The following is a 54556-nucleotide window of genomic DNA, read 5'->3' on the forward strand; positions in this document are numbered from 1 at the left end:
ATGGCGGCGAGGGAAGGAAGGTGGTGCGTGGCCGGGCCGCTTACCGGTCCGGCGGGGGTGTGGGGGGGATGGGCGGGTCGGGGTTGGTGACGTGGCGGTGTCGGCGGTGGAGGTGCAGGCCGACCGCGACGGCGAGGATGAGGACGAGGAGGCCGGTGGAGGCCCATCCGGCGGCCTTCTCGATGCTGGCGTAGGAGGCGCCGGCGGCGTAGCCGAGCAGGGTGAACCCGACACCCCAGAGCAGGCCGCCGGCGGCGTTGAAGGCGAGGAATCGCCGGTAGGGCAGGTGGGACAGGCCCGCCAGTCCCGGCGTGACCGCGCGCAGGAACGCGGTGAACCGTCCGAGGAACACCGCTCGCCCGCCGTGGGCCCGCAGGTAGGCGAGAGCCCGGTCGAGGTCTGGGCGGCGGTCGCGTAGGAGTGGGAGGTTCAGGAGCCGTTCGCCGAAGTGCCGGCCGATCTCGTAGCCCACGGAGTCGCCGCTGATCGCGGCGACGACCACGACGGCGGCCATGCCGGTCAGGCTGACCGCCTGCTGGCTCGCCAGGACCCCTCCCAGGATGACGGCGGTCTCGCCGGGCAGCACGAACCCGACGAAGACCGCGGCCTCGGCGAACGCGAGAACCCCGACCAGGGCATAGGCCGTCGGTCCGTGCAGGACGAGCAGGTGGTGCAGCACCCCACCACCGGCCGCCGTAGGCGTGTTCATCGAGACCGGACCGATGGGGTGAGGGAAACCGACCGCTGGAACCGGGCCCCGGCTCTGCGGTCGGCATGAGCTAGGCGATGGCGAAACGTACGGTGCACAGCGCGCCCGTCAGCAGGCAGTAGATCGCGAAGGGGGTCAGGGTGCGGGTCTCGAAGTAGCGGACCAGGAAGCGGATGGACAGGTAGGCGGCGATGCCGGCGATCAGCGCGCCGAGGATGACCTGGCCGCGGATGCCGTCGCCGGCGGGGCCGGCCAGGGCGGGGAGCTTGAGCAGGCCGGCGGCGAGGATGACGGGGGTGGCGAGCAGGAAGGAGAAGCGGGCGGCGTCTTCGTGGTCGAGGCCACGTAGCAGGCCGGCGACCATGGTGATGCCGGAGCGGGAGATGCCGGCGAGCAGCGCCAGGGTCTGGAACAGGCCGATCACGCCGGCTTCCCGGTAGGCGAGCGTGTCGAGGCTGCGGTGCTCGGACACCACGAGGCCACCGCGGGGTGCGGTCGTGTGGCGGGCTGTCGCCCGGCCGCCCGGCGCGCTGGTGGTCTGCGTGGGGACGGTGGCTGGGGCGGGAACGGTGAGCGGGATGGTTGCCGGCTCGGCCCTGGCGCTGGCCTGGTGTGTGCCGGCGCGTTGTTCGCTGCGGCGGCGCAGCCGTTCTCCGGCGAGCAGGATCATTCCGTTGGCGGTCAGGAACAGTGCGGCGGCCAGCGGTTTGGCGAACAGGGTGCGGAAGGTGTGTTCCAACGCCAGGCCGATTATTCCGACGGGGACGGTCGCGGCCACGATCAGCCAGGCGAGCCGTTGCGCCGAGGTCTCGATGCGCCGTGTGCGCAGCGTGGTGAGGAAGGCCCGGATGACGCGGGCCCAGTCGGACCGGAAAAAAACCAGCAGGGCGACGGCGGTGGCAACGTGCAGCCCGACGACGAACGTCAGGTAGGGCGAGCCCTCGCTGTTGCCGGAGGCGTTTTCGGTCACCAGGTGCTGCCAGGAACCGCCGATCAGCGCCGGTATCAGCACCGAGTGGCCCAGGCTGGAGACCGGGAACAGTTCGGTGATTCCTTGGAGGAGTCCGATGACGCCCGCTTGCAGGTACGTCAGTTCATGCACGACCGTGTCTCCGCTCGTCGAAGTGGCTCGCCCGCCGGCCACTCGGTTGTCACAAGCACGCTCGGACGGGCGCCGTTCCGCGCGGGATTCCCGTCTCGGGTGGGGTTCAGGTGGTGTCGAAGCAGCCGTCGAACTCGAACACCGGGTTGATGACCTGTTTGCCGGCGACGCTCCGGATCATGATTGGTCCGACGATCTTGCTGGGGCCGCCGGCCTGGTAGCAGCCGTTGGAACGGACCTGGAGTTCGAACTTGCCGCTCTGGGTCTTGCCGGTGCCGTCGGTCCAGCCGACCTGGCAGATCCAGTCGCTGCCGGCGCCTTTGTCGTGGGATCCGGGGGTGCTGCGGTGGCAGGTGGGTCTGGCGGCGATGGCGGTCGGGGTGAGCCCGGGGTGGCCGAGCAGGGTCTGCTGTTGGACGTAGAGGTTGGCGAAGACGGGGCCGAGGGAGCCTTCGACGCGCGGTCGGGTGACGTCGGTGGCGCAGCCGGCGAGGGCGGCGGTCAGCGCGGTGGCGGCGCTGGCGGCGACGGCCGCGCGGAGCAGTCGGCCGGAGGCGAGGCGGTGCAGGCGCATGCGGGTCAGCCTCCGGTGATGTCGCGGCGGCGCAGCGCCGTGTAGGCGACGGCCAGACAGATGACGAGGTAGCCGACGCTGACGAACGTGCCGTCGCGCAGCGGTCCGTAGTACGGGTGCGCGGCGAACAGGCCGTGCCAGGCGTCGAAGGGGGTGACGAGCAGCAGGTGGCGGATGGTGTCGGCGCCGTTGAGGAAGGCGTAGAGCTGCATGAGCAGGCCGAGGATGATCGGTCCGACGATTCCGGCGGGGCTGCTGCGGGTGAGCACCGACAGCATGATCCCGAGGGCGGTGAAGCCGAGCAGGGGTGGCAGGGCGGTGGCCCAGGCGGCGAGGACCAGCCCGGCGGTGCGGCCCGGGGGCAGCAGGGTGCCGGACAGGCTTTCCAGTGGCTGGTGTCCGACGAGGAGCACGCCGGCGGTCAGGCAGCTCAGTGCGAGGACGGTGAGGACGGCGGTGGCGAAGGTGGCCGCGGCCAGGGACTTGGCCCAGAAGATCTGGGTGCGGCTGTGGGAACGGGTGAGGATCGTCTTCCAGGTGCCGTGCTGGTCCTCGCTGGCGAAGATGTCGCCGGCGACGAGGCTGGTGAGCAGCGGGAACACCCATTGGGCGGCGAAGCCGAGGATGAGCAGCGGCGTCGCGAAGCCGCTGGCGTGCACCCACCGGCCGTAGAGGGTGTCCTTCGGCAGGCGGTCCTGGCGGTCGAGGAGTACCACGAACACGAAGGGGGCGAGCAGGCAGACGGCGAGGGTGGCCCGGGTGCGGGCCTGGGCGGCGAGTTTGATGATCTCCCACCGGAAGGCGGTGATCACCCGGCCCCGGCCGACCGGCCGGGGGTGGACTGCCGCGGGCGGCACCGGGGCTGTCGCGGTGGTGGCTGGGGTGGTCACGAGGTCACTCCGGCGAGGGCATCCGGCGGGGTTTGGGCGGGCACGTCACGTCCGGCCGTCGGGTCGGTTTCGGTGAGCATGAAGAACAGCGACTCCAGCGGCGCGATCTCCAGGTGCAGGGCCCGGACCGCCACGCCGGCCTGGCCGAGCGCGAGGACGTAGGCGTCGGCGTCGGCCGGCTGGGCGCGCAGTGCCAGGCCGCCGTCCGGGTGGCCGGAGACGGCCACGGCCACGGCCGGATGGTCGGCGGCCAGGCGCAGTGCCTGGGCGTCGTCGCTGGTCACCAGCCGGTGGGACGGGTCCGGGGCCTGGGCGCGCAACTGGTCGATCGAGCCGTGGTAGACCACCCGGCCGGTGCGCATGATGGTGACGTTGTCGCAGATCTCCTCGACCTCGTCCATGTTGTGGCTGCTCAGCAGCACGGTCAGCCCCCCGGCGGCGAGCCTTGTGACCAGGGCACGCATGTCCCGGATGCCGGCGGGGTCCAGGCCGTTGGCCGGCTCGTCGAGAACGAGCAGCCGTGGGTCGCGCAGCAGCGACGCGGCGACCCCGAGCCGTTGGCGCATCCCGAACGAGTAGCCCCCGACCTTGTCACCCGCCCGACCGGCGAGGTCGACGACGTCGAGCACCTCGTCGATCCGGCTGTCCGCCCCGCCGCCGTCCAGGCCGGCGAGCAGGTTCAGGTTCCGCCGGCCGGACAGGTAGGGGTAGAACCTCGGACTCTCGATGAACCCGGCGACCCCGTCCAACATCGACGGTCCCGCCTCGGCCCAGGTCCGGCCGAAGACCCGCAACGTCCCCGCGTCCGGCCGGATCAGCCCGAACAGCATCCGCAGGAACGTCGTCTTCCCGGCGCCGTTCGGGCCGAGGATGCCGTACACCTCCCCGACATCCACCCGAAGATCCACCTGATCCACCGCGGTGAGACCACCGAACCGTTTGACCAGCCCGGTGGCCTCCACCGCCGGAACACCGACCGCCACACGCCCTCCCGTCGAACATCCACAATTCTACTACTCGATGAATAGTAGACCGTGGACACGGCGGGTGGCAGGGTCAGCACCGCCGAAGGGGGCGCCTCGACGGCCGCCACGGAGCCTTCGCGCGGCATGCTCGACCTCCAGACACCTTGTACTGTCAATCCAGTAGTAGCGAGGAGGTGAGAGCAGCGCGAAGACCCAGACGCGAACCGGGAGCACTCGAACGGGAGGTACTCGCCGCGATCGCGGCGGCCGGCCGACCGCTCACCCCGGCCGAAACGCTCGCCGAGCTCGGCGAACCACTGGCCTACACCACGGTGATGACGACCCTCGCTCGCCTGCACGACAAGGGCGCCCTGACCCGGACGCCCGCAGGCCGCTCTTACACCTACGCCCCTGCCGCCGACCCGGACACCCTCGACGCCGCGCTCACCGCCCGGCAGATGACCCGCCTGCTCGGCGCCGGCACCCACCGGGCCGAAACACTCGCCCGGTTCGTCGCGGATCTGCGACCGGAGGACGAACAGCTCCTCGCCGACCTCCTCGCCACCCACCAGCCGGACGCCGAGGCCGACAACATCGACGGCGGCCCCGGGCGATGACGGCCGTCGCGCTCGTCCCGTTCGTCACGAGCCTGCTGCTGGCCGCCGGCGGCGGCTGGCTCGGCCGGCGGCTCCCGCCCGCCGCCGCCACCCGGCTGCTCACCGCTGCCTGCCTGGTGACCGCGCTCGCCACCGGTTTCATCCTGTCGGTCGCAGCCTTCACCCTGCTCGCCCCGATGCCCATGCTCGCCGCGGTCGGGCACTGGTCGGCCACCGTCGTGCGCGGCCACGACCCGCTGCCCGTCACCGCCGGACTGCTGCCGGCCGCCGTTGTGGCCGGGCTGCTCGCCGCCGCCACCCGCCGGGCCGTCGGTGTCGGCCGGGATCTCGCCGCGGCCGAACTCACCTGCCGCCGGCTCGGACCCGCCCCCACCGGTCTCGTCGTCGTCGACGACGACCGGGCCGACGCCTACACCCTGCCCGGACTCACCGGCCGGATCGTGGTATCCACCGCGATGCTGCGCGCGCTGCCCCCGGACGAACGCCGCGTGCTTCTCGCCCACGAACACTCCCACCTGCGCCACCGCCACCACGCCTACACCCAGCTCGCCGACCTCGCCGCCGCCGCCAACCCACTGCTGCGGGCACCCGCCGCCGCCGTCCGGCTCGCCGTCGAACGCTGGGCCGACGAAGACGCCGCCGCGACCAGCGACAACCGCGTTGTCGCCGTCCGGGCCCTCGCCCGCGCCGGCCTCGCCCGCGCCCGCGCCGGCGCAGCGACCGTGCCGACCGCGGCGCTCGGCGCCGTGCATACCGACCTCGCCCATCGGGCACGGGCACTGCGGGAGCCACCGCCGAAACCGCGTCCTGTCCTGGCCCTCACGCTCACCGCGCTCATCCTGGCCACCGCAGCCGCCGCCCTCGACACCTCCCACGCGACCGAACGCCGGTTCGAGCGCGCGCAGGCGACGTTCGCGCACCAGACCCGACCTGTCTCAGGCCATCCTGACAGGTAGGGCGCGAGCCGAAGCGCGCGAACGCGGTACGCCCCTGCTGGTCCGCAACACGCGTAGCGTCGTACTGACCACGGCCGGTGCGGCTTTGGCGGAGTCCGCGCCGCCCGCGCTGGCGGCGCTGGACCGGGCATGGGACACCGCCCAGAGCGCGGCGGCCGGTGACCTGGGCACGCCGCGCATCGGATACAGCCTCAGCGCCGGGGCCGAGACGGCACCGGCCCTGGTGGACAGGCTGATTCGCGGCAACATCCGTGCCGTCGCCAAAACCCCGGCGGACGCGCTGCACTGGCTGTCGGACTGACGGGCAGCAGGTCAGGCCAGGCGAACTTCCCAGGTGGCGAGGCCGAAGACCTTGCGGCACTCCCACGCCCCGCACTCTGCGCAGGTCGTCATCACCTTCCCAGCTTCACCCCCTGGGCGGGACTGCGGCGTGGTGACACACGCGAGCGCACCGGAAGGCGCAGTCAGTCCAGGGCGTCGTCGTCCTCGTCCAGCTCGGGGGCGTCCGGGTCACCCAGCGGGCGCAGGCCCTGGCGCGGGGTGGAAGGGATGAAGCTGTAGCGGCCCAGGACGGTGAGGTTCTTGAACTTCAGCGGGGACGGCAATCCTCATCGCTGATCTCGTGGCCCTCGGCGCGCAGCCGGGCGCGGCGCACCGTGCGGTGTGGCTGTGGTCGGTGGATCGTGGCGTCCTATCCTGTCCGGATGCAGGATTCCACGGCGGGTCACGAGCGTCCGGCGCGCGGCTTCGAGCTGATCTGCGAGATCGAGCCGCCGACCCGGCCGGACCTGACCCACGCCCGCCACCAGATCGGCGTCCTGAGCCCCGTCACCGACGCGTTCCTGATCCCCGACAACCACATCGGACGAGCGACCGTGTCGAGCATCGCCGTCGCCCACGAGGTGCAGGCGATGGGGGGACGCAGCATCGCCTGCGTGAACTCCCGCGACCGTAACCTGCTCGGCTTCCGCCGCGACCTGCTCACCGCCGCGGCCTACGGCGTCGAGGAGTTCCTGTTCGTCCGCGGCGACAAACCCACCGCCGGGAACCGGACCAGCGACCTGACCGTGCGCGCGATGATGGACGAGGCCCGCGCGGCCAGCGAGGGTCCGGTCTTCGCGGACATGCCGGCGTTCCGGGTCGGCGCCGCGGCCGGCCTACGTCCACTGCCCGCGTGGAAACGAGCGGCCGACTTCCTGTTCGTACAGGTCAGCTACTCGGTGGACGCCCTGCTGCGCTGGCGCGACGCCCATCCGGTGGAACTGCCGGTCTACGCCGGCGTGATGGTCCTCGCGAGCGCCGGGATGGCCCGCCGCCTCGCCGCGACCATCCCCGACATCGACATCCCCGACGACCTCGTCCACGCGGTCGAACGGGACCAGGCGGCCGGGGTCGAGGCGGCCTGCGACCAGGTGCTACGGCTGCGCGACAGTGGCGCCTTCGCCGGTGTGCACCTCGTTCCGGTCAGCCGCTACCGCCAGGTCGCCACCCGACTTGAGGACCTTCTCTAACTCCCCGGGCCGTCTCTCGCAGGTCTTGTACCCCTACCGCCCGCGGACGACCTCTGGCGCTCAGCGGGTCCAGAGTGCGGGCCGAGCCTGCCGGCCGCTGGGTGCGGTGACGGCGGTGACGGCCTAGGTCCCGCGGGGGCCGGGGGTGCGCAGGGCGCGCAGTTCGGCGGCGAGGTCGTCGGCCTGGCGTTCGGCGCGTTCGGCGCGGGCGCGGGCCTCGGCGCGGGCCTCGCCGAGCACGGCGAGGCGTTCGGCGGCGGTGCGCCGTTCGGTGTCCAGGCGGGCCTCGGCCTCGGCGCGGATCCGCTCGGTCTCGGCGGCCGCGGCGGCGCGGGCGCGCTCGACGTCGGCGGCCGCCTCCGCGCGGATGCGGGTGATCTCCGCGGCCGTTTCGGCGCGTAGCCGGTCGAGGTCGGCGGTGGCCTCGGCGCGCAGGCGTTGGGTGTCGGCGTCGGCGGCCTGGCGCAGGCGCAGCGCTTCGGCGCGTTCGGCGCGGATGTCCTCGCGCAGCGCGTCGCGTTCGGCGCGCAGCTCGGTGCGCTGGCGGGCGTCGCGTTCGCCGTCGCGGCGCGCGGTGGCCAGGTCGGCCAGCGCCTGGTCGCGGGCGGCGGTGGCCTCGGCGAGGCGTGCCTCGGCGTCGGCGTGGGCCTCGGCGATGCGGGCGGTGGCGTCGCGGTGGGCGGCGTCGACGGCGGCCTGGGCCTGGGCGTCGGCGGCGGCCACCGCGGTGTCGGCGTCGGCGTGGGCGGCATCGGCGGCGGCGGTGGCGGCGCGCACGGCGGCGGCGGCCTCCTCGACGGCGTCGGCGCGGGCGGTCTCGGCGGCGCGCAGGCGCGCTTCGGCGTCGTCGAGGGCGGTGACGGCCTCGGCGGCGACCGCGTCGGCCTCGGCGCGGGCGGCGGTGGCGGCGCGGGCGTGCTGTTCGGCGCGCACCGCGCGGGCGACGGCCTCGGCGACGCGTTCGGCGGCGTCGGCCTCGGCGGCCTCGACCTGCGCCTCCGCGGCGGTGATGTCGCCGAGCAGCGCCATCTGGCGGCCGAAGGCCTCCAGGGTGGAGGTCAGTTCGCCGGCGAGGGCCTGCACCTGCCCGGCGAGCTCCTCGGCGCGGGCGCGCCCGGCGGCCAGGGGGCGGGGGATCGGCGCGGGCCGGGTGGTGCCGGTCGCCGGGGTGTTCGTCCCGGCGGGGCGGTGGGCCAGCTCGCGGCGGCGGCGGTAGGCGGCGAGGCGGTTGTGCGCCGGATCGTCGCAGTAGGCCGGCGGGCGCCCGGGGCCCTCGGCGGGGGCGGCCGGGCGCGTGCAACCTGGGTAGGCGCAGCGCGCCCCGCCTGCCGCGGCGGACGCCGGTGACGGCGCCTGCTCGGCCGCACCGTCCGCGGCGGCCGTGTCCGCGGCGGCACGGTCCCGGCTCACCCGGTCCGCGGCCACCCGGTCCGCGGCCACCTGGTGCACGGCGGCCATGTCCGCGGCCGCCGAGCCGGGGGCCGCGGCCGGGGTGCTCGGCCCGGCGGGGGAGGGGAGCTGCGGGGCCTCGGTGGCCGCGGGCGGCGCGCCCGGCTCCCCCTCGGACGCGGGCAGCTCGGGCGGTTCGACGGGCGGGCGGGGGGTCGGCGGTCGGAACGGCTCCTCGGGCTCGTCCGGCTCCTGGCGCTGCGCGGGGGGGCGGGGCACCCGACTCATCGCGATCCTCATCCCTCTCGTACCGTCATTTTCGTATCATCGCACACGATGAAACGTTAACCAGCATCGTTATACCACGGAACGGAACGACGATACGGGACGCCCGCCGTGTCCCGATTCTGACGCCCGATAACCCCCCCTTATCGGGCGTCAGGACCGAGGCCACCCGCAGGCCGCTCGCGGCGTGCGGGCGCGGTCAGCGCGGGTGATCGTGGCGTAGGTTCCGATGCATCGGAGTAAAAACGTGCTGCGGGTGCCGAGCGGACAGCCGGCCAGGAGCACGCGCACACGCGGTATCGGACGATCCGTCACTCCTTCCGTCGAAGGAGTGCGTCGTGAAGGCAGTACAGTTCAGCCGGTTCGGTGGCCCGGAGGTCCTTCGGATCGTCGATCTGCCCGACCCGCATCCCCGCGCCGCAGAGATACGCATCCGGGTCCGTGCCGCGGGGATCACCGCCGGCGACTGGAAGAAGCGTCAGGGCCTGATGGACGAGGAACTGCCGCAGACTCTGGGCTACGAGGCGGCGGGCATCGTCGACGAGATCGGCGACGATGTCTGCGGCGTCGCGGTGGGCGACCGGGTCTTCGGAGCGTCACCCTACGGCGCCGCCCAGGCGGAGCTGGCTGTGCTGTCCCCCTGGGCCCCCATCCCGTACTCGCTTGACTATGTGAGAGCAGCAGCGATCCCCGCCGCAGCCGAGACCGCAGCACGCTCCCTCGACCAGCTCGGCGTGACAGCGGGCAGCACCGTGCTCGTCAACGGGGCATCCGGCAGCGTCGGGAGTGCCGCTGTCCAGCTCGCCGTGGAGCGCGGCGCACGCGTCATCGGAGTGGGCAGCCCAGGCACGCACGACACGCTCCGTTCGCTCGGTGCCGAACCGGTGGCCTACGGCGAGGGGATGGCCGAACGAGTCCGGGCGATCACACCGTCAGGCGTCGACGTTGCGCTGGACGTCGCTGGCAGCGGTGTTCTTCCCGAGCTCGTCGAGCTCGCGGGCGCACCCGAGCACGTGATCACGGTCGCTGACTTCCGCGGCGCGCAGCAGACCGGCGTCCGCTTCAGCCGGGGCGACACCGGCCGCGCCACCTACGCGCTGGGGCAGGTTGCTCGCATGGCCGAAACAGGGCGATTCTCCGTCAAGATCGGCCGAACTTTCCCCTTGGCCGAGGTGGCCCAGGCGCACCGCGTCGGTCAGGCGGGGACCGTGCGCGGCAAACTCGTGCTATTCGTCGCCTGACCCTGTCGTGGCGCGTGGTCCGCCGATCGACAGCGCATCCATTGCCGAAGACCGGCGCTCGCACGAACGAGCCGATGGACGCCTGGCGCTGCGACAGCTGCCCGCCACCGCTGGAATTCCCGACGCGCGAGCGGCGTCGCATCAGTTCCGCCAGCCGAGTGTCGGACGAGAATCGTCCCTGCGTCCCTGCGTCCCTGAGTGCCTGCGTCACAGCCGTCCGTGTACTCCCTGGGGCGAGCGCCGCGGTCGCGCTGAGCGGCGCCTGCGCGGCTGCCTCCACGTGCATCGGCGCGAGGAAGCCCGCCGGAGCGGAGTGTGGGGAGAAGGGCCTCACGGCCACCGAGGCCGACATCGACGCCGTCTCGGTGGCTGTGCTTCGATCGTGTGGGAATGTCTCCGAACTGCGCTGCCAGGTGAAAGCGGGGGTTCGTCGTGGGTCGCCTGGGATCGGTCGGGACGCCGGGAGGGGCATCCGCCATGGCAGAACTGAGGATGGACCGGCCGGGCGGCAGTGTCAGGGGGGTCCGTTGACCCGGCTGCGGGTGCTGGTGGCCGACGACTGGCCGGTGTGGCGCGCGTTGAGGCTGGCCGCGTTGGCCGACGCACCGCACGCCTTCGGCTCCTCGCTCGCGGACTGGCAGGGACCCGGCGACACGCAGCGACGGTGGCGAGCGCGACTCGAGACGGTCGCCGTCAACATCGTCGCCGACCTCGACGACCGGCCGGCCGGCATGGTCAGCGGTGACCGGACCGGCGTCGACACCGTCGAGCTGACATCGCTGTGGGTGGCGCCGGCGGCCCGCGGCCGCGGGGTCGGCGAGCTGCTCGTCGCGGCCGTGGTCGAGTGGGCCGAGCGGGCGGGCGCCGACAAGGCCGTGTTGAGGGTCTACCCGAGCAACCTCCACGCGATCCTGCTCTACCAGCGCAGCGGGTTCACCCGGACCAGCGTGGCAGAGGCGGTCCCTGGCGATGACCGGCCGGAATGGGTGATGCAGCGACCGCTCGCCGGCCGGCGCATCCCGCGCGGCGACCAGTAAGACGACCCGGTCGCGGCGCAACGGCTCGAGGTCGCGCAGCGACCGCTCACGGCCGGGCGAGCGTCCCCGCGACCGGCGCCGTCCACGCCGGCCACCTCGCCGACTGTCCTGGAATCCCCGTATGGACGGCGACAATCAACGCTTTCCTGAAACCAGCATCCACAACAAAGTGTGCGGAACCGAGAGGACCCTGCTTCAAACCTCACAGCGCGTGCATCTGAAGGCACGTCGAACCGTTTTCTTGGAGGGCGATCGGGAACGACATCACGACTGTGGAGGAGAGACGGAGACGATTATGAGAAGAGTGCTGAGTCCTGGAGTTCTGATATTCGCGGTCTTCACGATCGTCCTGGCAGGTACTGCGGCGCAGGCCGGGCCACCCGGTGCTCCGGAGGGTAGCGATCAGCAGAGCGGGACCTGGAGCGGCGGCGGGCAGACCGGCGCCTGGAACAGCGGCCCGCAGGGCGGCGCCTGGAGCGGCGGCGGCGAGAGCGGCACCTGGAACACCGGTCGCGGGTAGGACGACTCACCGCCGTCAGCGTCGAACGGGCGAACTTTCGACACCAGGCGGTGAGCCGCGGCGGATTCCTGCGCTGTGGGTACCCGGGCGGCCCGAGCGCGGCGGCGCGCGGGCCGCCCGTTTCCGCGGATCACCAGCCGCGGGCCGCCGGCGGGCAGAAGCAGGGTCTGGCAGGGAGTACTCCCAGAAGTGCTACACCTGGCATGTGCAGCCGCGTACGTCTGGCTGAACGGCTGGGCCCTTTCGATGACCTCGGGATCGATGTCGACGGTGTCTTCGACGACCTGGTCGCCCGCGGATGGATGACGGAAGACGCTGGGACTCTGACGCTGACCGAGGCCGGAGAGGCCGGTCGGCTCCGGGCAGGGGAACGCAACGCACGCGCGTACGAACAGATGCAGGAGGGCGTCGGGACGGCCGAGTACGTGGCGGCGCTCAACGTTCCGAGGCGCGTGATCGCCAACCTGGGCGGCGACAGCGACCTTCCCTGAGGTCGGATCTCCCGGATGGCCGGCCGCCCTGGGATATCTGGCTGTTCTTTGCGGCGCGGGGGTCATTCTGTCCCTACGCTGCGGCTATGGGCGACGCCTGGGGCGGCACCATGCGCACGTTGACCAGCCAGGGCGAGCGGGCGGTTGCGGACCTTTGCGCCAGGTACGCGGTGAGCACCGACGCCGTGTACGCCCTGCTGGAGGCGGTCCGGCGGGGCAACGGCACCATGGCGCAGTTCTCCCACCCCGAGTTCGGCGGCGCCGGGCAGTGGATGGCGGGCGGCATGACCATGATCGGCGACATGGGCAACCACGGCCTGCAGGCGACGGTCAGCGGCCTCGCGAGCGAACTGGCCGCCCTGCTGGCCGCCACGCCGCTGTACGCGCCTGCGGCCGCGGCCGGTCCGGTGTCGGCGGGCGAACCCGGGTCGGTGCACCCGGCGAACCGCGGTATGGCCGAACCGGGTATCTGGTGGCCGGACGAGCTGGGGCGGCCCCGCGCGAGCGGCGGCCAGAACGACACCCGCTACGCGGTGTTCCCCCAGCTCAGGAGGCTGGCCGTGCAGAGCGGCGGCGGGCCCGTGCGCGTCTACGACACCCTTGACCACAGCATCGGCGGCGTGCACCAGCAGCAGGGCGCCGCGCCGGGCACGCTGTCGTTCACCAGCCAGCACGGGACCGTCACCGTCGACAGCCTGCCGATGGCGAGCCCGCCCCCCACGACGTCGCCCGGCGTCGAACCCCCTACCGGGCCGCCCGCGCCATCCACCGCACCCGTGTCACCCACCGCAAACGACCGCGAGCGGTTCACACACAGGCGGACAGGAGTAGGGCGTGACGGGTGTGGGCGAGCAGCGGCCGTTTCGGGTGCGCTTCGGCTGGGGTGGGGAGGACCTGGCCGTTCTCGCACCGGACAGTGACACCGTCGTGATCGTCGACGTGCTGCGGTTCACAACGGCGGTCAGCGTCGCGGTCAGCCGCGGCGCGCAGGTGCTGCCGTGGCGATGGCGCGACGCCGCCGCCGTGTCCCTCGCCGCGCAGCAGGGGGCGGTGCTCGCCGGCCGGCGCGAGGATCCGACCAGCCCGTGGTCGCTGTCACCGGCTGCCCTCGCCCGCATCCCGGCGGGCACGCGCCTCGTGTTGCCCTCACCCAACGGCGCCACGCTGTCGGCTGCGGTGGCCGACAGCGGCGCGGCCCCCGTCGCCGGCTGCCTGCGCAACGCGGCGGCGGTGGGCACCGTGCTCGCGGCCGACCTCGCCGCCGGCCGGAGCGTCGTGGTGATCGCCGCCGGCGAACGGTGGCCGGACCCGGACGGACGCGAGCACCGCGGTCCGCTGCGTCCCGCCGTCGAGGACCTGCTCGGCGCCGGTGCGATCATCGCCCGCACCGTCGAGGCGGGCGCCCTGCCCCGAGCACGGCTCTCCCCGGAGGCGCGCGCCGCCCTGGCCGCCTTCCGTGCGGCCGAACCCGAGCTGCACGACGAGCTGCGCGCGTCCGTGTCCGGACGGGAGCTGCTGGCGCTGGGCTGGGACGACGACGTCGCCAGCGCCGCGCAGCTCGACGCCGACGCGGTCGTTCCCGTGCTGCGCGACGGCGCGTTCACCGCCCTCGGCGGGTGACCGGCCGCGGCGGGGCGGCGGGCGCGGGCATGACCGACCGGGGCCGACCGGAGCCGACCGGGGCCGACCGGGACGAGCTGCGCGACCGACCGCCACGAAAACGCGATGACAGGGCACCACACTGCATGGTCGAGTGGTCGCATGCGAGCCCGTTACGACGACTTCGCCGACTGGTATGACGGTTTCGTGACCGGGGGAGCGGGCCAACCGGTCGCCCGATCGGCCGACCGTCTGCTGGCCCGGCTGCTCGGTCCCGGCCGCGGCCGGCTCTGCCTCGACCTCGGCTGCGGCGGCGGGGCGCACGCCCCCGCGCTCGGCGCCCTGGGCTGGCGGGTGATCGGCGTCGACGTCTCCGCGCGCCAGGTCGACCTCGCCCGCCGCCGGGGCCTCAGCGCCGTCGTCGCCGGCGCCGAGGGGCTCCCGCTCGCCGACCGGTCCCTCGACGCCGTCGCCACGATCATGACCACCACCGACGTCGACGACCTGCAACCGATGTTCACCGAAGCCCACCGGGTGCTGCGCCCGGGTGGACGCCTGGTGGTCGTCGCCGCGCACCCGTGCTTCGGCGGCGTCTTCGTCGAACGCGACGACCACGGCTGCTGCACCGTCCATCCCGGCTACCGCGACCACCGGCGCGTCGCCGAACACCCGCTGCTCGGCGACGGGATCCGCTCCCGTGTCGGGGTGGTCAACGTCCCCCTGCCGGTGCTGCTCAACGCGCTGACGGGCGCCGGGCTCGTCCTGCGGGAGACCGCCGAGGACGATGGCGACCATCCCGTCCCGAACCTGCTCGCGCTGGCCGCCACCCGGGCGGACCCCGGCGGCGTGTGAGCGCGCAGGCCCACCCGGCGCGGGCGGCGTCAGTCGGCGTCAGTCGTCGCGCCCGACACCGCGATCGGGGGCGGTCATGTCTCCCGTGGCGGGCGTGCCGTCGGCAAGCCCGTAGCGCAGGAACACGATGCCCTTCGGACTGGCCACCGGCGGTTCGAGGAGGGTGAGGTTCGTGGGCACCGCGCCACCGTCGAACACCTTCTTGCCCACGCCGAGCACGACCGGGTGCAGCCACAGGTCGAGACGGTCGAAGAGCTTCTCGCGCAGGAGGGTCTGCACCAGGTTCAGGCTCCCGACGACCTTCACCTGCTCGTGCCGGTCACGGATCTCGCGCACCGCGCCGGCCAGATCCGGGCCGAGCTGCGTGGACCCGGCCCACGACAGGGTGGGCCTGCCACGCGAAGCCACGTACTTCGGGACGTCGTTGAACAGTGTGGCGATCTCGTTGTCCTCGCCGCCCTCCTGCTGCGGCCAGTAGGCGGCGAAGATGTCATACGTCCGTCGGCCGAGCAGGAGGGCGTCCGTGCCCTCGTACGCGGCAGCGACCTGCGCCCCGCTGACCTCGTCCAGCAGGGGCGCCTGCCAGCCGCCGAACGGGAACCCCACCGGATCCTCCTGCGGGCCGCCGGGCGCCTGCCCGACAAGATCGAGGGTTGCGAACAGCTCGACGTGGATGAGGCCCATGCCCTGCTCCCGATGCGTTGGTGCTCCCGATGCGCTGGTGGTCCCGCTGCGCTGGTGGTCCCGCTGCGCTGGTGGTGTCCCGTCGCAAGATAGACCCGCCGGCCGGCCCCGGCGGACTCCTCGCCGCGACGGCCCTCGGCGTCCGGTCGGCGCTCGCGTCGTCCAGGGGTTGCGGTCGCCGACGGTTGACCCTGACACGGTGGCAGGCCGTAGACCGGTGGGTGTCATGTTGAACATCGGAGCCTTCGCCCGCCGCGGGCTCGTGTCGGTCCGCATGCTGCGGCACTACGACGCGATCGGACTGCTGCGGCCCGCCCACGTCGACCCGGTCAGCGGCTACCGCTTCTACCGGGCCGACCAGCTCGCCAGGCTCAACCGGATCATCGCCCTGAAGGACCTCGGTCTCACCCTGGTGCAGGTGCGGGCGATCCTCGACGAGCAGGTGGGCGTCGCCGAACTGCGCGGCATGCTGCGACTGCGCCAGGCCGAGCTCGCCGCCACGATCGCGGCCGACACCGCACGGCTGGCCCGGGTGCACGCGAGGCTCCGCGCGATCGAAGGCGAGGGACACATGCCCACCGACGACGTTCTCATCAAGCGCCTGACCGCGGTCCGGGTCGCGGAACTGGTCGCCACCGCCGCCAGCTACGCCCCCGAGGACGTCGGACCGGTCGTCAGCGCCCTGTTCGACGACCTGGTCGACCGGCTGGCCCGCGCCGGGGTGACGCCGACCGGACCCGCCGTCGCCTACTACACCGACGCCGCCCAGGGTGCCGGCACGATCAGCGTCCACGCGGCCCTGCCGGTCGCGGCCGGGCCCGACTCCCACCCGGACCTCACGTTCGTGGACCTGCCCGAGGTTCCCGCCGCGGCCACCCTCGTCCACCGCGGGTCGATGGACGAGGTGGCTCCCTGCGGTCAGGCCCTGGCCGCGTGGATCGACGCCCACGGCTACCAGGCCGTCGGCTACCCCCGCGAGCTCTACCTCGCCTGCCCCCCGCACGCCCCCGAGCGGTGGGTCACCGAACTGCAGGAGCCGATCCTGAAGAAATGACCCCATGCTGACGCTGACCCGACGCCGACCCGGTGATCCGGGCCGGAACCCGCCCCTGACGCGCTGCGTTGCGGCAGAGTTTCTCCCCGTGAGCTCCTTCGACCGGTGCGACCCGTGCCGTCGCGCGCGTCCCCGACCCGACGACACCCGACCCGACGACACCCGACCCGACGACACCCGACCCGATCGCGCCTGTGCGCCCCGGCCCGCAGACGCGGCGGTACGCGCGAGGGCAGCGGCGGGGGCGCGGCGATGACCGACACCGCGCCCCCGCCGCGGCGCTACGCCGACGACGTGCTCGGCGGCCCGACCGACACCGAACGTGCCCGCCTGGCCGCCATGGCCGCGGTCTGCGACCCGACGACGATCCGCGTCCTGGACGAACGCGGCGTCGGCGTCGGCTGGCGATGCCTGGAGGTGGGCGCCGGCGGGGGCTCGATCGCGGCCTGGCTCGCCGACCGCGTCACCGGGGCCGGCCATGTGGTCGCCACCGACGTCGACATCCGCCACCTCGACGTCCTCGCCGGCCCGGACCTGACGGTCCTGCGTCACGACGTCACCCGCGACCCCGCACCCGCGGGCGGACCGTTCGACCTCATCCACGCCCGGTTCGTCCTGGAACACCTTCCCGACCGCGAGTACGTCCTGGACCGCCTGCGGGACTGGCTGCAACCCGGCGGCGTCCTCGTCGTCGAGTCGATCGTGAAGTTCCCCCTCGACTCCTCACCGCACCCGGCGTTCCGCCGGGCCATGCACAGCATCGACGAGGCGCTGGCGAGGACCATCGGCACCGACTCCGCCTGGGCGCGCGGGTTTCCCGCCCCGCTGCAGGCCCGCGGTCTGGTCGACGTCGGGGTGAGCGTGCACCTGCCGACCACGGGCGGTGCGGGTGCCTCCGCCCAGTGCTGGGCGCTGACCCTGACCCGGCTGCGCCCGCACATCCGCGAGCTGGGCCTCGCCGACGACGACACCCTCGACGAGGCCCTGGCCGCCCTCGCGGACCCGGCGTTCTTCGACCTGTCCTTCGCCACGGCCATCGCCTGGGGCCGCGCCCCCGGCTAGCACGGCGCCTCGAAGGCCCGCGCTCGAAGGCCCGTGCGGCCCGTGCGAGGGGTGCCCTGCCGCTACCAGCCTCCGCCCGGCCTTCCTGGCCCCCGCGGCGGCCCGCGAGAGTCGGAGAAGGCGTTCGGCGGCCGTCGAGCGCACCTCGTGTCGTGGGAGACGGCCATCAGTGGACCCCTCGCCGCCGGGTGTCGCCAGGCGGACTACCCGGGGTGCACGGTGGGCGACCAGTGCACCACCTAGAGTGCGAGTAGTGAGGGAAATCTTCCGCGCGGCGTGTCTCGCCGTAGCGACTCTACTGCTCCCCGTCGCCGGCACTGCCGCGGCGGCCGGCCCCCCGCCGGCCCCACCGGCCCTGTCGCCCACGCAGGGCCCGGGGACGGTGGCGGCGCTGGCCCTGCCCCGGCCCACCGGGCCTCTCGCGGTCGGCCGGGACACGCTGCACCTGGTCGACCAGCACCGGCGCGACCCGTGGGTGCCCACCGTCGCCCGCGAGCTGATGGTCGACATCTACTACCCGGCGCGGCCCGCCACCGGCACCCCGGCCCGCTACGCCACGGCCGAGGAGATCCGCGCCTACCTGGCCGCACTCGGCCTGGCCGACGCCCTGCCCGTGCAGGCGCTGGCCGACACGCGCATCGCCAGCCGTGCCGGGGCGCTCCCGCTGCCCGGACGCCGGCCGCTGGTGCTGCTGTCCCCGGGCCTGGGGGTGGGGCGCCGCTCGCTGACCGGGCTCGCCGAGGACCTCGCCAGCCGCGGTCTGGTCGCCGCGACCGTCGACCACGCCTACGAGTCGGTCGCCACGGTGTTCCCCGGCGGGCGCACGCTGACCTGCGTGGCGTGCGACCGGATGCGCACCGACGCCGACTTCGCCGCCGCGAGCCGCGGGCGCGCCGCCGACCTGTCCTTCGTCCTGGACAGCCTCACCGGGGCGCACCCGGCGTGGCGCGACGCGGCCGTCATCGACCCGGCGCGCGTCGCCGCGGTCGGGCACTCCCTCGGCGGGTCGGCGGCGGCGTCGCTGCTGCTGCACGACCGGCGGGTGCGCGCCGGGGTCGACCTGGACGGCACCCTCGGTGAACCGCTCGGCGCCGGCGGGTTCGGCGGGCGGGCGTTTCTGCTGTTCGGCGCGACAGCGGACCACCCCGGCGCCACCCCGGCGGCAGGGGACGGCGCGGCGAAGAACCCCGCCGCGGCAGCCGGAGACGGCGCCTCGCGGGGAGGCGGCGCGGTGAAGGCAGACGGCGCAGCGCAGGAGGACGACGATCCGACCTGGGCGCAGGCGTGGGCGCACCTGGGCCCGCCGCGGCTGTGGCTCGACGTCGACGGCGCCGACCACTTCAGCTTCACCGACGATCCCGTCCTCGCCGACCAGATCCCGTTGCCCGCCGCGGTGCCCCCGGCGCCGGCGCCGGCGGGGGCGCTGACCGGACGGCAGGCGTTGGCGATCACCCGCGCCTACGTCGGGGCGTTCGTCGAACGGTGGCTGTGCGGGCGGGCGCAGCCGCTGCTCGACGCGCCGAGCCGGGCCTTCCCGCAGGTACGTGTCGTCGGCCGGGACCCTCAGCCCGGCCCCGGCGCCGGCGTCACCCGCCGGCGGTAGGCGGTCGGGGTGTCGCCGGTGTGCTGACGGAAGGCACGGGTGAAGGCGCTGGCGCTGTCGAACCCGACGGCGATCGCGATGTCGAGCACGGTGGGCCCGGGTTCGCTCAGCAGCGCCGCCGCCCGGGCCATCCGGCTGTGCAGCAGGTACTCGCGCCAGGTCAGTCCGGTGGAGGCGACGAACCGCCGGCGCAGGGTGCGTTCGGAGACGCCCACCGCCCGGCACACCGCGCCGATGGTGGCGACCTGCGGGTGGCCCTCGGCGTGGCGCATGGCCGCGGCGACGATCGGGTCGCTGCTGGTCGGCAGGCACAGCGGGGTGGCGTTGTCGAGTCCTTCGACGAGCAGACCGGACAGGGCGGTGAAGAAGGTGTCGGCGAGCGGGTCACCGCCGCGGCGGCCGATCGGCCAGCGCACCGCGTGCAGGATCATCTCGCGGATCGGGGCCGCCGCGGCCAGGATCCGGGCGCGGTCGGGGGCGAGGCCCATCATCTGCGGGTCCAGGAACACCGACACCGTGCGGACCCGGTGCAGGGTCGTGCGGTGGGCCAGGCCCGCCGGGATCCACAGGGCGTGCCGCGGTGGGAGCAGGTGGTGGGTGGCGGCGGTCTCGACCTCGACGGTGCCCTGCCAGGCGTACTCGATCTGGTCGAGGTCGTGGACGTGCCAGCCGGAGCTGACCTGTTCGCCGTCATAGGCGTAGGTGCCGGCCCGGATCCGGTCGGCCGCCGCCGGATCCGTCATCGCGACGATGGCCGCAACGGGCGGATTGTCGACCGGTCGCGCACAGACGGTCATACCGGATCACACTACAAATAAGCGTTATGGATGCGACCGATCACGATGCGACCGATCACGATGCGGCCGATCACGATGCGACCGTGCGCCGCTCCTTCGCCCGCCAGACCCGACTGTTCACCGGGGACGACGCGCTGTTCGCCGAGCGTCGCACTCCGCCGCTGCCCTGGCTGGAATCCCTCGACCCGGACATGATCATCCTCGATGTCGCCTGCGGCGGCGGGCACGTCGCCGCCGCGGCCGCACCGCGGGTGCGTCAGGTCGTCGGCGTGGACCTGACGCCGACGATGCTGGGACTGGCCGCCGACCGCGTGCGCACCGCCGGCCTCACCAACGTGCTGCTCCAGCGGGGCCACGCCACCGCGCTGCCGTTCCTCGACGCCTCCTTCGACCTGGTCGTCTGCCGCGCCGCGCTGCACCACTTCGCCGAGCCGGGCGCCGCGATCGCCGAGATGGCCCGGGTCTGCCGGCCCGGCGGGCGGGTGGCCGTCGCCGACATGGTCCCCCCGGACGCGCGGCTGCGTGGGCCCTTCGACGAGCTGCACCGCACGATCGACCCGTCCCACGCCGGTGTCCTGCTCGCCGACGAGCTCGCCGCGCTGGTGCGCGCCGTGGTCGGACCGCTCACCCGGCACGACACCGAGACGCCCGCGCCGTTCGCGGTGGCGCAGATGCTGACCGACGCCGGCGACCGGGACGGCGCCCTGGCCGTCCTCGCCGCCGAACTCGACGGCGGGCCGGCCACCGGCTTTGCTCCCCGGCGCGTCGACGGGCACATCCACGTCCAGATCCCCGCGGCCACCGTCGTGGCGACCCGCCGGCAGGAGGAGCCGAGCTGACCGGCCAACCGGGCTGGCCGATCAACCGGGCTGGCCGGCCAACCGGGCTGGCTCGGATGCTGTTCGCCGAAGGCGCCGGCCGGTAGCCCGAGGTCCGCCGCGAGGCCCGCCGGACCCGCCGGCCAGGGCGTGGCCGACCGGCCAGGGCGTGGCCGACCGGCCAGGGCGTGGCCGACCGGCCCAGGGGATGTCCGAGCAGTCCGGGGGGACGCCCGAGCGGTCTCAGGGGGCCGGCGGGCGGTGGGCGAGCAGGACGGCGCTGGGGAGCCGTTCGGTCGCGTCGGGTGCACGCAGCAGCCGGGCGGACTCGACGAACCCGGCCGGGCGCAGCAGCGCGGCGATCGCCTCCGGGGGCCAGCGGTGCGACGGGGTGACCTGGTGCGGATGCGGCTGGGGTGCGTCGGCGCCGGTGTCGGCGGCCTGGAAGCCCAGCAGTAGGTGGCCGCCGGGAGCGAGCACCCGGGCGAACTCGGCGAACAGCGCCGGCACCCGCACCGGCGGAGTGTGGATGATCGAATACCAGGCGACGATGCCGCCCAGGACACCGTCGGCAAGCGCGAGGCGGTGCATGTTTCCCACTGCGAAGCGCAGCCCGGGCCGGTCACGGCGAGCCAGCCTGATCATCTGCGGGGACAGGTCGACGCCGAAGGCGTCCACGCCGAGCTCGCACAGGTGCGCGGTGACGTGGCCGGGGCCGCAGCCGAGGTCGGCGACGACGGCGGGTGCGCCGGTGGCCGTGCTGCGGGCGAGGACGAGTTCGGCGAACGCGCCGAGCAGCGCGCGGTCCAGCGGGCGGTGGGCCAGCACGCCGCTGAACAACTGCGCATACCGTTCGGCGACGCCGTCGTAGGCGTCGCGGGTGGCACGCAACTCCGGTTCGTTCCCCACAGCCGATGATCATAGTGTGGCGGGTGGCGTCGCCGATCCCGGGCGGGGGTGGCGGCCGGCGGCGGCTACCAGCCGCGGCCGCGGAGCGGCGGTGCCGAGCCCGGCGCGGACACGTGCAGCACCTCGTAGCGCTCGGTGGCCTCGACGTCGCCGGCCGCGGCCGCGGCGTCGGCCCACAGCACGAACCGGGTCAGCTCCCAGCGGCGGGGATCCAGGGTGAGTGCGGCGGTGTGGACGCCGGGGCGGTCGGCCAGAGCCGCGAGGGCGTCGATCTCGCGGGCGACGTGCGCGGCGAGCCCCAGGCCCGAGCCTTCGCCGCTCGCGTCGGCGTCGGCGGGCAGGACGCCGACCCGACGCGAGGCCGCGCTCGGCGCCACGGCCGAGGCGACCGCGTCCCGGAGGACGGCCGGCCCGGTTTCCGATGCCCGGTCGGCCCCCGAGGCCCGACCGGCCCCCGACGCCGGGCCGGTTTCCGACGCCGGGCCGGTTTCCGACGCCGGGCCGGTGACGGCGGCCAGGACGGTGCCGTGGGCGACCGCCGGGCGGCCGAACGAGCGGATGATCCGGTCGAAGCCGCCGCCGCCGACGAGGAAGCCGCCCATCGCCCCGGCGTCGTGCCACAGGTAGAACGGCGCGTACTGGTTCACCGCGGCACCCGCGACGCCGCGCTCGCGGATCGCGTACGCCTTCAGGGCAAGCCCGGCCCGGTCGTCGAGCGCGTGGCCGTTGTCGGCGACCCGACGCCGGATGATCGCCATGTCGTAGTCGGCGGGCAGGGTGATCTCGTACTGCATCGCGTACATGTCGGCGTCCTCGTCCTGGTCGCTAGTCGGCGGGTCCGAGGGGTCCGGCGGGTGCGGCGTGGGCGGCGAGCAGGGCGAGCAGACCGTCGACGGCCTGGGCGAACGGCACACCGCTGCCGGCGGCACGGGCGAGCACGTACCCGCCCTGCAGCACCGCGACGATCGTGGCGGCCGTGACCGCCGCGTCGAGCCCGACGAGCTCGCCGGCGGCCACCCCCTCGGCGAGCACATCGCCCAGGCGGGCGCGCAGCCAGGTGAACGTCTGCTCGACCGGGCGGCGCAGCTCGGCGTCGGCCATCACGTCGGGGTCCTGGGTGAGCCGGCCGACCGGGCAGCCGCGCAGCACGTCACGCTCGCGGCGCAGGTAGGCCTCGACGCGGGCGAGCGCCGGGGCGTCGGCGCCGAGCTGGGCGTCGGCCGCCGCCCGCAGCTCGGCGGCGGTCCGCTCGATCGCCGCCCGAGCCAGCGCCGCCTTGCCGTCGAAGTGGTGGTACATGCTGCCCTGACCGACCCCGGCGTGCGCCTGGATCGCCCGCGGGCTCGTGCCCACGTACCCACGTTCCCACAGCAGCACCCGGGTGCTCTCGACCAGCCGCTCCGCCGCGTCCACCCCACCACTGTACATACCAGTAGGTACAGGAGAGGTTTCCCTGCTCTTCCAGAGGCTTTCGTGTCCGTTTCGTCCCTCTGGATAGGCAGGGAGATGGGTCGGAGCGCGGGCGCGGGCGGGGGCCGCGGCGGGCTCAGGCGGGCAGGTCGAGGTCCAGGGTGCGCAGGCGGTCGGGGTCGGCGAGGATGTCGATCTCGGTGATGCGACCGCCGCTGATCGTGAAGCCCATGACGGCGAACGGCCGCCCGGCGTTCATCGTCACCAGCCCGGCGGTGCCGTTGACCAACGCCGGACGGGCGGCGCGACCGAAGCGGCGAAACGACAGCGCCCGGGCGGCGACGGCGTGCGCCCCGCGGGTCGACCCGGAGCCCGCGGCCCCCATCCCCGCGGCGCCCCGGTCGGCGCGCAGCACGACGTCGGGGTCGAGCACGGCGACGAGCGCGTCGAAGTCCCCGCCACGGGCGGCGGCGAGGAAGGCGTCGACGACGGCGCGCTGGCGGACCAGGTCCACCTCGGAGGTGGCGGGCGCGCCCTGCACCCGGCGCCGGGCCCGGCTGGCGAGCTGGCGGGTCGCCGCCGGGGAGCGCCCGACGATCGGGGCGATGTCGTCGAAGGGGACGGCGAACATGTCGTGCAGGACGAACGCGAGCCGTTCGGCCGGCCCGAGGGTCTCCAGGACGACGAGCAGGGCCAGGCCGACCGCGTCGGCGATCAGCGCCTGCTGGGCGGGGTCGACGCCGTCGGCGTGGCTGACGACCGGGTCGGGTAGGCGGACGACGTCGTCGAGGGGGTCCTCGCGGCGCGCGGTGCGCGAGCGCAGCATGTCCAGGCACACCCGCCCCACGACGGTCGTCAGCCAGCCGCCGAGGTTGGTCACGGCGTCGCTGTCGGCGCGGCTCAGCCGCAGCCACGCCTCCTGCACGGCGTCGTCGGCCTCGGTCAGCGAGCCGAGCATGCGGTAGGCGACCGCCCGCAGCTGGCCGCGGTGTGCCTCGAACCGGGCCGCGAGCAGCTCCTGGGCGCCGCCGCGTTCCTGCTCGTCGGCGCCGTCCCGCCTCCGCTCGTCCATGATCGTCCTCCGTCGTCGCGGTGTCGCGGTGTCGCAACCCTGACGGATCACCCGCCGCCGATGTGACGCCCCGGCGGGCTCCCGGCGGCGCGCCGTGGCACGGCGGGCCGGTGGACGCGCGGGTCAGGCGTGCTCGCCGGCGCCGGTGTGCCGGGGTGCGACGCCGTCGGGCCGGTAGACGCGGGCGGGCGGGCCGGCGGGGTCGGTACCCAGGGTGTTGCCGCAGCGGGTGGAGATCCACGTCGACATCGAGTTCGGGCGCATCAGCGGCCGCCAGCTCTCCAGGTCGTAGGTGTCGCCGGTGGCGTAACCCCGGCCGCCGCCCAGCGCGGGGATCAGGGCCAGGTCCTGATGGCAGGTCAGTTGGGCGTGCAGGCTGTCGGTGACGTCGCGGCCGAGGGCGGGCAGCGTGGTCACGCAGCCGCCGATGGCCGTCCAGATCGCGTCGGTGGCCTCGCGGCGCTCGGCGTGGCGGGCGGCGGAGGTGGGCCGCACCGAGATCCGCAGCCGGCCGTCGGCCCACTGCTCGACGACGATCTCCTCGACGTAGCGGCTGGCCCCGCAGTACGGCGTCGTCGCGGCAGGCGCCGCGGCGGCGGGCCGCGTCGGGGCCGCGGCAGCCGCGGGGGTGGACGGCGCGGGGGTGGACGGCGCGGGAGTGGTGGCCGCCGGGGCGGGGCGGGCCGCGGCGTCCGCACGGGTGGGGCCGTCGGCGCCGGCGCCGGAATGGCAGCCGGCGAGCAGCCCGATCACCATGATCCCGGCCACGGCGATGATCACCGGCGTGTGCAGCCTCCGACGCCGCACGAGGCGTCCCGGGTGGCCTCGCACGGGGCGTCCCGGCCGATGGCCCGCGCGGGTGGCCGGGCGGGTGGCCGGGCGGCGGTGCGGGGTCGGCGGGACGCAGGTGGCGGGCCGCACGGCGCCGCGGGCGGAGGAGGTCGGCGTCTGCACGGGCAGAAGGGTAGGTCCGGGCGGGGCCGCGGGGCGCGACCGACCCCGCCGCTCGGATCGGCGGGTGCCGCGCCGGGGCCAGGGCGGGGGTGATGTCCGCTGTGGGGGGTGGGGAGACATGGGGGTGGGGAGGCATGGGGGGTGGGGAGGCGCGGGGGGCGCGGTCAGTCCCACAGGGCGCGGGCGAGAGCCACGCCGGCCGCGGCGGCGCCGACCCCGACGAGCAGGCTGGTGGCGACGGTGAACACGGCGAGGCGGCGCTGGCCGCCCTCGGCCAGGCGCAGGATCTCGTAGGACAGCGTCGAGTAGGTGCTCAGCGCCCCGCACAGCCCGGTGCCGACCAGCAGCGCCACCCGCGACGAGGCGGCGCCGGCGCCGACCGCGCCGGTCACCAGGCCGAGCACGGCGCTGGCGACCGTGTTCACCGTGATCGTGCCCCAGGGCGGCGGGCTGTCGTGGCGGGCCTGCACGGCCCGGTCGGTGAGGTAGCGCAGCGGGGCGCCCACCGCCGCGCCGAGGATCACCAGCAGCCAGCTCACCGCCGTCGCTGCCCGGGCCGCAGCAGCCGGCGGGTCGCGGCCGTGGCCGCCCACACCGCGGCGAGCGCCACCGTCGGCGTCAGCACCAGGGCGGCCAGGGCCAGCAGCGGCCGACCGTCGTCGAGGAGCCCCTCGACGTCGACGGCGTAGGTGGAGAACGTGGTGAACCCGCCGAGGATCCCGGTGCCGAGGAACGGGCGGGCCAGCGGGTGGGCGAGGTGGCCGGCGGCCAGCAGGGCCATGAGCACGCCGATCGCCGCGCAGCCGACGGCGTTGACCGCCACGGTGGTCCAACCGAACGCCCCGGGCTGGGTCGGCCAGGCCAGCGCCGCGCCGTAGCGGGCGCAGGCGCCGAGGGCACCACCGGCAGCGATCACGCCCAGCAGCGGCACCGGGTGGGCGCGCAGTTCGGCGCGCTGCGCCGGCAGGTGCAGGTCGACGTCGGGATCGGCCGCGTCCGTGGCGTCCTCGGGATCGACTGTGGTCTCGGGATCCGTCGCGACCTCGGCTCTGGCTCCTGTGCCCGCTGGGGCCGCGGTGGCGGGGGCGGGGGCGGCGCAGACGGCGGGCCGCGCGCGGGGGGTGCGTCGCGGCGCGGGCCGCTCGGCCATGAGGTTCCTCCCTGCGTGGGCGGGCGACCGGCGGAGTCGGGCGCGGCGGTGTACACGCAGGGACCGTTGGCGGCGCGTCGCCGCGGTTCGACCACGGCGGGCCCCACCGCCGCCGGCAGCCGCCGCAGGGCGGGCACCGTCCGGGGCGACTCTACCGGTCGACGAGGCGGCCGCCGGCCTGCCCTCGCGGTCCGGTGTCACCGGGTTCGGGGTGGCGGCAGATCACGAGCGGATTCGCGGCCCGACCCCCGCCCCACCCTGTTAGATCGCCGTCGTACACTAGGGCGAATGTGTTCGGTGTCCGTCGAACACATCGTGAGGGAGGTCCGGGCCGAGCGAGGGCCCGAGGCCGGCGCCGGCAGCGGCGCGGACGAGAGGAGAACCGTCATGGCGGTGTTGTTGGGGCGGGTGGGCGTGTGGTCGCCGTCGTTTGCCTGGACCGAACCGGACGCCGTCGCCGCGGCGGCGGCGGAGCTGGACGCCCTCGGCTACGGCGCGCTGTGGCTCGGCGCCGCCGCGGCGGACCTGGCCCTGCCCGAGCAGGTGCTCGCCGCCAGCAGCCGGCTGGCCGTGGCCACCGGGATCGTCAACGTGTGGACGACCGAGCCGGCCCCGCTCGCCGCCGCCTACCATCGCCTCGACGCCGCCTACCCGGACCGGTTCCTGCTCGGACTCGGCATCAGTCACGCCCGGGTCGTGGCGGGACTCGGCCGCGAGTACACCCGGCCGCTGGCCCACCTCGGGCAGTTCCTCGACGGGCTGGACGGTGCCGACACGCCGGTGCCCGCCCAGGCGCGGGTCCTTGCGGCGTTGCGGCCCCGGGCACTCGAGCTGTCCGCGCGCCGTGCCCGCGGCGCCCATCCCTACCTGGTCACCCCCGAGTACACCGTCGCCGCCCGCGCGGCCCTCGGCGACGGTGTACTGCTCGCCCCCGACCAGAAGGTCGTGCTGGCCACCGATCCCGGCGACGCCCGCGCGCTGGCCCGGTCGAACCTGCAGTACTACCTCACCATGCCCAACTATGTCGCCAACCTGCAGACCCTGGGCTTCGACGCCGACGACGTCGCCGGGTCCGGCAGCGACCGGCTCGTCGACGCCCTCTACGCCTGGGGCACCCCCGCACAGGCCGCACAGCGTGTGCGTGACCATCTCGACGCCGGCGCCGACCACGTCGCCGTGCAGGTCATCTCCGCCGACGTCGACCTGGCCGCCCGCACGGGCCGTCCCACCGTCGAGCAGTGGCGCGCACTGGCCGCCGAACTGCTCTGATCCGCGCGGCCCGCCTGAACCGACGAGGCCCGGCGCCCCGGGAGCGGGGAGCCGGGCCTGGTGTCGTGGCCGGGACGCGGCGGGTCGGCGCAGATGCGGCGGGTCGCCGGGGGCGGGGGGTCAGCGGTGCAGCGCGTGGCGGCGTCCGCCCACCGCCCGCCAGACCAGCAGCACGACGATGGCGCCGAGGATGGACCCGACGACGCCGGAGGGCTGCAACGCCCCTTCGCCGAAGTCCTTGTCGAACAGGACGTAGCCGAGGAAGCCGCCGACGAACGAGCCGACGACGCCCAGCAGGATCGTGGCGGGGATGCTCATCGGATCGGGTCCGGGCACGAGCAGGCGGGCCACGGCCCCCGCGATGAGACCGAGTACCACCCAGGTGATGAGGGTCCAGAGCACAGCGGGCCTCCGACAGGTGAGGATCAGCGGCGGGGCTGCCGATGATCGGCGATGAGATCGACGCCGGTGTACCCGCCGCCGACGATCCGTCAAACATCACCGCTGTGGTCGGACGGGCGGGACGGGCGGGACGGGCGGGACGGGCGGGACGGGCGGCCGGATGCCCCCGCCCGTCGCCACGCCGGCGCGGCCGGCCGTAGCATGCCCTCGAGGCCGGCGGTGGGTCCGACCCCGTCCGTAGGATGGTTTTCGTGGGTGACATCGGTACGCCTGAGCTGCTCATCATCATCGTCGTCGTCGTGGTGCTGTTCGGGGCGAAGAAGCTGCCCGACGCCGCCCGCTCCCTGGGCCGCTCGCTGCGAATCTTCAAGTCCGAGATCAAGGGTCTGCACGACGACGACCACCCCGCTGCGGTCGCCACAGCTCCCGGCGCGCCCGTGAACCCCGCCGTCGTGCACCCCGCCGCGCCGACGGTGACGGCGCCGGCCCCGGCCGTCGACACCGCCCCGCCGGTTCCCGCCGCTCCCGGTGCCGCCGCACCGGTCACCGGGCCGGCGTCGACCGCGGACAGCGCCGCGGACGGCCGGCCCACCGGGTCGCGCTGACGCCTGGCCGGTGGGCCCGACACCGATCCCGTACGCCAGGACCTGACCGCCGAGGCGATCCGGCTGACCCGGCTGCTCCGCGCCCTGCTGCCGGGCGACGGTGAGGTGGCCGGGTGGCCGATCTGTTGGCGCTGATGCTGCTCACCGCGGCCCGCCGTACCCTGCGCGTCGCGGCGAACGGCGAACGGGTCCCCCTCGGCGAGCAGGACCGGACTTCACGCCCCCTTCGAACACACCCCTGCCACGCAGGGAGTGGGTCTGCGTAACCTCGCTCCCGGCGGTGCCGGTACCCCTCGGGATCGTCCAGCGCCTGGGCGTAACGGAATGGCCGATGCTGGTCGGGCGCCGCGGCCACCAGATCGGGCCCCGGGGCCCCGGGCGGATGTGCCGGGCGGATGCGGCGGCCCGGTGCGGCGGCGGATGCGGCGGCCGGACGTGCCGGGCGGGCGCCGCCGGGGGGTGACCGGACGTGGCTCCCGGTCCGGGGTGGCATGGACGCACCGGTCCCGCGCGCCGCGGACCGCCCACCGGCACGAGCCGCTCCGGCTGCGGCACCGGGGCGTCCGCCCGTGCCGCGGGCGCCCACACCCCACCGGAAACACCGCGCATATGCATCGCCATTGGCGAGGGAATCGGCGACCGGCGCCGGGCGGGTGCCGATTGGCGCCGATTCCCGCCGTGGCCGGCGCACAGACGCCGCGGTGGACGCCGCCCGCGGCGGTTCGACCCGGCCCCATCGCCCTCGGTTCGCCGCCTGTGGGCTGACCTGCGCCGTCGCGCCGGCCCGCCGTCGGCGCCACCCGTCCGGGCGTCGGGCGCCGGGCGTGGCGGCGGCACACCCGGCCGGCCGCACCCCGGCGATGCGAACCGATCCCGCCCGATCCCGCCCGATCTCGCCGCCGCACGCGCACAGCACGGACCATGCCGCCGTCGGCCGTTCACCGCGCAGGATGGCGAACACGGGCCGCGGCGCACCCCGACCCGGGATCGACCCGGGATCGACCCGGGCCGGGTGGGCGGGGTCGTCGGCACGCGGCCCTGTCCGATGTGGGTTCCCGTGGGCGGTGTGCGCGGTTCATCAGTAGCGGGCAGGCCGCGGTGCAACGCCGGTGGTGTTCACTCGAACCGGTGGCGACGCCGAGGGTCCGCCGTGCTGCGGTGCACCGATCGTCGGAGCCTGGGAGCCGCGGACGAGACGCGGTGAGAAGAGGATGGTGATCCGCCGTGCGTGTGGACATCTGGAGTGACGTCGTCTGCCCGTGGTGCTACGTCGGCAAGGCCCGGTTCGACCGGGCGCTCGCCGCGTTCGCCCACCGCGACGAGGTGCAGGTGCGCTTCCACTCCTACGAGCTGAACCCGACCCTGCCCCGGGGCCGGTCCGAATCGCTGCTCGTCGCCCTGGCCCGCAAGTTCAGCGACGTCCCGGCGGCCGAGATCGAGGGCATGGAGCACCGCGTCGCCGACGCCGCCCGCCAGGAGGGGCTGGCCTACCGCTCCGACCGGCGCAACGGCAACACCTTCGACCTGCACCGGGTCCTGCACCTGGCCGGCGAGGCGGGCCGGCAGGCCGAGGCGGTCACCGCCCTCAACCAGGCGCATTTCGGCGCCGGCCGGGACGTGTTCGACCACGACATCGCCGTCGAGGTGTTCACCTCCGCCGGTCTGCCGGCCGCCGAGGTGCGCCGGGTCCTGACCGGCGACGACTACGCCGAGCGGGTGTTCGCCGACGAACGTGCCGCCCACGACATGCGCGTCACCGGCGTGCCGTTCTTCGTCGTCGACCGCACCCTGGCGGTGTCCGGGGCGCGCCCGACGGACCTGTTCGCCCGCACCCTCGACCAGGCCTGGGCACGCCGCGCCCAACGGGTGGCGTGAGGCCCGGTCCGCCGCGCCCCGCGCTCGGGTACCGTCCTGCCATGGTCATCACGCCGCAGCCGTCGTGGGACGTCGCCGTGGACGCCGACGAGCTGCACCGCCGACACGCGCCGACGCAGCCGGCGTTCACCCTCGTGCACACCCACTGCCGCATCGTGTGGGACATCGCCGCCGGGCTGCTGGCCGCCGGCGCCGCGCCGGCGGCCGACGCCGGGCTGGTGCGCACCGGGGCGCTGCTGCACGACATCGGCGTCTACCGGCTCTACGACGACGCCGGCCAGCTCGATCACGCCCAGTACCTGCGCCACGGGGTGCTCGGCCACGAACTGCTCGCCGCCGACGGCCTGCCCGAGACCGTCTGCCGGTTCGCCTCCTGCCACACCGGCGTCGGGCTGACCCGCGCCGACATCGCCGCCGGTGACCTGCCGCTGCCGCCGGGGGACTACCTCGCCCAGACCGTCGAGGAACGGCTGGTCATGTACGCCGACAAGTTCCACTCCAAGAGCCGTCCGACGAGCTTCCTGACGGTGGACGCCTACCGCGGCCACGTCCGCCGTTTCGGCGCGGACAAGGTGGCCCGGTTCGACGAGCTGACCGCCGAGTTCGGAGTGCCCGACCTCGCCGCCCTCGCCGCCCGCCACGGCATGACCGTCCACAGCGGCTGAGCGGCGTTTCACCCCCCGTCGGCGCCCTGCCCGCCGGCCGCGGCCGGTTCCTGCGCCTGTGGGGCGAACCGCCGGGCGCGCCCGGGGCGCCGGCGACACGATGACGGGCATGGACGCGGCCGGTGCGCCGAGCGTTCCCGGGCGGCTCGTGCGCCGCCTCGGGCCGGGTGACGCGGTGATGATCGGGCTCGGGGCGATGATCGGCGCCGGGGTGTTCACCGCCTTCGCCCCCGCGGCGCGCGCGGCCGGGTCGGGGGCGGGCCTGCTGGTGGCGCTGGGCCTGGCCGCGGTCGTCGCCTACTGCAACGCCACGTCGTCGGCGCGCCTCGCCGCGCGCTACCCGACGTCGGGCGGCAGCTACGTCTACGGCCGCGAACGGCTCGGGGAGCTCTGGGGGTACCTCGCCGGCTGGGCGTTCGTGGTCGGCAAGACGGCGTCGTGCGCGGCGATGGCGCTCACCGTCGGCGAGTACGCCTGGCCGGCGCACCGGCATGCGGTGGCCGTCGTCGCGGTCGTCGCGCTGACCGCGGCGAACCTCGCCGGGGTGCATCGCAGCGCGCTGCTGACTCGGCTGATCGTCGCGGTGGTGCTCGCGGTGCTCGCCGCGGTCGTCGTGGCCTGCCTGGCCTCGGGCGCAGCGGACCCGGGCCGCCTCGCAACGGACGCGGACGGTGGAGCGGTGAGGGCCGGCGGGGTGCTGCGCGCCGGCGGGCTGCTGTTCTTCGCCTTCGCCGGCTACGCCCGCGTCGCCACCCTCGGCGAGGAGGTCCGCGACCCGGCGCGCACGATCCCCCGCGCTGTCGCGACCGCGCTGACGATCACCCTCGTCGTCTACCTGCTGGTCGCCGTCGCGGTGCTGGCCGTGCTCGGTCCGCAGCGGCTGGCCGCGGCGGGCGCCCCGCTGGCCGACGCCGTGCGCGCCGCCGGTGCCGGGGGGCTCGACGGGGTCGTGCGGGTCGGGGCGGTGCTGGCCGCCGCCGGGTCGCTGCTCGCGCTGATCCTCGGGGTGTCGCGCACGACGCTGGCCATGGCCCGCGACGGGCATCTGCCCGCCACGCTGGCCGCGGTGGCCCCCCGCGTCGGCGTGCCGCATCACGCGGAGCTGGCCGTCGGCGCGGTCGTCGCCGTGCTGGCGGGGCTGGCCGACCTGCGGGCGGCCATCGGGCTGTCCTCCTTCGGGGTGCTGGTCTACTACGCGGTCGCCAACGCCAGCGCCTGGACGCTGCGCGCCGAGGAGGGCCGCCCGGCGCGGGTGGTACCCGCCGCCGGCCTGGTCGGCTGCGCGCTGTTGGCGTTCGCCCTGCCCGTCCCGGCGGTGCTCGGCGGGCTCGGGCTGCTCGCCGTCGGACTGGCCATCCACGGCCTGCGCCGCCTGGCCCGCCGGCGCGCCACGGGGGCACGGCGGGGTTCGTAGCCTGCGCCGGGCCGATGGAGGGTGGCCGGCCCGGCGCAGGCTCCCGCCGGCGGGCTCAGCGCACGAGGGCGGCGAGGGTGTCGACCTGCGCGGGGTCGTCGGCATAGCAGTAGAGCACCAGCTCGTCGGCGCCGAAGTCGGCGTAGGCGGCGACCGTGTCGACGATCTCGCCGGGGTCGTGCAGCGGCTCGCCCCACCCCGGCCGGCCGGCGAAGGCGTAGTAGTCCGCGATGGCCCGCCGCGCACGGGTGAGCGTGTCCGGCCCGCCGACGGCCACGTTGACCTGGCAGACCAGCCGCGGCCGCCCGCCGCGCCCGGCGGCGGCCCACTGCTCGCCCAGCGCGTGGACCAGCGGCCCGGCCCAGGCCAGCGGTGCCGCGCAGACGAAACCGTCGCCGTGGCGCGCGACGCGGCGCAGCGCCGCCGGGGCGAACCCGCCGACGAGGATCGGCGGCCCGCCCCGCCGTCGCGGGACGCGGCCCGATCGGGGCGCCGTGGTAGGGCTGGCCGGCCCAGATCGCGCGCAGCGCGACGAGCTGGTCGTCGAGGATCCGCCCACGGCGGTGCATCGGCGTTCCCGCCGCGCCATGGTCGTCGGCGCGGCCGCCGACGCCGACGCCGAGGACGAACCGGCCCGGTGACATCCGGTCGACGGTGGCGACCTGCTTGGCCAGCAGCGCGGTGGCCCGCAGCGGGCCGAGCAGGACCTCGGTCTGCAGCCGGATGCTGGTGGTGGCACCGGCGAGGGTGGCCAGCGCGACGAGCGGCTCGGGATTGTCGAAGGCGAGCCGGTCGAGCAGCGCCAGGGAGTCGAAGCCGGCCGCCTGCGCGCGGACGGCCCAGTCGAGCAGGCGGGCGGGGTCACTGATGGGCAGGCCAAGACCGAGGTCCATGATGATCTCCGAAAGGTGGGCAGCCGACACTGCTGTCGCCACCTCCTGCTCGCCCGGGCGAGCAGCCGGCTCCCTCTGCGACGTGGTGCGCGGAGCACGGCAAGCGGAGTTCCACCACCAACCCTACCCGAGCGCCACCTTCGGGGCACCCGCCCCGCCGGTCCGCCGGCCGCCGTCGCGGGCGGGGTCAGCGGGCCCACGGGTCCTGCACCGGCATGGGCACCCCGTGGCGTCCCGTCATCCGGGACACGGCGAACGCTGCGATCTCCTGCAACGCGACGTCACCGAGCCGGCGGATCCCGGCGACCCCCGCGGCGACGCGCTGCTCGCAGGCACGGGCGCCGGCGTCGTCGCCGACCAGCCGGTAGGCGTCGGCGAGGTCACGCAGCAGCGTCGGATAGAACGCCGGCAGCGGCAGGGGCAGCCCGCGACGCGCTACCTGGAGCTCGCGCACGTGCTCCCCGGCGCGCAGCGCCCGCAGCAGCCAGGCGAGCCGGTCGTGCTGATCGTCCTGCAGGGCCGCCATCGCCAGGGCGCAGTCGGCGCGCAGGGGCGCGTCGTCGACCGGGCTGAGTTGCCGCCACACGGCGGCGAGCAGGCTGCGGGCAGCCTGCCGCCGCCCGCCGCGGGCCAGTTCGAGGCCACGTTCGATCTGCTCCGCCCGTGGATCCGCCTGATGCATGCGCCGCCCTCCCCTCTGCGGCCGCCACGGCGGCGGCCGGTGAACGCCGACGGCGCTGACGATAGGGCCGCCCTCCGACAGTTTTCGCCCCGTCGCGTCGGTGGAGCGGGCCGGGACGCTGGTGTGCTCGGGTGCAGGTCGCGTCCGGCCGGGTGGTGGCGGTCCGGTTTGATGAAGCTGCCCTGATGTTGATGCGAATCGTCGATGCAGGAAGGTCCCCGCGGGCAACAGGGGACCTTCTCTGTCCCGGTCGCTCGCCTGGACCAGCAGGACGGCTGTTTCGGGAAGTGCTGCACAGGCCTTACGGGTCTGACGAAACAGCATCTGGAACGAGCAAAGCCGACTGTCCGCCTCCGTGGATCGGCCTCGGACCCTCCCGGTGGGATCCGGACGACTTGCGGGCGGTCCGCCGCATCAACCGAAACCGGCGATCAGTGGTGGGTGTCACGGGGCGTGGGCCGGCGACGGCCCCGGGGGGCGGGGGATCGCGTCCTGGCCCGTCACAGGGCTGTGGCGTAGATGCGTACCTGCTGGCCTGAGCGGGCTATGGCGTCGCGTTCGTGGGCGAGACCGGTCTTCTCGGCCACACGTTGGGAGGGCGTGTTGTCCGGGTGGATGATCGCAACGAGACGCCTGATCTCGAGGACGTCACGGGCGAGGTCTCGGCAGGCGGTGGCAGCTTCGGTGGCGTAGCCGTGGCCCTGGGCATCGATGCGGACGTGGTAGCCGATCTCGATGTCGGTGGTTCCTTCGACTTCCTGGGGGGTCAGGCCACAGTCGCCGACGAACTCGCCGGTGGACCGCAGCGTGACCAGCCAGAGCCCGAAGCCTTCCTGCCGGTAGAGACGCTGGTTCCAGTCGATCCAGGCCAGGGCCTCGTCGCGGCCTTTGGTACGCGGGTAGTACCGCATCACGTCCGGGTCGCCGAGGAGCGCGGCCATGTCGTCGAGGTCGTCGGTGGTCATCGGGCGGAACGCGAGCCGCGAGGTCGGAGCCGGGATGCGCTGCTCGTGATTCACAAGGAAACCCGCTCTCTCGCCTCAATCACCTCCTCATTGTCGCCTTTCTGCCGTATGCCGGTGGTCCCTGACGTCTCGGACCGGCAGGGCAAGGTGGCCATCCAGGACCACACCGCCCGCTTCCGGCTCGTGCCCCAGCTCGCCAAGGTGCTCAGCGTGCCGACGCCCGCCGCTCGTCGTCCACGAACACAAACGGCTCGGCCGCGGCATCGAACTCGCCATGCTCACCGAGGAGCGGAAAGCCTTCGACGTGCTCAGTGCGCCGTGCGCACCGCCGAGACCAGTGCGCCGGTGCCCTCGTCCTGCTGCGACGGGGTGAGCAGCGGACGCCCGTAGGCCGCGGCGCGATCACGCAGGGTGAAGGTCTCCGCCTGCCAGCCGAGGCCGTCCAGCCAGCCGACCGGGTCCTCCGGCATCTCCGAGACCCACATCGACGCTGCCGATCCCGCAGCGGCGTCCCCGCGGAAGCGTTCGACCACACCGCGCGTGCCCAGTGTCAGGCCCATCCTGCTGCCTGCGGCGGACAGCGCGCCGACCCGTTCCAGCAGCGACTGCACCGCGTCGGCGGGCAGATAGATCAGCAGTCCCTCGGCGATCCACACCGTCGGCTGCGCCGGATCGTGCCCGGCGGCGGCCAGGGCGCCGGGCCAGTCCTCGCGCAGGTCGACCGGGACGGTGATCCGCTCGCAGCGCGCAACGGCCCGCTCCTGACGCAGCACCGAGGCCTTGAAGCCCAGCGGTTCGGCCGTGTCGACCTCGAACAGCCGGGTCCCCGTAGGCCAGTCCATCCGGAAGGCCCTGCTGTCCATCCCGGCTCCGAGCAGCACGACCTGCCGGACGCCGGACGCGACCGCCCGGTTCAGCAGGTCGTCCAGGAACTTCGTCCGGATGACGATCGAAAGGGCCACCTCGAGCCAGCGGCGCCGCGCCGCCTCGTCCGCGCGCGGGGGCGACAGCGTCCCGGGGCCTCTTCCGCCGGCCGTGGCGAAGGCCAGCGCCAGCGGGTCCCGGAACAGCGGCTGCTCGCGTGCCGTCTCCATCGCCCTCACCCGGGCCACGCCCACGGCTGTGGCCCACACCCCGGACGGTTCGACCCGGCCCGCCGCATCAGTCATGCGTTCACCCTAGGCCACCGGGGCGTCACACCGGCGCGGTGGGAAACAGCGCTCCGGGGGCCAGGTCCAACCTGATGGCGACGACGTCCGGCAGTCCCAGCGCGGTGCGGAGATGACCGGCCACCGCGTCGGGATCCTCGTCCAGGCCAGGGAAACAGCGCATCCGCTGACAGCACTTCAGCCCTATCACCAGCACGAGGAAGGTCTGGTCAGCGGTCGTCCTCCCTCGCGCCCAGCCGACCTCGCCCACCGTGGGTGTGAACGGCTCAACCAGCTCCCGCGCCGCGACGGTTCCGCGGAACCTCGGGTAGGCGGTGCGGTCGATCGATGCCAACACACACCTCGACGATCACGGGGCCAGGATGACGGAATCCCAACGATCCCTCTCAAGGCAACCCCCGCTGGTTTCTACCAGCGGGGAAACAAGGACGCGGCACGTCTCGTTCGTATTCCGGCCCCACCCCGCCGACGCGGCCGCGTTCACGGGCGGCGGCCAGGGGCCACTCGGGGCGACCGTGACCGGCACGAGCCCGCAAGCCCGCGCAGGTCCGCGACCGCATGGGCGAGTGCGCCCACGGGCCCATGCCTTGTTCCAGCGTCACCTGGCCGGCCACACAGCCGTTTCCGCGGGCCGATCGACGCCGTCCGTGGCACCAGGGGCCCACACAACAGCTCCTGGCTCCACCGCCACCAGCGTCGTCGCCGGGGCGAACGCGGCCGACGCGGCACTAGGGTGGGTCGTGATGACGCTGCACCGCCGGTCCGTGCCCCGGTGAACGACGAGAACGGGCGGTCCACCGCCACCGACATCGCCGGCACGGTCGGCGCGGGCCCGGTCGACGCCGACATCGACGACGTGGCGCGGCCGCTGCCCGTGCCGATGCCGGGCGGATCGACCGCCGGAGGCGCCGCGCCGCTCGCGCTGCCCGCCGAACTGGCCGCGCGCGTCGGCGACTACGCCCGCGCGTCACGGTCGGCGTCGACGTGGCGCGCCTACGACAGCGACCTGCGCCAGTTCCGCGCCTGGTGCGCCCGCCGGCCGGCCGCGCCCAGCGCCCTGCCGGCGACGGCGGCCACCGTCGCCGGCTACCTGGCCACGCTTGCCGACGCCGGCTACAAGCCCTCGACGATCCGTCGCCGCCTCGCCGCGATCTCCGTGGCCCACCAGCTCGCCCAGCATCCCAACCCGGCCGCCGCCCCCGAGGTCGGCGCCGTCTGGGACGGCATCCGACGCACCCGCGGGGTGCGCCCCACCCGCAAGACCGCACTGGACACCGACCTGCTCACCCGGGTCGTGGCGGGCCTGCGCGACGACGACCTCGCCGACATCCGCGACCGGGCCCTGCTGCTCGTCGGTTTCGCCGGCTGCCTGCGCCGCAGCGAACTGGTCGGCCTCGACGTCGCCGACCTGGTGGAGACAGCCGACGGTCTCATCCTCACCGTCCGCCGGTCCAAGACCGACCAGGAGGGCGAAGGAGCACTCGTCGGCATCGCCTACGGCTCCTACCGGCCGACCTGCCCGGTGCGGGCGTGGCGGGCCTGGGCGCAGGCGGCCGACCTGCGCCAGGGCCCGGCGTTTCGCGCGGTCAGCCGGCACGGCCACGTCGGCGCGACGAGGCTCTACCCCGGGTCGGTGGCCCGCGTGGTGCAGCGCCGCGTCGCCGCCGCGGGCCTCGACCCCGCCGACTTCGCCGGCCACTCGCTGCGCTCGGGATTCGCCACCGCCGCCGCCCGCGCCGGCGTCGCCGACCGCTCCATCATGCGCCAGGGCCGCTGGCGTTCCTCGGCGTCGCTGGACGGCTACGTCCGCGCCGGGCGCCTGTTCGACCGCGACAACCCCTCCGGCCGCGTCGGCCTGTAGAACCCGGGGGCGGTAGGGCCCAGGGCGGTAGGGCCCCTGGGGCGCAGGGCCGTCGGGGCCTGCTCACCCGGCGGGCGTGTCAGCGCCGCCGGAACCTCTCGACGGCGCAGGCGACACCGACACCCCAGAGCTGGAGGACGACGGCGCCGAGATCGGCCAGCCCCGTGCGGACCAGCCCGACCGCGGCCACGGACGACGCGACGATCATCACGCCGCCGCACCAGCCACCCCCACCCGGCCCGCCCGGCCCGGTGCGGACCCGACTGTCGCCGCCGCCGCGACGCGTACGTGCGGCGACCACCCGCGCCGACCGACGACCCCCGACGGTGACGCAGCGTCGCGCCGTGGAGGGCCGATCGTGGGCCCGGGGGAGTGCGGTACGGCTGCGGACGGTGACGGCAAGCCGGCAGGTGCGGGGAGCGCGGCCGCAGCGCGCGCGAGGGTGGCGCGACGGGCGGGGGCCACGCGGGCGAGTGCGCGAACGGGTACGCGGGCGGCGGCGTGTCATGAGGGCTGCTCCTCGCTCGGGCGCGTCCGGCGGGTTCCGACCCGACCGGGTGGGTCAGGGCTGGCCGGGTCACCGACGACACCGTCGACAACGTCGGCGTCGATTCCGGCTGTGCGTACCCTTCTTATCGAGCGGCACGAATGCATGGCAAGACGCCGCATCAACCGTCGGAGAGGACGTCCGTGGCGCCGGGGAATGCGACATCGAATGTTGCATTCAGCCTGCCGTGCCGTATGCGGCCGGTCGATCACACCAGCCCGATACGGCACCGCGTGCCATATCGGATGTCGGGGCCTGCGTGCCCGGGAACGAACGGAGAGTGAGGAAGGCGCATGTCGGGTCAACCGCAGCAGGAGCCGGTCACGCAGGCAGGATCCCCGCTCGCGCTGCTGCTGCAGGATCGTTACGAACGGTACAAGCGCCACGGAGTGTCACTGGGTGCGATCGCTCGCTACCTGCAACGCCAGGGAACAACAGCGGAACAACGAAATCTGGCGGCCAAAATCGGCCGCTTCTTCCGCGACGGTTCGGGCGCGCCGTCGCAGCGCTGGTCCTACCTGGCGGCAGAGATACGACTCGGATATCCCGAGGAGGAACAACAGGCGCAACTCGAGGCCTGCGCCGAGCTGTATCACAGAGCTTTTCCGGCCGCGACGGACTGCCCGTACGGAGGTTCCCCCGAGTTGTCCTTCGAGGACTATGTCCGGCGCAACATCGAGGAGTCGATGCGGATACTGGGGCGGTCCGGCGGCGCCGAGGACCTTTCCGACGAGGACCTGCGCCTGGTGGCCGAGCGGCTCATGCCGCTGCTCGACGGCGCCAGTCTGTTCAACCCCTGCCTGCACTGGATGTCCACACTACGTGACAATCCAGAACGTGGACGTCACCCAGAGGACCTCCTGGCCATCACACAGTGCGACGAACAGCTGGCCGCCTTCGACCGACAGCTCGCCACGGTGACGCGCGGCGCGGCCGACCGGCTGCGTCTGGCCATCCGCGAGCATCGCGCCGCGCACCGCCGGGCCCTGGCCCGTCCCGACGCCCCTGCCGGTCTCGCCGGCGCCGATCCGACGACCGGCCTGGACGCGTCGACCGGCGCCAGCGGGCCAGGTCCCGCCGGCGCCACCCTGCCAGCCCCCCACGCCCTGCCAGCCCCCCATACTCCGCCGGCTCCCCACCTCCCGCCCGCCCTGCCGGACCCGGTGACCCCGCCGGCGCCGGCGTCTGCCTGGCGGTGGCTGCGCACCTCGCCGCCACCGACCCACCCGAAGCTCGGCCCCGGCCCGGGCACGGACCGTGCCCCAGCGGTCGCGGGTGAGCAGGGCATCGGTGACGCCGACTCGTCGGGAGGTGAACCCGCCCAGAGCTGAGGCCGACCAGCACCCGCGGCCGCCGTCGCGGCGGGACGGCCGGCCGATCGCCCCGGGACGACCCCTGGGAGACCTGCAGCATGGTCATGTTCTCGTTGCCGGGGTGGGCGTGGCAGGCTGCCAGGTGTGAACAGTGGCGCCGCGGCGGAACCGGGCCCCGGGACGGGCGCGGACGCCGCCGCGCCCGGCGGTCGGGGCGGCCCCGGCGAGCTGGACGGTTCACCGGGAGGCGACGCACGGGCGGCCTCGGCGGGGCCGTCGTGGGACCTCATCGTCTCCCACGCCGTCGCCGAGCCGGACGCGGCCTGGGCGCGCTGGCTGTGCTGGCAGCTCGCCCACGCCGGCTACCGCGTGCTCAGCCACCCGATAGTCGCCCCCGGACCGCCGGCGACGGTGGCGGGGACGGCGGCGGGACCCGCGCCGGTCGATCTCGACCGCCATCTCGCCCTCGGCGGGGAGATCCTCATCATCTGGTCGGCGGCGTATCGGGCGCAGACGACACGATCGGCCCCCGCGGGAGGCGGCCTGACCGTGCTGAGTGCCCCGGCGACGACGGGCGGCCGTCCCGCCGGGCAGGGACGACCACTGGCCGGCGCCGGGACCGCGATGGGACCGTCCCCGCGGGCGGCCTCGACGGCGACGCCCGACGTGGCCGTCGGCTCGGAACCGGCGGCGACGACTGCGGGCACGGCGACGACTGCGGGGGCGCATCCGCCGACCCGGTCCGGGCACGACGCCGGGCCGCCACACACCGCCGGGACGCCAAACACCGCCGGGACGGCCGGGGCCCGCGCGAGCGGCAGCGGCAGCGGCAGCGGCAGCGGCAGCGGGCGGATCATCCTGGTGCGGATCGAGGACTGCTCGCGGCCCGCGCCGTTCGCCGGCCTGCTCGCCTTCGACCTGTTCGGCCTGGACGCGACGCTGGCACGCGACTGGCTGCTGCGCCAGATCACCGTCGTCGCCCCCCGGCCCGCGGCCGGCCTCACCCCACCGCCGTTTCCCCCCACCTCGTTCGCCGGTACCGACACCGAGCCCACCCCACACCCCGGCGACGCCGGCGGACACCCGCCGTCCGGCCCACCGCCGTCCGGCGGCGCGGCGGCCGGCAGCGGCCGCCGCGTTGTCGGCGGTGGCGGTGGCGGTGGCGGTGGCGCGATGTTCGCCGGCGCCGGTGCCCGCCGCGAACGCGGCGCCGGGCGCGACCTGACTGCCGCCCGCCGCCTGGCCGTGCTGCCCGAGGAACGCGGCCATCCGATGAGCGTCAGCTTCAGCCCGACCGCGGCGCTGGTCGCCACCGGCGGCACCGACACCACCGTCCGGCTGTGGCAGGCGGCGTTCCCCGACCCCCCGCGGCTGGTCGCCGCCGTCGGCTACGGCCGGCGGATCAACCAGGAGTGGGCGCGGGCGGTGACGTTCAGCCCGGACGGGCGCATCCTCGCCGCCGCCGGCGACGCGGGCACCACCGTGCTGTGGCAGGTCGCCGACCCGAGCCGACCGGTGCCGCTGATGACGCTGACCGGCCACCGCGGCTACCTGCACGACCTCGGCTTCAGCCCCGGCGGCACCCTGCTGGCCACCGCCGGCGACGACCGGGCGGTGCTGCTGTGGGACCTCGCCGAGCCGGGGGTGCCACGGCGCGCGGCGATCCTCGCCGGGCATCGCAGCGCCGTGCGGGCGGTGGCGTTCAGCCCCGACGGCACCCTGCTGGCCACCGGCGCCGAGGACCGCACGGTCACCCTGTGGGATCTCGCCGACCCCACCCACCCGAGCGCCACCGTGACCCTGTCCGGCGCCCGCGGAGCCGTGTTCACCGTGGCGTTCAGCCCCGACGGGGACCTGCTCGCCGTCGCCGGCAAGGACCGCACCGTGCGGGTCTACTCGGTGGCCGACCCCACCACCGAGACCGTCCTCGCCGAGATCGCCGACCATCGCCGCGCCGTGCACGCCGTCGCCTTCAGCCCCGACGGCACCCTGCTGGCCACCGCCAGTGCCGACCGCACCGCGACGGTGCGCGACATCACCGACCCCGAACGTCCCGGTCCCGGCCACCGCCTACCGGCCCACGCCGGCCCCGTCCAGGACGTCGCCTTCGCCCCCGACAGCCGCCTGCTGGCCACCGCCGCCGCCGACCGCCTCACCATCCTCTGGGACCTGTTCCCCCCGGCGCCCCCCGAAGGCGCCCCGTCCGGTTGACCCGCCGACGGCCCCGGCGGCGGTGGATACGATCATCGGATGTGGCGGCGACGGCGTCCCCCGGTGATCGCGTTACTCGGCGTCGACGGGGTGGGCAAGACCACCCAGGCGCGGCGGCTCGCCCGCACCCTGACCGCCGCCGGGCAGCCGGCCAGCTATTTCGAAAACGGCGGCGGCCGGCCGCTGCTCGATCCGCTCGCCCGCAGGCTGGGCCGCCGCGACGGCCCGGACCTGCTCGGCCGCCGCGTCCACGTCGCCGTCGAGGCGACCTACCGTGGCCTGGCGATCACCCGGGCGCTGGCGCTGTCCCGGCTCACCGGCCGCATCGCGGTCATGGACCGCTACACCTACTGCCAGTACGCGGTCATGGGACTGCGCGGCGACGGCACCGGCGACGACGACGGCGCCCGGCGGGTGCGCGCCGCCTACCGTCGCTTTCCCCTCCCCGACCTGGTGGTGCTGTTCACCGCCCCGGCCACGCTCGCCCAGCAGCGGGTCGAACGCCGCGGCCGCGACCACGAGGACCTCGACCGGCTGACCGCCTTCGCCGAGGCCTACCGCGACCTGCCCGAGGCCGCCGCGTTCCACGAACTGCCCGCCTCCGGCACTCCCGACGAGGTCCACGCCGTTCTGTACCCGCTGGTGACCGAGGCCCTCGGCCGCCGACTCGACCGTCCTGCGGTGCGGGCGCGGGCCACTCACCTGCTCAGGGAACGCGCGACGCGCAGGCCCACGTCATCGAGGCGCAACGTCGGATGGCTGCGGCGGCGCACCGAGGCCCGGCAGCTCCACGGCTCGTCGAACCACCCGCCGCCGCGCAGCACCCGGTAGCTGCCGTAGACCTCGGCGTCGTAGACGTCCCAGCACCATTCCCACACGTTGCCGAGCATGTCGTGCAGCCCCCACGCGTTGGGCGCCCGGCCGCCGACGTCCCGCGGCCGCTCGCCGGCGTTGGCGCGATACCAGGCGATGTCGTCGAGCCGGCCGTAGCGCGCCCCCGCCGTCCCGGCCCGGCAGGCGTGCTCCCACTCCGCCTCGGTCGGGAGCCGGTACCCGTCGGCACCGGCATCCCACGCGACCTGCTCGCCCCCGCCCCGCCGTCGCCGTCGTCGCCGAGGTGGGCGTCGCCGACGTCGATGGACAACCGGTACGCCGGCGTCAGACCCTCGCAGCGGGACAGCGCGTTGCAGAACCGGACGGCGTCCCACCAGCACACGCCCTCGACCGGCAGCTGATCACCCTGGATGCTGCTGGGCCGCTGGCCGGTGATCCGCGCGTACTGCGCCTGGGTGACGGGGCAGGCCGCCAGCCGGAACGCGGCGAGATCCACCGTCCAGCGGCGCCGCGTACGCCGATCCGACAACGTCACCCGCCCGGCCGGGACGGTGATCATCTCGACGGGCGTGCCTGGCTGCATGCGACGACGATCTCACCGCTGGCCGCCCCCGGCTGTTCACCGTCTCGGCGACGCAGGCCCACCAGCGAGTCGAACGCCGCGGGGCCGCCCTGGCGCGCGGAGCAGTGTCAGCGGTCGTGTCCGGGCACGAAGGCGAGGGCCGCGCGAAGGTTGTGCTCGGCGATACCGGCCATGAGGGCACGGTCGGGGAAGTCTCCGTCGAGTAGCCGCAACGGTCCGGCGACGAGGGACAGGTGCATCGCCACCGTGTAGGACGTCAGACGCCGCTCGTCGAGGTCGCCGCGCCCCAGCCACCGGTAGTGCCCACCGAAGCGCCCCGGTGGCGCGCCATCGCTCGGAGCGTCTCGCCGAGGCGAGCCATGGTCGCCTGCACGCTGCGCGGGTCCCGGCGCAGCCGTTGTTCCAGGGTTCCGCCGGGCACGTCCTCGACCACGGCGATGTCCGCCGGGTAGTGGCGTCCGCTGCGGCCGGTCAGCCGGATCCGGGGCGTGCGGATTCCCAGGGCGTCCAGCTGCCGGTGGGCGGCCTCGAACAGCTCGAGGCCGCAGGCGGGGGAGAACGGCGGTGCCGGGTGCCGAAGGCCGCGGCCGCGACGGCTTCCAGGTGGTCCCGCGAGACAACTCTGCGTACTGCATGCACGTTCCGTCTCCTCCAGGTGCCGGCCTGGACGCGCCGGGCATCGGCGCGGCCCGCCCTGCCGGCCGAACCACACACCCCGCCGCGACTCACGACAACGACGACGACGAGCCGGAGCCGGACCCGGAGCGACCGGCTCGCCCACGACGCCTGCCCGCCCGCATCGCCGGCTTGCCGGTCGCCGCTGGGGTCGCCGCTGGGGTCGCCGAGGTGGGGGTTGCCGGGATGGGGGGCGCCGGGGCGGGGGGCGCCGGGGTGGGGGGCGCCGCCCAGTGCACGGGGCGGGTCAGGGGCGCCGGCGCAGTGGTGGTCGCGTCGCCGCGGGCGGCGTCGAGCTGGGCCTGCACGACGAACAGCGCCCCGCGCAGGTCCGCCCCGCGCAGGTCGGCGCCCCGCAGATCCGCCCCGCGCAGGTCCGCGCCCCGCAGCTCGGCGCCGCGCAGGTCCGCCTCGATCAGCAGGCGGCCGGCCAGCTCCGCGCCGCGCAGATCGGCGCCGGCCAGGCGCGCGCCGACCAGGTCGACGCCGAGGGTGCGCGACCGCGGCGCGCCGATGAGCCCGGCGCGCAGCAGGGCGCTGGCGCGGGTCAGCAGGCCGTGGACGGCGCGGCGGTGGGCGGGCAGATCCGCGGCGAGCAGGGTGTCGGCGTCGGCTCCGGTCAGGGTGACCGTCACCGCCGTGGTGGCATCGAGCTCGGCGAGCAGACCGGCGCGGTCCGCGTCGGCGAGCCGGGCGTGGGCCTCACCGAGCCGCGCACGGGCCTCACCGAGGTGGTGCAGGGATTCGTGCAGGGTGCGCATGACCGTGAACGTGTCGAACATCCGCGCCGCGTCGGCGGGATGGGTGCGCCAGTCCCGGCCGGCGAAGGTGACCTGGCTGACCTGCTGGCCGGCGCCGAAACAGTCGAACACCGCGCAGCCGCGAAACCCGCGGGGGCGCAGCTCGTCGTGCACGGAGCAGTCGAGCCGTGCGCTCAGATGCCGGCACGGCGTCCCCGGAGGCTTGCTGATCGGGAAGTCCGCCGAGGTGGCGAAGCCCGGGGCGACGCAGCACAGCGCGAAGCAGCTGCCGCAGTCGGCCGCCAGCCGCGGGTGGGCGGGGGTCAGCCCCAGCTCGGCAGGGCCGCCGGGCCGGCCCGGCGCGGGCGGGTGGGGCTCGTCGCTCACCGCGTGGGCCTCCTCGACTCGATGGATATGTCATGCTGGCGGACGCGACGGCTTCGGGAGGAAGCCGGTGCGAATCCGGCGCGGTCCCGCCACTGTCACCGGGAAGTGCGTCTTCCTGGATGGGCCCACCGGCGCGACGCGGCGCGGGAGGACACATCCGGTGATCGTCGCGCCCGGGCCGGGAATGATCTCCCGATGCCGGGTGGGGCGACGGGTCACGGCCGCGTCAGGCGGCTGGAAGGCCGAGGGCGCGCGCCGATCCGGGAGCCAGGATACTCCGGCCGTCGCAGGGTGATCACCAAGGGCGAGGACCCTCCGGGAGGACATCGGCATGCCTGCACCACCGTCCCACCGGCCCGAGCGGCCGCAGCGGCACGTCGTCGCGGCGGCGCGGGCGTGGTGAGCTTCCCGCTGTCCGCCGTCGTGGGCATGGACGACCTGCGCCTGGCGCTGCTGCTCAACGCGGTCAGCCCGACGCTCGGCGGCGTGCTCGTGCGCGGGGAGAAGGGCACCGCCAAGTCCACCGCGGTGCGGGGGCTGGCCGCCGTGCTGCCACCGGTGCAGGTGGTCGACGGCTGCCGGTTCGCCTGCGCGCCGCAGGCGCCGAACCCGGACTGCCCCGACGGGCCGCATCCGGCCGCCGCGGTGGGGGTCAGCCGCCCGGCGCGGCTCGTCGAGCTTCCCGTCGGCGCCTCCGAGGACCGGGTGACCGGCTCGCTCGACCTCGACCGGGCCCTGGCCGACGGCGTCAGCGTGCTGCGCCCGGGGCTGTTGGCCGCCGCCCACCGCGGCGTGCTCTACGTCGACGAGGTCAACCTGCTCGGCGATCATCTCGTCGATCTGCTGCTCGACGCCGCCGCGCTCGGCGTCGCCCACGTCGAACGCGACGGGGTCTCGGTGCGTCACCCGGCGTCGTTCCTGCTGGTGGGGACGATGAACCCGGAGGAGGGGGAGCTGCGCCCGCAGCTGCTCGACCGGTTCGCGTTGACCGTGCAGGTCGCCGCCAGCCGCGATCCGGCGCTGCGCGCGCAGGTGGTGCGCCGCCGGCTGGCGTTCGAGGCCGACCCCGACGGGTTCGCCGCCGCCTGGGCGCCGGCCGAGGCGCGCCTCGCCGCCCAGGTCGCCGACGCCCGCACCCGCCTGCGGGCGGTCACCCTGACCGACGCGGCGCTGCGCGCGGTGACCGCGGTCTGCGCCGGGTTGGACGTCGACGGGATGCGCGCGGACGTCGTCCTGGCGAAGACGGCGATGGCGCTGGCCGCCTGGTCCGGGCACGGCACGGTCCGCGCCGCGGACATCCGCGCCGGCGCGCGCCTGGCCCTGCCGCATCGGCGCCGCCGGGGCCCGTTCGACGCCCCCGACCTCGACGACGCCACCCTCGACGCCGTCCTCGACGCCGCGCTCGACGGCCTCGACGCCACCGCCGACGCCGAACTCGCCGACGCGGCCACCGCCGGCACGGCCGACGGCGACACCGCCGGCACGGCCGGTGACGGCGGACGGTCACGCCAGGACGCAACCGGCGACGGAACCGGCCCCGACAACCGTGGACCGGACGGCTTCGGCCCGGACGGCCGGGGCCCGCACCCGGACGACGACCCCGACGGCGACGGTCCGCACCGCGACGGTCCGCACCGCGGCGGCCCGGACGGCGGCGGCCCCGGCAGCGGCGGCTCGGACGGCGACGACGACCGCACCGGCCCCGGCGGCTCACTCGGTGCCGGGGCCGGGCTCGACGGACAGGGACCGGCGCACGGAGCCGACCCGGCGACGGGCCCGGACGCACCGCCCGGCGCCGACGATCCGCGCCTGCCCGCCGCGCCGCACCGCGCTCCCACCGGCGCGTTCGGTGCCAGCGCCGATGCCGAGGGGCGCGGGCACCGGGCGGGCGGGGGACACCTCACCCTCCCGCCGGGGATGCGCCCTGCGTTCGCGGACCGTCCGACCATCACCGCCGGATCCGCCCGAAGCGGCGCCCCGCCCGACCCGGCCGCCGCCGGAGCGGGGGTCGCGGGGGCGCCCGGGGCGGCGTTTCGACCCCGGCTGCTCGCCGTCGCCGGCCTGGGCAGCGCCGCCGGGGCCGCCGGGCGCCGCTCCCTGGCCCGCGGCAACCGCGGGGCGGTGGTCACCACCGCCGCCGACGCCCCCGGGATGCACCTGCCCGCCACCCTGCTGGCCGCCGCCCCCCACCAGCACGCCCGCGGCCGACGCGGGCCCGCCCCGATCCTGCTGCCCGCCGACCGGCGCGGCGCGGTGCGGGTCGGCCGCGAGGGCAACCTGGTGCTGTTCGTCGTCGACGCCAGCGGATCGATGGCCGCCCAGGCGCGGATGACCCTGGTCACCACCGCCGTGCTGGCCCTGCTCACCGACGCCTACCAGCGCCGCGACCGCATCGGCATGATCACCTTTCGGGGGTCCGGTGCCGAGGTCGTGCTCGCCCCCACCGCCAGCGTCGAGGTCGGCGCCGCCCGGCTGCGCGCGCTGCCGACCGGCGGGCGTACCCCGCTGGCCGCCGGGCTCACCCGCGCCGGGCAGGTGCTGCGCGCCGAACGCCGCCGGGACCCGGCCCGGCGCGCCCTGCTCGTCGTCGTCACCGACGGGCGCGCCACCGCCGGCGCCGACCCGCTGCCGGTGGCCCGCGCCCTGGTCCGCGCCGCCGGTGGCGCGGGGGGACCGGCCACCAGTCGGCCCCGCGGCGGGCGCGGCCCGGGTGGCACCGCGGGCCGCGGCGGGCTGGCCAGCGTCGTCGTCGACTGCGAAAGCGGCTTCCTGCGCCTGGGGCTGGCCGGCCGGCTCGCCCACGCCCTCGGCGGGATCACGATCGGACTCGACGCCCTGCCGCTGCTGACCCCACCGCCGCCGACAACCCCACCGCCGCCGACAACCCCACCGCCGCCGACAACCCCACCGCCGCCGACGACCCGGCCGACGCCGCCGACCCCGCGCCCACACGCCAGAAAGGCGGCCTGAGATGGCGCCGCAGGGGCAGCCGGCCAGCGTCCCCGACGACGGACTGACCACCCGCGAACGCCGCGACCGACCGCTACTGATCGTGCACACCGGCGACGGCAAGGGCAAGTCGACCGCCGCGTTCGGGCTGGCGTTGCGCGCCTGGTCGCAGGGCTGGCCGGTCGGGGTGTTCCAGTTCGTCAAGTCCGCCAAGTGGCGCATCGGCGAGGAACGCGCCCTGCGGGTGCTCGCCGACTCCGGCGCCGGCGGCACCGTCGACTGGCACAAGATGGGCTCGGGCTGGAGCTGGGTGCAGGGCCGCGTCGACCCCGACGGCGACCCCGCCGCCGCCGCGGCCGAAGGCTGGGCGCAGATCCGCCGCGACCTGGCCGCCGAGACCTACCGGCTCCTCGTCCTCGACGAGATGACCTACCCGATGGGCTGGGGCTGGCTCGACGTCGACGAGGTCGTCGACACCCTGCGTGCCCGTCCCGGCCGCCAGCACGTCGTCGTCACCGGCCGGCGCGCCCCGCAGGAGCTGCTCGACGCCGCCGACCTCGTCACCGAGATGACCAAGATCCGTCATCCGATGGACGCCGGGCAGAAGGGGCAGCGGGGGATCGAATGGTGAGCGCGCCGCTCACCCTGCCCCGCCTCGTGCTGGCCGCCCCGACCAGCGGCGCCGGCAAGACCACGGTGACCACCGGGCTGATGGCCGCCCTGTGCGCCCGCGGGCTGCGCGTCTCCCCGCACAAGGTCGGCCCCGACTACATCGACCCCGGCTACCACGCCCTGGCCACCGGCCGGCCCGGACGCAACCTCGACGCGGTGCTGTGCGGCGAGGCACGCCTGGCCCCCCTGTTCGCCCACGGCGCGGCCGGCGCCGACGTCGCCGTCGTCGAGGGGGTGATGGGCCTGTTCGACGGCGTCGCCCGCCCGCAGCCCGGCGAGGCCGCCGACCACGCCTCCACCGCGCATGTCGCCCGGCTGCTCGACGCTCCGGTCATCCTCGTCGTCGACGTCTCCGGCGCGGCCCGGTCCATCGCCGCGCTCGTCGCCGGGTTCCGCGCGTTCGACCGGCGCATCCACCTGGCCGGGGTGATCCTCAACCGGGTCGGTTCGCCGCGCCACCGCGCACTGCTCACCGAGGCGCTGGCCGACATCGGGATGGCGGTGTTCGGCGCCGTCCCCCGCGAACAGTCCGTGCACACCCCGTCGCGTCACCTGGGCCTCGTGCCCGCCGCCGAACGCCGCCCGGCCGCCCTCGACGCCGTCGACCGCCTCGGCGCCCTCGTCGCCGCCTCCTGCGACCTCGACGGCCTGCTGCGGGTCGCCCGCGCCGCCCCCCCGCTGCACACCGAGGCCTGGAATCCGGCCACAGCCCTCGCCACCGACACGGCCCTCGCCACCGACACGGCCCTCGCCACCGACACAGCCCTCGCCACGTCCACCGCCACCGCCACGTCCACCGTGATCGGGGAAGGCGGGCAGGGGCGAGGCGCCGGGGCCGGCCGGCCGCCGCGGATCGCCGTCGCCGGCGGGGCGGCGTTCACCTTCGGCTACGCCGAGCACGTCGAGCTGCTCACCGCCGCCGGCGCGCAGGTCGTCGCCGTCGACCCGCTGCACGACGACACGCTGCCCGCCGGCACCGACGCGCTGATCATCGGCGGGGGCTTCCCCGAGGAACACGTCGGCGCGCTCACCGCCAACACCCGGCTGCGCGGCGAGATCGCCGCGTTCGCCGCCCGCGGCGGGCCCGTCGCCGCCGAATGCGCCGGGCTGCTGTATCTGGCCCGCAGCCTCGACGGCGCGCCGATGTGCGCCGTCCTCGACGTCGACGCGGTGATGGGCCCGCGGCTCACCCTCGGCTACCGCCGGGCCGTCGCCGCCACGCCCAGCCCGCTGGTCCCGGCCGGCAGCGTCCTGGCCGCCCACGAGTTCCACCGCACCGTCCTGCTGCCCCCGCCCGCCGGCGCCCCCCCGCCCGCCTGGTGGCTGCCCGTCGTCGACCCCGCCGCCCCCGCCTCCGCCGGCGCGGCGACCCCGCCGCCGCAAGCGCCACCCGGGACGCCGCCGGCGGCCGTCGAGCCCCCGGTGGCCGGCCCGATCGAGGCGCCGTCACGCTGGCTGGCCGAGGGCTTCGTCCACCGCCGGGTGCACGCCTCCTACCTGCACCTGCACTGGGCCGGATCGCCCCGGATCGCCACCGGCCTGCTCGCCGCCGCCCGCGCATCCCGCCGCGACCCCGCCTCCGCCACCCGCCACGACAACCCCGCCGGTACCCACCGCGACCCCGCCTCCGCCACCCGCTACGGCGATCCGCCCGCCCGCCACGGCATTCCCGGCACCGGCGGCCGCCGGCCCGGCGCGGCCTGACCCCCGATGGCCACCGCCCGGACCGCGGCCGAGCTGGTCGTCGGCGTCGGCGCGCGCCCCGGGGTCGACGCCGCGGAGATCCTCGCGCTCATCGACACGGCGCTACGCGCACTCGCCGTGCCGGCGGACGCCGTGCGCCTGCTGGCCACCGTCGACGCCCGCCGCGACGAGCCGGGCATCGTCGCCGCCGCCGACCACCACCGCTGGCCCATCGCGGCCTACCCCCCGCACCGCCTGGCCACCGTCGACGTCCCCCACCCCGGCGCCGCGCCGCAGGCCGCCCTCGGCACCCCGAGCGTCGCCGAGGCAGCCTGCCTGCTCCCCCTCGACCCGAACCCGGCCGCGCCGCGACCGGTCCTGCTCCTACCCAAACGCACCAGTCGCCGCGCCACCCTCGCCGTCGCCCGCCACCGCCCGCCACCTCGGTGATCTCATCGCGCCCAGACTCCCCTGAACCAGCCCGTCCCCTCGCGGGCACGGCAGGCAGGACACGGTCCTCGCCGACGAAAAACGACTCGCCGACAACGGGGGCGGGCTGGTTGGCTGTCGGGCTGTGCGTGTTCTGGTGACCGGAGACCGGGGGCTGGTGGGCCGGGCCGTAACAGCGGCGCTGACATCCGCCGGACACCGGACGGTGGGATTCGATCTGATGGACGGGCACGACGTGTGCGACGCTGCCGGTCTCGAGCGGATGTCCGCGGGCTGCGGGGGGATCGTGCACCTGGCCGCCCTCGACGAGCCGGTCGACGATCCGGGCCTGGCGGCGTTTGGACCGGTCACGACCGGCACGGACACGCGGGTGTTCGAGACCAATGTGGTCGGGACGAGCAACGTGCTGCGGGCGGCCGAACGCCGCGGTGTGCCCCGGGTGGTCGTCATGAGCAGCGTGGACGTGTTGGGGTGTTTCGGCGGCCGCGGCCGCCCGGCCTACCTTCCCCTCGACGACCGCCATCCCGCCCGCCCGGCGGGTGCGTACGCGATGTCGAAGTGGCTGGCCGAGCAGATGTGCCAGGTGGCCACCGCCGCGACCGGCCTCTGCACGGTGTGCCTGCGCCCACCCGGGGGGTGTTCGCCGAGCAGACCTACGCCGGGATACGGCGGGCCCGCCGCGACGAGCCCACCTTCGAATGGGCGCCGATCTGGGAGTACGGCGCCTTCCTCGACGTGAGTGACCTCGCCTCGGCGGTCGAACGGGCGCTGACCGCTCCGCTTGCCGGGCACCATCGGCTGCTGCTGTGCGCGGCAGACATCTCCTCCGCCCACGACGACGCCCGCGCCCTGGTGACGCGGCTGCTCCCCGACGTCACCTGGCGCGGGGGAGCGGAGTATCTCCAGGATCCGTACCGGGCACTGATCGACACCTCGGGCGCACGCACGCTGCTGGGCTGGGCGCCGCGGCACCGCTGGCGACCTTCCCGCGTGGAGTAGACCCTGGGATCGGCGCAGAGGGCGCCCGTGCCGTCCGCGGCGCGCGGACCGGCGGTGACGACCCGCGGCGGGAGGGATCGTGACGGGAGGGATCGTGACGAGGCGGGAGCCGACCGGCGCGGTCGATCCGGTGGAGCGGATGTCCTACGCGGTCGTGCGCGCCCGCCTGGACACCTCCGGGCTGCCCCGGCTGACCCGGGCGGTGCTGGAACGGGTCGTGCACGCCAGCGCCGACGTGCGCTACGCCGACGACCTGGTCTGCCGGGAGGACGATCTACGCGCAGGGGTGGCGGCGCTGCGCTCGGGGGTCGCGCTGGTCACCGACGTGGCGATGACCGCCCTCGGCCTTGCCGACGACCCCCGCCGCCCGCCCGACCCCGACCCCCACGCCCACCCACCTCCGCACACCCATGCCGATAGCGCCGGTGACGCCGGTGGCGGGGCCGGGGCTCACCTGGCCGGTCGGCCGGTGGTGTGCAGCGTCGGACGCGCCGATCCCGCCGTCGCCCGCCGCGACGACCTCAGCCGCCCGGCGGTGGGCATGGCGCTGTCCGTCGACGAGGTCGGCCCGGGCGCCGTCTACGTGATCGGGGCGGCGCCGAGCGCGCTGGAGGAGCTGCTGTCGCTGGCCGACGTGGCCCGCCCGGCGTTCGTGGTCGGGCTGCCCGTCGGTTTCGTCGGCTCGGTGGAGGCCAAGATGGGCCTGCGTGACAGCGGCATCCCCGCGGTGTCGAACCGCTCCGCGCGGGGCGGCCCGGCCGTCGCCGCCGCGGCCGTCCATGCCCTGCTGCACACCCTCGTCCCCGACTGACCAAGCCGCCCGACTGACGCGCGGCCGGCGGACGGTCAGTCCGAGGGGACGCTCAGTCTGGGGGGGGGGGGACGCTCAGTCCGGGGGCGCGGGCAGGAACCGGGCGAGGTCGGGATGGGACCGCCCGACGGGGGTGAACGCGATGACGTCCGTGGCGGTCACGCCCGCCTGCTGGAAGGGGTCCTCGGCGAGGATGCGGTCCAGCGTCGCGCGCTCGACGCCGTCGGCGAGGATGACCCCGCCGGTGCGCGGCGTGCGCGGGCCGGAGAGCAGGAACACGCCCTGGTCGTAGTAGCGGGCCAGGTAGGCGCGGTGCTCGGCCAGCAGCCGGTCGACCTCCTCGATCGGGCGAAGGTAACGAAGCACGATCACGAACATCGGCGGGAGGCACCCTTCTGCGGGGAACGCGCCGTGCGCCCGCGGTGACGAGCCCGGCGGCGGGGTCGGGGGCACATCAGTACCCATCCGCGGACATCTTCCGACATCCTTGCGACGTCCTTCAGGCGTCCTCGTGCAGGACGAGGTCGAGCAGCCCGGGGAAGCGACGGTCGAACTCCGCCCGGCGCAGCCGGTTGAACCGGCGGGGGCCGGTGTCACGCTGCTCGAGCAGCCCGGTCGCGCGCAGCACCGCGAAGTGGTGGCTGCGGGTCGCCGCGCTGACGGGCACCTCGAAGCTGCCACACGGCAGCGTCCAGTCCGGATGGTCGGCCAGCATGCGCAGGATGGCGCGGCGCACCGGGTCCCCGAGGGCGTCGAGGGCCTCCTGCAGGCTGACCTGCGCCGGGTCGCGGTGGGTCAGGCTCTGCGTGCGCGCCGGCGTCCTGGCCGGCCCGCCGGCGGCCGTCGGCTGCGTCATGGCCACCTCCCTGCGGCGCGCAACGGCGACCGGCAACCCGCCCGCGGGCGACCGTCGCGCCGTTGCCGGTCCTGCCGTCATGGTAAGTCCGCGGCTGGGAGGATCGTGCCCGTGATCGGCGACTGTCTCGGCGACGACGACCCGACGGCCATCAGAGCTCAAGGTCTTCTGCTGTCCTGGGGGGCGGACAGGATCGACCATCCCGGCGGCACCCTGTTCGACCATCTGCTGCGCGTGCGCGACCTGCTCGCACGGTGGCGGGCCGCCAGCGTGCTGCAGGTGGCGGGTCTGTGCCACGCCGTCTACGGCACCGACGGGTTCGCCCCGCACCTGGTGGACCTCTCCCGGCGCCGCGAGGTGGCCACGATGGCGGGAACAGATGTCGAGAAGGTGATTACCGGTATGCCAGCTGCGATCGCGCCTGGGTCTACCCTCGCCTGTCCGCCGCGGCGCAGGTCGAGTTCCGCGACCGGTTCACCGGCCAGGTGCAGCCGGTCCGCGGTGGCGAGCTACGGGCGTTCCTGGAACTCACCGCCGCCAACGAACTCGACCTCGCCCGGCACAACCCGACGTTCGCCGCGCAGGTCGGTCCCCGTCTGCGCGCCCTGTTCGCCCGCACGCGTCCGCTCCTGAGCGCCGCGGCATGGCGGGACTGCGCCGCGACTGTTCGGACCTGACCGGTCGGGACGCACGCCCCCGGCCGGTCCGGCGCCTTCAGAGCGCGCGGACGGCTGTGCGGCGCACTGAGGGCGCCAGGCTGTCGGCGGCAGGGCGGTGAAGGGCACGGTGCCACCC

At 75.3% G+C, this 54556-nt stretch carries 61 protein-coding genes, 3 pseudogenes and 1 riboswitch; of the genes and pseudogenes, 33 read left to right on the forward strand and 31 right to left on the reverse strand.

Annotated elements, in window-relative coordinates:
• Positions 1-40: 40 nt before the first annotated feature.
• The 5 genes from FRAAL_RS16065 to FRAAL_RS16085 form a co-directional block, all read right to left on the reverse strand.
• Positions 41-709, reverse strand: coding sequence for a DedA family protein (locus FRAAL_RS16065; protein WP_011604816.1), 669 nt, complete (start codon positions 707-709; stop codon positions 41-43).
• 70 nt (positions 710-779) lie between these two features.
• Positions 780-1811, reverse strand: a complete 1032-nt coding sequence (locus tag FRAAL_RS16070) for an undecaprenyl-diphosphate phosphatase (RefSeq protein WP_011604817.1) — start codon at positions 1809-1811, stop codon at positions 780-782.
• Positions 1812-1917: 106 nt separating this feature from the next.
• The gene (locus FRAAL_RS16075) at positions 1918-2385 is read right to left on the reverse strand and encodes a hypothetical protein (protein WP_011604818.1); all 468 of its coding nucleotides are present in this window, start codon (positions 2383-2385) and stop codon (positions 1918-1920) included.
• Positions 2386-2390: 5 nt separating this feature from the next.
• Positions 2391-3275: an ABC transporter permease gene (locus FRAAL_RS16080; RefSeq protein ID WP_011604819.1), complete on the reverse strand. Its 885-nt coding sequence runs from the start codon at positions 3273-3275 to the stop codon at positions 2391-2393.
• Entirely contained in the window at positions 3272-4258 is a 987-nt protein-coding gene (locus FRAAL_RS16085; RefSeq protein ID WP_011604820.1) for an ABC transporter ATP-binding protein, read from the reverse strand. The genes FRAAL_RS16080 and FRAAL_RS16085 overlap by 4 nt, the downstream gene beginning before the upstream one ends.
• Positions 4259-4434: 176 nt before the next feature.
• Between FRAAL_RS16085 and FRAAL_RS16090 the strand changes: the two genes are divergently transcribed.
• The 3 genes from FRAAL_RS16090 to FRAAL_RS31730 all read left to right on the forward strand — a co-directional run bounded on the left by FRAAL_RS16090 (position 4435) and on the right by FRAAL_RS31730 (position 6114).
• Positions 4435-4857, forward strand: a complete 423-nt coding sequence (locus FRAAL_RS16090) for a BlaI/MecI/CopY family transcriptional regulator (protein WP_011604821.1) — start codon at positions 4435-4437, stop codon at positions 4855-4857.
• Positions 4854-5813, forward strand: a complete 960-nt coding sequence (locus FRAAL_RS16095) for a M56 family metallopeptidase (RefSeq protein WP_011604822.1) — start codon at positions 4854-4856, stop codon at positions 5811-5813. The genes FRAAL_RS16090 and FRAAL_RS16095 overlap by 4 nt, the downstream gene beginning before the upstream one ends.
• Positions 5814-5898: 85 nt before the next feature.
• A complete protein-coding gene (locus FRAAL_RS31730; RefSeq protein ID WP_011604823.1) occupies positions 5899-6114 on the forward strand; it encodes a hypothetical protein in 216 nt (71 codons plus the stop codon).
• A gap of 163 nt (positions 6115-6277) precedes the next feature.
• On the opposite strand, the gene FRAAL_RS33770 is transcribed toward FRAAL_RS31730, so the two are convergent.
• Positions 6278-6418 carry a hypothetical protein gene (locus tag FRAAL_RS33770; RefSeq protein ID WP_011604824.1) on the reverse strand — a complete coding sequence of 47 codons (141 nt, stop codon included), beginning with the start codon at positions 6416-6418 and terminating at the stop codon, positions 6278-6280.
• A 99-nt stretch (positions 6419-6517) separates the two neighbouring features.
• Between FRAAL_RS33770 and FRAAL_RS16105 the strand changes: the two genes are divergently transcribed.
• The gene (locus tag FRAAL_RS16105) at positions 6518-7324 is read left to right on the forward strand and encodes a methylenetetrahydrofolate reductase (protein ID WP_041939378.1); all 807 of its coding nucleotides are present in this window, start codon (positions 6518-6520) and stop codon (positions 7322-7324) included.
• 123 nt (positions 7325-7447) lie between these two features.
• Here the strand turns inward: FRAAL_RS16105 and FRAAL_RS35855 are convergent, their stop codons facing one another.
• Positions 7448-9001 (reverse strand): hypothetical protein, encoded by a 1554-nt coding sequence (locus FRAAL_RS35855; RefSeq protein ID WP_157734145.1) that lies wholly within the window; start codon positions 8999-9001, stop codon positions 7448-7450.
• Between the two features lie 335 nt (positions 9002-9336).
• Between FRAAL_RS35855 and FRAAL_RS16115 the strand changes: the two genes are divergently transcribed.
• The 7 genes from FRAAL_RS16115 (at position 9337) to FRAAL_RS16140 (ending at position 14738) form a co-directional block, all read left to right on the forward strand.
• Positions 9337-10239: an NADP-dependent oxidoreductase gene (locus FRAAL_RS16115; protein ID WP_011604827.1), complete on the forward strand. Its 903-nt coding sequence runs from the start codon at positions 9337-9339 to the stop codon at positions 10237-10239.
• Between the two features lie 527 nt (positions 10240-10766).
• On the forward strand, positions 10767-11276 hold the full coding sequence (locus FRAAL_RS16120) for a GNAT family N-acetyltransferase (RefSeq protein WP_041939379.1): 510 nt from the start codon (positions 10767-10769) through the stop codon (positions 11274-11276).
• 295 nt (positions 11277-11571) lie between these two features.
• A complete protein-coding gene (locus tag FRAAL_RS31735; RefSeq protein ID WP_157892115.1) occupies positions 11572-11796 on the forward strand; it encodes a hypothetical protein in 225 nt (74 codons plus the stop codon).
• 203 nt (positions 11797-11999) lie between these two features.
• Entirely contained in the window at positions 12000-12287 is a 288-nt protein-coding gene (locus FRAAL_RS30480; RefSeq protein ID WP_193790314.1) for a hypothetical protein, read from the forward strand.
• Positions 12288-12373: 86 nt separating this feature from the next.
• Positions 12374-13207 (forward strand): SHOCT domain-containing protein, encoded by an 834-nt coding sequence (locus tag FRAAL_RS16130; RefSeq protein WP_231861025.1) that lies wholly within the window; start codon positions 12374-12376, stop codon positions 13205-13207.
• Complete coding sequence (locus FRAAL_RS16135) at positions 13122-13907, forward strand: 2-phosphosulfolactate phosphatase (RefSeq protein ID WP_011604832.1); 786 nt, start codon at positions 13122-13124, stop codon at positions 13905-13907. Before FRAAL_RS16130 ends, FRAAL_RS16135 begins: the two co-directional genes overlap by 86 nt.
• Positions 13908-14048: 141 nt before the next feature.
• Positions 14049-14738, forward strand: a complete 690-nt coding sequence (locus FRAAL_RS16140; RefSeq protein WP_041939380.1) for a class I SAM-dependent methyltransferase — start codon at positions 14049-14051, stop codon at positions 14736-14738.
• A gap of 39 nt (positions 14739-14777) precedes the next feature.
• Here FRAAL_RS16140 and FRAAL_RS16145 read toward each other — a convergent pair whose 3' ends face one another.
• Positions 14778-15422 carry a dihydrofolate reductase family protein gene (locus FRAAL_RS16145; protein ID WP_011604834.1) on the reverse strand — a complete coding sequence of 215 codons (645 nt, stop codon included), beginning with the start codon at positions 15420-15422 and terminating at the stop codon, positions 14778-14780.
• Between the two features lie 226 nt (positions 15423-15648).
• Between FRAAL_RS16145 and FRAAL_RS16150 the strand changes: the two genes are divergently transcribed.
• The 3 genes from FRAAL_RS16150 (at position 15649) to FRAAL_RS16160 (ending at position 19141) form a co-directional block, all read left to right on the forward strand.
• Positions 15649-16476, forward strand: coding sequence for a MerR family transcriptional regulator (locus tag FRAAL_RS16150; protein ID WP_041940612.1), 828 nt, complete (start codon positions 15649-15651; stop codon positions 16474-16476).
• A gap of 252 nt (positions 16477-16728) precedes the next feature.
• The gene (locus FRAAL_RS16155) at positions 16729-17538 is read left to right on the forward strand and encodes a class I SAM-dependent methyltransferase (RefSeq protein ID WP_011604836.1); all 810 of its coding nucleotides are present in this window, start codon (positions 16729-16731) and stop codon (positions 17536-17538) included.
• 253 nt (positions 17539-17791) lie between these two features.
• Positions 17792-19141 carry an alpha/beta hydrolase family protein gene (locus tag FRAAL_RS16160; RefSeq protein ID WP_011604838.1) on the forward strand — a complete coding sequence of 450 codons (1350 nt, stop codon included), beginning with the start codon at positions 17792-17794 and terminating at the stop codon, positions 19139-19141.
• Here FRAAL_RS16160 and FRAAL_RS16165 read toward each other — a convergent pair.
• Positions 19102-19938, reverse strand: coding sequence for a helix-turn-helix transcriptional regulator (locus FRAAL_RS16165; RefSeq protein WP_157892116.1), 837 nt, complete (start codon positions 19936-19938; stop codon positions 19102-19104). The genes FRAAL_RS16160 and FRAAL_RS16165 overlap by 40 nt on opposite strands.
• Positions 19939-19964: 26 nt before the next feature.
• Here FRAAL_RS16165 and FRAAL_RS16170 point away from each other — a divergent pair, with 26 nt between their 5' ends.
• The gene (locus tag FRAAL_RS16170; protein ID WP_011604840.1) at positions 19965-20777 is read left to right on the forward strand and encodes a class I SAM-dependent methyltransferase; all 813 of its coding nucleotides are present in this window, start codon (positions 19965-19967) and stop codon (positions 20775-20777) included.
• Between the two features lie 222 nt (positions 20778-20999).
• Here the strand turns inward: FRAAL_RS16170 and FRAAL_RS16175 are convergent, their stop codons facing one another.
• The 7 genes from FRAAL_RS16175 to FRAAL_RS16205 form a co-directional block, all read right to left on the reverse strand.
• On the reverse strand, positions 21000-21665 hold the full coding sequence (locus FRAAL_RS16175) for a class I SAM-dependent methyltransferase (RefSeq protein ID WP_011604841.1): 666 nt from the start codon (positions 21663-21665) through the stop codon (positions 21000-21002).
• A gap of 65 nt (positions 21666-21730) precedes the next feature.
• Complete coding sequence (locus FRAAL_RS16180; protein WP_041939381.1) at positions 21731-22468, reverse strand: DUF4865 family protein; 738 nt, start codon at positions 22466-22468, stop codon at positions 21731-21733.
• A gap of 22 nt (positions 22469-22490) precedes the next feature.
• On the reverse strand, positions 22491-23078 hold the full coding sequence (locus tag FRAAL_RS16185; protein WP_041939382.1) for a TetR/AcrR family transcriptional regulator: 588 nt from the start codon (positions 23076-23078) through the stop codon (positions 22491-22493).
• Positions 23079-23211: 133 nt separating this feature from the next.
• Positions 23212-24147, reverse strand: a complete 936-nt coding sequence (locus FRAAL_RS16190; protein ID WP_050997144.1) for a sigma-70 family RNA polymerase sigma factor — start codon at positions 24145-24147, stop codon at positions 23212-23214.
• A gap of 123 nt (positions 24148-24270) precedes the next feature.
• Entirely contained in the window at positions 24271-25101 is an 831-nt protein-coding gene (locus FRAAL_RS16195; protein WP_231861027.1) for a DUF2599 domain-containing protein, read from the reverse strand.
• 164 nt (positions 25102-25265) lie between these two features.
• Positions 25266-25640, reverse strand: a complete 375-nt coding sequence (locus FRAAL_RS16200; protein ID WP_041940614.1) for a fluoride efflux transporter FluC — start codon at positions 25638-25640, stop codon at positions 25266-25268.
• Positions 25637-26251, reverse strand: a complete 615-nt coding sequence (locus FRAAL_RS16205) for a fluoride efflux transporter FluC (protein WP_083866811.1) — start codon at positions 26249-26251, stop codon at positions 25637-25639. Before FRAAL_RS16205 ends, FRAAL_RS16200 begins: the two co-directional genes overlap by 4 nt.
• 387 nt (positions 26252-26638) lie before the next feature.
• Between FRAAL_RS16205 and FRAAL_RS16210 the strand changes: the two genes are divergently transcribed.
• Entirely contained in the window at positions 26639-27520 is an 882-nt protein-coding gene (locus tag FRAAL_RS16210) for a TIGR03620 family F420-dependent LLM class oxidoreductase (RefSeq protein WP_041940616.1), read from the forward strand.
• A gap of 120 nt (positions 27521-27640) precedes the next feature.
• On the opposite strand, the gene FRAAL_RS16215 is transcribed toward FRAAL_RS16210, so the two are convergent.
• Positions 27641-27922, reverse strand: coding sequence for a GlsB/YeaQ/YmgE family stress response membrane protein (locus tag FRAAL_RS16215; protein ID WP_009738533.1), 282 nt, complete (start codon positions 27920-27922; stop codon positions 27641-27643).
• A gap of 251 nt (positions 27923-28173) precedes the next feature.
• Here FRAAL_RS16215 and tatA point away from each other — a divergent pair, with 251 nt between their 5' ends.
• The 5 genes from tatA (at position 28174) to FRAAL_RS16235 (ending at position 32481) form a co-directional block, all read left to right on the forward strand.
• Positions 28174-28527: a Sec-independent protein translocase subunit TatA gene (gene tatA, locus FRAAL_RS30485; RefSeq protein WP_085949674.1), complete on the forward strand. Its 354-nt coding sequence runs from the start codon at positions 28174-28176 to the stop codon at positions 28525-28527.
• 134 nt (positions 28528-28661) lie between these two features.
• Entirely contained in the window at positions 28662-28793 is a 132-nt protein-coding gene (locus FRAAL_RS36375; protein WP_505474308.1) for a hypothetical protein, read from the forward strand.
• 958 nt (positions 28794-29751) lie between these two features.
• On the forward strand, positions 29752-30402 hold the full coding sequence (locus FRAAL_RS16225) for a DsbA family oxidoreductase (RefSeq protein WP_011604851.1): 651 nt from the start codon (positions 29752-29754) through the stop codon (positions 30400-30402).
• Between the two features lie 41 nt (positions 30403-30443).
• On the forward strand, positions 30444-31067 hold the full coding sequence (locus FRAAL_RS16230; protein ID WP_011604852.1) for an HD domain-containing protein: 624 nt from the start codon (positions 30444-30446) through the stop codon (positions 31065-31067).
• A gap of 100 nt (positions 31068-31167) precedes the next feature.
• Complete coding sequence (locus FRAAL_RS16235) at positions 31168-32481, forward strand: APC family permease (RefSeq protein WP_041940618.1); 1314 nt, start codon at positions 31168-31170, stop codon at positions 32479-32481.
• A gap of 55 nt (positions 32482-32536) precedes the next feature.
• Here FRAAL_RS16235 and FRAAL_RS36380 read toward each other — a convergent pair whose 3' ends face one another.
• The 6 genes and pseudogenes from FRAAL_RS36380 to FRAAL_RS16260 form a co-directional block, all read right to left on the reverse strand.
• Positions 32537-33040: an LLM class flavin-dependent oxidoreductase gene (locus FRAAL_RS36380; protein WP_011604854.1), complete on the reverse strand. Its 504-nt coding sequence runs from the start codon at positions 33038-33040 to the stop codon at positions 32537-32539.
• A pseudogene (locus FRAAL_RS36385) lies at positions 33027-33374 on the reverse strand (LLM class flavin-dependent oxidoreductase); the annotation flags it as partial. The gene FRAAL_RS36380 and the pseudogene FRAAL_RS36385, both read right to left, overlap by 14 nt.
• A 187-nt stretch (positions 33375-33561) precedes the next feature.
• Positions 33562-34056: a hypothetical protein gene (locus FRAAL_RS16245; RefSeq protein WP_011604855.1), complete on the reverse strand. Its 495-nt coding sequence runs from the start codon at positions 34054-34056 to the stop codon at positions 33562-33564.
• Positions 34057-34556: 500 nt separating this feature from the next.
• Complete coding sequence (locus FRAAL_RS16250; RefSeq protein ID WP_083866812.1) at positions 34557-35075, reverse strand: GNAT family N-acetyltransferase; 519 nt, start codon at positions 35073-35075, stop codon at positions 34557-34559.
• A 254-nt stretch (positions 35076-35329) separates the two neighbouring features.
• A complete protein-coding gene (locus tag FRAAL_RS16255) occupies positions 35330-36190 on the reverse strand; it encodes a class I SAM-dependent methyltransferase (protein WP_011604857.1) in 861 nt (286 codons plus the stop codon).
• A 25-nt stretch (positions 36191-36215) separates the two neighbouring features.
• Positions 36216-36524 carry a DUF4158 domain-containing protein gene (locus FRAAL_RS16260; RefSeq protein WP_157892118.1) on the reverse strand — a complete coding sequence of 103 codons (309 nt, stop codon included), beginning with the start codon at positions 36522-36524 and terminating at the stop codon, positions 36216-36218.
• A 438-nt stretch (positions 36525-36962) separates the two neighbouring features.
• On the opposite strand from FRAAL_RS16260, the gene FRAAL_RS16265 reads away from it, so the two are divergent.
• A complete protein-coding gene (locus FRAAL_RS16265) occupies positions 36963-38051 on the forward strand; it encodes a site-specific integrase (RefSeq protein ID WP_011604859.1) in 1089 nt (362 codons plus the stop codon).
• Positions 38052-38130: 79 nt separating this feature from the next.
• Here the strand turns inward: FRAAL_RS16265 and FRAAL_RS33090 are convergent, their stop codons facing one another.
• Positions 38131-38352: a hypothetical protein gene (locus FRAAL_RS33090; protein ID WP_157892119.1), complete on the reverse strand. Its 222-nt coding sequence runs from the start codon at positions 38350-38352 to the stop codon at positions 38131-38133.
• Positions 38353-38891: 539 nt separating this feature from the next.
• Between FRAAL_RS33090 and FRAAL_RS16270 the strand changes: the two genes are divergently transcribed.
• The 3 genes from FRAAL_RS16270 to FRAAL_RS36390 all read left to right on the forward strand — a co-directional run bounded on the left by FRAAL_RS16270 (position 38892) and on the right by FRAAL_RS36390 (position 42953).
• A complete protein-coding gene (locus tag FRAAL_RS16270; protein WP_011604860.1) occupies positions 38892-39929 on the forward strand; it encodes a hypothetical protein in 1038 nt (345 codons plus the stop codon).
• 126 nt (positions 39930-40055) lie between these two features.
• Positions 40056-42122, forward strand: a complete 2067-nt coding sequence (locus FRAAL_RS16275) for a WD40 repeat domain-containing protein (protein ID WP_011604861.1) — start codon at positions 40056-40058, stop codon at positions 42120-42122.
• Between the two features lie 39 nt (positions 42123-42161).
• A complete protein-coding gene (locus tag FRAAL_RS36390; RefSeq protein WP_011604862.1) occupies positions 42162-42953 on the forward strand; it encodes a dTMP kinase in 792 nt (263 codons plus the stop codon).
• Here FRAAL_RS36390 and FRAAL_RS36395 read toward each other — a convergent pair.
• From FRAAL_RS36395 to FRAAL_RS16295, 5 genes and pseudogenes are all read right to left on the reverse strand, one after another.
• A pseudogene (locus tag FRAAL_RS36395) lies at positions 42893-43336 on the reverse strand (formylglycine-generating enzyme family protein); the annotation flags it as partial. The gene FRAAL_RS36390 and the pseudogene FRAAL_RS36395 sit on opposite strands and share 61 nt — an antisense overlap.
• A pseudogene (locus tag FRAAL_RS36400) lies at positions 43324-43539 on the reverse strand (SUMF1/EgtB/PvdO family nonheme iron enzyme); the annotation flags it as partial. The pseudogenes FRAAL_RS36395 and FRAAL_RS36400, both read right to left, overlap by 13 nt.
• Before the next feature lie 107 nt (positions 43540-43646).
• Positions 43647-43778, reverse strand: coding sequence for a hypothetical protein (locus tag FRAAL_RS35585; RefSeq protein WP_256804859.1), 132 nt, complete (start codon positions 43776-43778; stop codon positions 43647-43649).
• A gap of 17 nt (positions 43779-43795) precedes the next feature.
• Positions 43796-44320 carry a phosphotransferase gene (locus tag FRAAL_RS33100; protein ID WP_308203096.1) on the reverse strand — a complete coding sequence of 175 codons (525 nt, stop codon included), beginning with the start codon at positions 44318-44320 and terminating at the stop codon, positions 43796-43798.
• Positions 44265-45341 carry a pentapeptide repeat-containing protein gene (locus FRAAL_RS16295; RefSeq protein ID WP_011604865.1) on the reverse strand — a complete coding sequence of 359 codons (1077 nt, stop codon included), beginning with the start codon at positions 45339-45341 and terminating at the stop codon, positions 44265-44267. Before FRAAL_RS16295 ends, FRAAL_RS33100 begins: the two co-directional genes overlap by 56 nt.
• A 63-nt stretch (positions 45342-45404) precedes the next feature.
• Positions 45405-45518, forward strand: a riboswitch (cobalamin riboswitch).
• Between the two features lie 219 nt (positions 45519-45737).
• Here FRAAL_RS16295 and FRAAL_RS16300 point away from each other — a divergent pair.
• The 7 genes from FRAAL_RS16300 to FRAAL_RS16325 all read left to right on the forward strand — a co-directional run bounded on the left by FRAAL_RS16300 (position 45738) and on the right by FRAAL_RS16325 (position 52905).
• Positions 45738-48311 (forward strand): VWA domain-containing protein, encoded by a 2574-nt coding sequence (locus FRAAL_RS16300; RefSeq protein ID WP_011604866.1) that lies wholly within the window; start codon positions 45738-45740, stop codon positions 48309-48311.
• Position 48312: 1 nt separating this feature from the next.
• On the forward strand, positions 48313-48921 hold the full coding sequence (cobO, locus tag FRAAL_RS16305) for a cob(I)yrinic acid a,c-diamide adenosyltransferase (RefSeq protein ID WP_011604867.1): 609 nt from the start codon (positions 48313-48315) through the stop codon (positions 48919-48921).
• The gene (locus FRAAL_RS16310; protein ID WP_041939384.1) at positions 48915-50666 is read left to right on the forward strand and encodes a cobyrinic acid a,c-diamide synthase CobB; all 1752 of its coding nucleotides are present in this window, start codon (positions 48915-48917) and stop codon (positions 50664-50666) included. Before cobO ends, FRAAL_RS16310 begins: the two co-directional genes overlap by 7 nt.
• A gap of 6 nt (positions 50667-50672) precedes the next feature.
• Complete coding sequence (locus FRAAL_RS16315) at positions 50673-51095, forward strand: cobalamin biosynthesis protein (RefSeq protein WP_011604869.1); 423 nt, start codon at positions 50673-50675, stop codon at positions 51093-51095.
• A 157-nt stretch (positions 51096-51252) separates the two neighbouring features.
• Positions 51253-51834: an NAD-dependent epimerase/dehydratase family protein gene (locus tag FRAAL_RS16320; RefSeq protein ID WP_231861029.1), complete on the forward strand. Its 582-nt coding sequence runs from the start codon at positions 51253-51255 to the stop codon at positions 51832-51834.
• Complete coding sequence (locus FRAAL_RS35045; protein WP_231861031.1) at positions 51831-52094, forward strand: NAD-dependent epimerase/dehydratase family protein; 264 nt, start codon at positions 51831-51833, stop codon at positions 52092-52094. The genes FRAAL_RS16320 and FRAAL_RS35045 overlap by 4 nt, the downstream gene beginning before the upstream one ends.
• Before the next feature lie 94 nt (positions 52095-52188).
• Entirely contained in the window at positions 52189-52905 is a 717-nt protein-coding gene (locus FRAAL_RS16325) for a precorrin-8X methylmutase (protein ID WP_157734143.1), read from the forward strand.
• 75 nt (positions 52906-52980) lie between these two features.
• Here FRAAL_RS16325 and FRAAL_RS16330 read toward each other — a convergent pair whose 3' ends face one another.
• Together FRAAL_RS16330 and FRAAL_RS16335 are read right to left on the reverse strand one after the other, a co-directional pair.
• Entirely contained in the window at positions 52981-53283 is a 303-nt protein-coding gene (locus FRAAL_RS16330; protein WP_041939385.1) for a YciI family protein, read from the reverse strand.
• Positions 53284-53404: 121 nt separating this feature from the next.
• A complete protein-coding gene (locus FRAAL_RS16335; protein ID WP_011604874.1) occupies positions 53405-53761 on the reverse strand; it encodes an ArsR/SmtB family transcription factor in 357 nt (118 codons plus the stop codon).
• Between the two features lie 111 nt (positions 53762-53872).
• Here FRAAL_RS16335 and FRAAL_RS16340 point away from each other — a divergent pair, with 111 nt between their 5' ends.
• Positions 53873-54394 (forward strand): DUF6817 domain-containing protein, encoded by a 522-nt coding sequence (locus FRAAL_RS16340; protein WP_011604875.1) that lies wholly within the window; start codon positions 53873-53875, stop codon positions 54392-54394.
• The last annotated feature ends 162 nt before the right edge of the window (positions 54395-54556 follow it).

The organism is Frankia alni ACN14a, from assembly GCF_000058485.1.
GTDB classification, from domain to species: Bacteria; Actinomycetota; Actinomycetes; order Frankiales; family Frankiaceae; genus Frankia; species Frankia alni.

Coding starts and splice junctions, on each gene's coding strand:
- FRAAL_RS16065 (WP_011604816.1), bottom strand. CDS start 709: ATGAACACGCCTACGGCGGCCGGTGGTGGGGTGCTGCACCACCTGCTC.
- FRAAL_RS16075 (WP_011604818.1), bottom strand. CDS start 2,385: ATGCGCCTGCACCGCCTCGCCTCCGGCCGACTGCTCCGCGCGGCCGTC.
- FRAAL_RS16095 (WP_011604822.1), top strand. CDS start 4,854: ATGACGGCCGTCGCGCTCGTCCCGTTCGTCACGAGCCTGCTGCTGGCC.
- FRAAL_RS16105 (WP_041939378.1), top strand. CDS start 6,518: ATGCAGGATTCCACGGCGGGTCACGAGCGTCCGGCGCGCGGCTTCGAG.
- FRAAL_RS35855 (WP_157734145.1), bottom strand. CDS start 9,001: ATGAGTCGGGTGCCCCGCCCCCCCGCGCAGCGCCAGGAGCCGGACGAG.
- FRAAL_RS31735 (WP_157892115.1), top strand. CDS start 11,572: ATGAGAAGAGTGCTGAGTCCTGGAGTTCTGATATTCGCGGTCTTCACG.
- FRAAL_RS30480 (WP_193790314.1), top strand. CDS start 12,000: ATGTGCAGCCGCGTACGTCTGGCTGAACGGCTGGGCCCTTTCGATGAC.
- FRAAL_RS16130 (WP_231861025.1), top strand. CDS start 12,374: ATGGGCGACGCCTGGGGCGGCACCATGCGCACGTTGACCAGCCAGGGC.
- FRAAL_RS16140 (WP_041939380.1), top strand. CDS start 14,049: ATGCGAGCCCGTTACGACGACTTCGCCGACTGGTATGACGGTTTCGTG.
- FRAAL_RS16145 (WP_011604834.1), bottom strand. CDS start 15,422: ATGGGCCTCATCCACGTCGAGCTGTTCGCAACCCTCGATCTTGTCGGG.
- FRAAL_RS16150 (WP_041940612.1), top strand. CDS start 15,649: ATGTTGAACATCGGAGCCTTCGCCCGCCGCGGGCTCGTGTCGGTCCGC.
- FRAAL_RS16155 (WP_011604836.1), top strand. CDS start 16,729: ATGACCGACACCGCGCCCCCGCCGCGGCGCTACGCCGACGACGTGCTC.
- FRAAL_RS16165 (WP_157892116.1), bottom strand. CDS start 19,938: ATGACCGTCTGTGCGCGACCGGTCGACAATCCGCCCGTTGCGGCCATC.
- FRAAL_RS16170 (WP_011604840.1), top strand. CDS start 19,965: ATGGATGCGACCGATCACGATGCGACCGATCACGATGCGGCCGATCAC.
- FRAAL_RS16180 (WP_041939381.1), bottom strand. CDS start 22,468: ATGTACGCGATGCAGTACGAGATCACCCTGCCCGCCGACTACGACATG.
- FRAAL_RS16190 (WP_050997144.1), bottom strand. CDS start 24,147: ATGGACGAGCGGAGGCGGGACGGCGCCGACGAGCAGGAACGCGGCGGC.
- FRAAL_RS16205 (WP_083866811.1), bottom strand. CDS start 26,251: ATGGCCGAGCGGCCCGCGCCGCGACGCACCCCCCGCGCGCGGCCCGCC.
- FRAAL_RS16210 (WP_041940616.1), top strand. CDS start 26,639: ATGGCGGTGTTGTTGGGGCGGGTGGGCGTGTGGTCGCCGTCGTTTGCC.
- FRAAL_RS36375 (WP_505474308.1), top strand. CDS start 28,662: ATGCTGCTCACCGCGGCCCGCCGTACCCTGCGCGTCGCGGCGAACGGC.
- FRAAL_RS16230 (WP_011604852.1), top strand. CDS start 30,444: ATGGTCATCACGCCGCAGCCGTCGTGGGACGTCGCCGTGGACGCCGAC.
- FRAAL_RS16235 (WP_041940618.1), top strand. CDS start 31,168: ATGACGGGCATGGACGCGGCCGGTGCGCCGAGCGTTCCCGGGCGGCTC.
- FRAAL_RS16245 (WP_011604855.1), bottom strand. CDS start 34,056: ATGCATCAGGCGGATCCACGGGCGGAGCAGATCGAACGTGGCCTCGAA.
- FRAAL_RS16255 (WP_011604857.1), bottom strand. CDS start 36,190: ATGACTGATGCGGCGGGCCGGGTCGAACCGTCCGGGGTGTGGGCCACA.
- FRAAL_RS16270 (WP_011604860.1), top strand. CDS start 38,892: ATGTCGGGTCAACCGCAGCAGGAGCCGGTCACGCAGGCAGGATCCCCG.
- FRAAL_RS36390 (WP_011604862.1), top strand. CDS start 42,162: ATGTGGCGGCGACGGCGTCCCCCGGTGATCGCGTTACTCGGCGTCGAC.
- FRAAL_RS35585 (WP_256804859.1), bottom strand. CDS start 43,778: ATGCACCTGTCCCTCGTCGCCGGACCGTTGCGGCTACTCGACGGAGAC.
- cobO (WP_011604867.1), top strand. CDS start 48,313: ATGGCGCCGCAGGGGCAGCCGGCCAGCGTCCCCGACGACGGACTGACC.
- FRAAL_RS16310 (WP_041939384.1), top strand. CDS start 48,915: ATGGTGAGCGCGCCGCTCACCCTGCCCCGCCTCGTGCTGGCCGCCCCG.
- FRAAL_RS16315 (WP_011604869.1), top strand. CDS start 50,673: ATGGCCACCGCCCGGACCGCGGCCGAGCTGGTCGTCGGCGTCGGCGCG.
- FRAAL_RS16330 (WP_041939385.1), bottom strand. CDS start 53,283: ATGTTCGTGATCGTGCTTCGTTACCTTCGCCCGATCGAGGAGGTCGAC.
- FRAAL_RS16335 (WP_011604874.1), bottom strand. CDS start 53,761: ATGACGCAGCCGACGGCCGCCGGCGGGCCGGCCAGGACGCCGGCGCGC.